Below are 57671 nucleotides of genomic sequence, written 5' to 3' on the forward strand. Positions count from 1 at the left end.
GACAGAAGGCACATTGGTAAGGACATCCTGCAGGCTTCCGCCTTTGCTAACTAAGTCCTGTGAAGGGTCGTAAGTTTTTTTATCAAGTTCTACTTTGTACGGTTTGGTTGAGGTAGCTGTAATTACAACACCTTGGATATCTGTCGTATTGGTCAGGTTGGCTTTCCCTTCGGAGATGATAATGAAAGGTGCAATAGCTCCGGCCTTTTCTACATTCACGGTCTGCGTGAATTTTTTATAATCTACAGCCTCGATGCTGACTTCGTAATTGCCGGGCGCAAGTTCCAGCTTGTAGCTGCCGTCTGCATCAGCTAGTACAGCATCGCTCAGTTGGCTGTTCTGTTGGTTTTTAAAAGTGATGGATGCATAACCTACACCTCCATTTGTATCTTGCACGTTTCCAGAAATATTGACTTTTTGCTGCGCCATTATAAAGCTGGCAGCACCAATGGTCAGTGCGAGACCAAAGATTTTTTTCTGAAATACGTTAACAATTTCCGTTCGTTCCATTATTTTTTAAATTTTCGTTTCGTTCTTTTTATTTTATCTGACGGCTGTTCAGCCAATCTTGGTAAGCCTTGGCATTGCTGGCATGCTGCGCATCATTATCTGTAAACTTATGATAACCAAATTTCGAAGGATCAGCACACATATAGATATAGTTGTTTTTTTCGGCGTCCAGGACAGCGTTCAAAGAGTTTTTGTCAACAATACAGATCGGCCCCGGCGGAATGCCTTTGTTAGCGTAAGTGTTGTAAGGCGACGGCTCTTTAAGGTCTTTGAAATAGACTCTTTTGATTTGCTTGGTAAAATTGCTGGCTTTGCTTACGGCATAGATAACGGTTGGGTCACTTTGCAGTTTCATCCCTTTTCGGTAACGGTTGATGTATAAACCTGCGATTGTTCTCTGTTCATCGGGTTTTCCCCCAGATTCTTTATAAACAATCGATGCCAATGCATAGATTTGATCTCTGGTTAACCCGGACTGTTTTTCTTTTGTGATCCTCTCTGCTGTCCAAAAATCTTTGTAATCGTTATCAAATTTTTCAAAAAATTCTTTTGGTGTTACAGTCCAGAAAAAATCATAAGTGTTATTGAAAAAATATTTCTTGAGATCCTCTGCATTTTTATAACCTCTGCTGATGGCGATCTCATCCAACTTTTGGATAAACGTGGCCGAATCTGTCTCCGTCTTTTTGCTCACTCTGCCAATCATCTGATAGACATCATCAAAATCTTTGATGCGGAAAGAATTGGGTGTCTGATTACCGGCAAGGATCATATTGGTGATTTCGCGGTTATTCATTCCGCGTTTCAGTTCGTATCGGCCGGGTTTGAAGTTGTCTTTCAGGTCTTTATCATCAGCAATACTTAGAAAGTTGTCTTTGTTTTTGATGAATGGTGTGATAGAATCCAGGATTTGCTTATAACCCGCTTTATGAGGTATAAGGACAAAACCTTCTTTTGCTACATTGTTACCAAGATATTTATTATAAAACCTGAATCCGAAAAATCCGAGGATAACGATTATAATGATAAATATGACAGGAATTATTTTTTTCATAATTTTTTAAAATGTCAGGCTTTTTATGTTGATTTCTCCTTCAAAAACCTGATTGGCAGGGCCTTCCAGCCAGATGTTACGGAATCCTTCACCCTCTTTTTCGGCGTATACTTTCAGCCGGCCACCTTTGACTTTTATTCCAACAGATGTTTGATTATTATTTTGCATAAAAGTTAAAGCAGCCGCCGTTACGCCAGTGCCGCAGCTGTACGTTTCATCTTCTACGCCACGCTCATAAGTTCTTACAAAAAGTTCTTTTTCGGATATCACTTGTACAAAGTTAACATTGATGCCATCTTTTCTATAAGTGTCAGAATTTCTGATTTTGTTACCATTTCTATAAACATCATAGTTGCTAACATCATCTACATATTGTATAAAATGAGGTGAACCAGTGTTCAAAACATAACTGTCTCCGTCCTTGGAAATGGAGGCAACATCTCCCATTTTTAGTTTAACTATGCCGTTATTAATTTCAGCTTCGTGGAGACCATCAATGGCGGAAAAAGTGGTTTTGTCTTCTATAATCCGTAGGAAATGGGCAAAAGCTACAGAACATCTCGCGCCATTACCACAAAAACTTTTTGATCCGTCGGAATTGTAATAATCCACTTCAAAATCTACACCTTGTGCTGTATTAATTTTGATAAGGCCATCTGCACCAATCCCAAACCTGCGGTCACAAAGCTTTTGTATTGTTTCATTAGAAAGATCGTCCCATTCGCCCAAACGGTTGTCTATCATTACAAAATCATTGCCTGTTCCCTGGTATTTATAAAATTTCATGAGTTACTAATCTGATTTTTAATTAATTAATGATTCTCTTGCTGCAAAAATCAAGCCTGTAAAATTAGTCAATTTATAAGGATTGCAATCTTGATATTTGTTATTTAAAATCAATCTAAATCTCTGATTGTTATTAACCGGCTTGATAGAATTTCTCAATTCCGGCGTTTGGATTTATTTTAATATTATTATTTATCTTTGTCTATTGAAAAAATGAAAGAAGATCAACTCCTTGCTCTTATCTTAAAGGCCAGAGAAAAAAATCAAAAGGCTCAGACACAACTCATTAATCTATTTTGGGTGGATGTTTTTTCTTTTGTGATGAACAGGGTAAAAGATGAGAATGATGCGGATGAAATTACAGTTTCTGTATTTTCAAAAGTACTCAACAAGCTTGATCTTTTTGATCCCAATTTTCAGTTCAAAACCTGGATACTCACGATTGCACAGAATACGATCATCGATTTCTGGAGAAAAAAAAGCCGGGAAAACGAAGATGCAAGTGCTGAGTTGCACAACCACAAAAATGATTTTGCAAGATCTCCGGAAGAATTATTGATTTCTGAAGAAGACCAGCAAAAAATTATTAAGATAATAGAAACAATGGATGCTAAAAATCAGGATATCATCCGCCTGAGGTTTTTTGAAGAAAAAAGCATCAAAGAAATTGCAGAAGAACTTAATCTCTCGGTTGCCAATGCAAAAGTGAGAATCATGAGAGCCAAAAAAATCCTGGCAGAACTTTTAAAAGAAGATGAAACGGATTTTTAAAACGAATTAGAATAAGATGTTCGCAGCTGTTGGTTTGCAAGGAAACCTAACACAAGGATAAAAAATCTTAAACCGAGTAATGGAAGAAACAATTGTATCACAAAAACCCAAATGGATACGCGTAAAATTACCAACTGGTAAAAATTACCGTGAACTGAGAAATTTGGTAGACAAATATAAACTCAACACCATTTGCCAAAGCGGAAGCTGCCCCAATATGGGCGAGTGCTGGGGCGAGGGAACAGCCACCTTTATGATCTTAGGAAACGTGTGTACACGCTCTTGTGGATTTTGTGGCGTAAAGACCGGAAAACCCGAGAATGTCAACTGGGACGAGCCGGAAAAGGTAGCCCGGTCTATCAAATTAATGAAAATTAAACATGCTGTTTTAACATCCGTTGACAGAGATGACCTCAAAGATATGGGCTCTATCCTGTGGGCAGAAACGGTGAATGCCGTGCGCAGGATTTCTCCCGGAACTACGATGGAAACGCTGATTCCCGATTTTCAGGGGATTACAAAACATCTGGACAGGATGATAGACGCAGCGCCGGAAGTGATCTCTCATAATATGGAAACTGTGAAACGGCTTACAAGAGAAGTAAGAATCCAGGCCAAGTACGAGCGAAGTTTAGACGTTCTCAGATACCTGAAAGAAGCCGGGCAAAACCGCACCAAAACCGGTGTCATGTTGGGCTTGGGCGAAACTAAAGATGAGGTTTTCCAAACGATTGAAGATATCAGGAACGCGAATGTGGACGTGATCACGCTGGGGCAATATTTGCAGCCCACCAAAAAGCATCTGCCTGTGAAAAGTTTTATTACACCAGAGGAGTTTGATGAATTTGGTGAGTTTGCGCGCAATTTAGGTTTTCGACACGTAGAAAGTTCTCCATTGGTGAGAAGTTCTTACCACGCAGAGAAGCATATCCATTAATTATTATTGAATTTCAAATATTTATAAAAAGTCGGAGGGTTTTAACTTCCGGCTTTTTTATTGTGAATTACAAAACTTAATTATAAAATAAATAAAAGGCTAAAAATCAAAATATTGTAGTTTAAAAATATATCACCAATACGTTTCAAGAACATAAGTAAAAAATTAAAATGTTTAGAGGTCATCATTTAATTACATACTGAAAAATATAGTGTTCTCAATAATAATGCAGATTTTAAAGATTTAAATTTGAGAATCTGTGTAATCATAATAATATGCGAGAACTAAAAATAATCAGAAATCCTTTCAATAAAGGATATTTCGTGATATGAAAAGATCTATGACCTCTAAAAATATTAAATGCAAGTCTTAAACCTTAGCCAAAAAATCCTCAAACTGCGTCGCTTTTATGGATACCGAACCATCTTCCAGAATCTTGTCCAGGATGATATTTTCTATCTGGTTGACAGACTGGATATCAAAAGGTTTGGTGACACGGACATAGTTTTCTGTGAAACCGTGCATAAAACCGTTTTTGTCCTCATGTTCCCACAACACTGGCAGTTTTTTACCTAACTGCGTTCTGTAGAATTCCATTTTCTTTTTTTCAGAAAGGATACGCAGCATTTTGTTTCTTCGTTTTCGTTCAGGGATGGGAACTGCACCATCCATAGAAGCCGCTTCTGTATTTTCTCTTTCGGAATAGGTGAAAACATGAAGATAGCTAATGGGCAAACTGTTCAGGAAATTGTAAGTCTCCATAAACAATGCTTCTGTCTCGCCGGGAAATCCCACAATTACATCCACGCCAATGGCTGCATCAGGCATGACTTCTCTGATTTTTGCGACACGATTCTTGTACAAAGTGGTCAGATAACGGCGTTTCATTTTTTTTAGCAATTCATCGCTACCGGATTGTAATGGGATGTGAAAATGCGGTACAAAACTTCTGCTCTTGGAAACTAAGTCTATACTTTCATCTTTGAGAAGATTCGGTTCGATGGATGATATTCGGATTCTCTCGATGCCATCAACTTTATCAAGCTCAGTGATAAGATCAAGAAAAGTATGCTCGTGTTTTTTGTTGCCAAATTCACCTTTGCCGTAATCACCTATATTAACGCCTGTTAAAACAATTTCTTTTATATCTCTCGCAGCAATTTCTTTGGCATTATTAACAACATTATCAATGGTATCCGAACGTGAAATCCCTCTGGCTAAAGGAATTGTGCAATACGTGCATTTGTAATCACATCCATCCTGAACTTTGAGAAAAGCTCGGGTCCTGTCACCAATAGAATAAGAACCTACGAAAAAATCGGCTTCATCTATCTCACAGGAATGGATCTGGGCAAAGCTTTCAGATTTTTCCAAATCATCGAGATAACTCAGGATGTTAAATTTTTCTTTGGCTCCTAAAACCAAATCCACACCATCAATCGCCGATATCTCCTCCGGTTTCAGTTGGGCATAACAGCCAATGATGACCACCAATCCGTCGGGATTTGCTTTTGCTGCCCGTTTCACATGTAGTTTGCACTCTTTATCAGCATTTTCTGTAACAGAACATGTATTAATGATATATACTTTTGCGGGCTCATCAAAATTAACTTTCTGATAACCGGCATCCGTCAATTGTCGGGCAATGGTAGAGGTTTCTGCAAAATTCAGTTTGCAGCCAAGTGTATGAAAAGCAACGGTTTTTGGTTGTGAAATTACATCTGACATAAGGATGCAAAGTTATTAATAAAATCCAAAACCTTCCAAATGAAGTATTTCCAAAAAAAATCCGGTAGAAACCGGATTTTAATACTTAATTTTTCTTTTTTGGGACTTTCAGCCCTTTTTCCCTTGCTTCGGAAATACCTATTGCAACAGCTTGCTTTCTACTTGTGACTTTGTCACCTGAGCTGGATTTTAGTTTGCCTTCTTTGTATTCCTGCATTACTTTTCCAACTTTATCCTGAGCTTTGTCAGAATATTTTTTTGTAGTTGCCATATATATTATTCTTTGGATTTTGGGACGCTTACCGCCAATTCATAAACTTTGGTATGCATCAGATATTTTGAACGCTCCCGAGAGGTTATGTTTTCTACCTCTCCTTTGTATAAAACAATAACTGCATCTTCTTTTATCTGCCAGTCGGCATCAGAGAAATATTTTTCGTCCGGGCTTTTATCTGTAATTTCTGTTTGTCGTTCTTTGAGTTTATCAGCAATCTCCTGAAAGCCTTCATCAGACGATTGCAAAATTTTGTAATCAGGGCCAGCGTAAGCCTGATAAACCTTGTTATTATCCAATAAATGTTGTGAATTGTCTTCTACTGGATTATCATTACCGTCCAAAAAACCTACTTCCAGTAATCTTCCGTTTCTTTCTTCAGCAAATTTTTTGGCTTCCCCCACAGAGTCAAAACCTGTGTACAGGTTGCTGTCATCATACTCGTATTTTGTTAGTTTATCAATGATATTTTCGTTTTCCATAATCTGATTTTTTTTGATTATTTATAACAATTATTCTGCCAAGCTGTCATATGTTGAGAAGAAATATCCTATAAAATGATGTTAATCAATTGGATGTCTGACAGCATTTTGCTTCTTAATATTAATAAATTTTTAAAAATGGTTAAACTTCGTTAAAAGTGTAACACTAAATTTTTAGTTCATACTAATTTAGCATTAAATTTGTCTAACAAAAATCTCAAAAAAGAAATGAATATTAAAATGAAGAATACATTAAAAAAACTAATGCCTTTTGCATTGACCGGAGTAATATCGGGAGCAACAGTTTTCGGAGCCAGCCAATATTATAGTTCAGAAAACAACGGAGAAGATTTCTCCTATTTTACAAAATCGTCTAAAAATTCTGCCTTTGTAGGAATGGGATCTGCAGTAGGTGATGACTTTGTAAAAGCGTCCAAAACTACAGTTCCGGCAGTAGTAACTATTAAAAATTATCAGGACAGAGCTTCTCAAAGAGTTTCTGAAAGTGATATGTTCGATTTTTTCTTTGGCCCATTTGGTGGAAACCAGCAAAGACAGCAACCACAGCAAACGCCTAAGAATATGCCTTCGGGATTAGGTTCTGGTGTAATTATTTCGCCGGATGGCTACATTATTTCTAATAATCACGTTGTAGCAGGCGCTAATAAGCTGGAAGTCGTCTTAAGCAATAAGAAATCTTATGTTGCCACCTTAATTGGGACAGATCCTAATACAGATATTTCGTTGCTTAAAATTGAAGAAAAAGGTTTGCCTTACCTTAATTTTGCCAACTCTGATATGGTAGAAGTGGGACAATGGGTTTTGGCTGTAGGTAACCCGCTTGGGCTTAACTCTACCGTAACCGCAGGGATTGTTTCTGCCAAAGGAAGAAGTATTGATATACTTAGCCAGCAGTCCAGAACGCCTATAGAAAACTTTATCCAGACGGATGCGGCCATTAATCCTGGTAACAGTGGTGGAGCTCTGGTTAATATCAATGGTGATCTGATTGGTATTAATACTGCCATCCAGTCCAAAACCGGTTATTATGAAGGCTACGGATTTGCAGTGCCATCTAATCTTGCCAGGAAAATTGTAGAAGACATTAAGAAATATGGCTTGGTACAAAGAGGTTTCTTGGGCGTGGGAAGTCTTGACCTTTCCAATGATATGCAGGTTGCGGCCTATAATCAAAAAAATAAATCTAACCTGAAAGTGGGAGACGGTATCTTTGTAACCGAAGTTACAGGGAAAAGCGGCGCTGAGGATGCAGGCATCAGGATGGGCGACGTTATTACAAAAATTGATAATACCACTATTGGCAGCTTTGCAGATCTCTCTTTTGCCATCGGAAGCAGACGTCCTGGTGACAAAGTAGCTGTGACATATACCAGAAACGGAAAACCCAACACAGTTACTGTAACATTGAAGGACCAAAAGGGCGGAACCTCATCCAGAAGCAAAGCTGATCTGTCTGTAACAGAAAAGATTGGATCTGAGTTTGAGCCGCTTAGCGAAAGAGTGAAAACTGATTACGGCCTTGAAAGCGGAGTAATTGCCAAAAATATTACCGAGGGCAGCGAGATGGATAAAATTGGCGTTGTAGATAATTATATCGTAATGGAAATCAATGGAAAACCGGTTAACTCCCAAAAAGATGTTGAAAAAATACTGAATGGATACAAAGGTAACGTTCAGGTAAAATATGTAGACAGCTATGGTAGGATTACCACAAGAGGTTTTAAAATGCCATAACAGTTAGTCTTAAAAAATTGAAACCCAATCCTGAAAAAGATTGGGTTTTTTGTTTTTATCATCGGATTACTTTTTTTTCTAACTTTGACTTATGCCAATGGTATGAAAAAAATTAGATGCATAATCGTAGAAGATCAGGAAATTGATCGATTGATGCTCCAACATCTTGTTAAACAACAGGATATACTGGAGCTGGTCGCCGCTGTGGATTCTGCTGAAAATGCCAAAGCGCTGATCAATGATACCGTGGACTTACTCTTTCTGGATATCGATTTGCCGGATTGCTCGGGGATAGAGATGAGAAAGATGTACCAGCACGTGCCGGCCTGCATTTTCATCAGTTCCCATCCGGAATATGCTGTAGAAACATTTGAACTGGATACTCTGGATTTTATCTCAAAACCTCTTAAGAAAGAACGCTTTGACTATTCTGTCAATAAACTGGCTGATTTCTTCAGTATGAAAGAAAAGTCAGAATATTTTGATATCCTTACAGGATCCCAGTTTTTGAATATCAAAGAAGGGCATGAGACCGTACAGATCAAGATTTCTGATATTATATATCTGGAAGCCCTGAAAGATTATACGCGTCTTATAACAGCTCAAAAAAAACACTGCGTGCTCTCATCCATCGGGCAGATTCTAAAAGACCGTCATTTTTCCACTTTTGTAAGAATCCATAAAAGTTACGCTGTACCCAAACATCTTATTACCAGAAAAAACAGCTACGAAGTTATGATAAGCCACAATAATATCAGTCTCCCAATTGGCCGGGCTTTTAAGGAGAATTTAAACTTTTTTTGATCTCAAAATAATATAAGTTTCACCAATCAGCAGATCACTTTTTACATCGATGTTGCAGTGGATCGATTTGCATAGGTCTCTGATAACATGCAAACCCAACCCGGTTCGTAATCCTACACTTTCCCGGTCATCATACAGCGCACGGAATTTATCCAGATTAGCCCCGCCACCGTTGTCGGAAATTTCTATTACACTTTCCGCATTTTCTTCCCAGGCCCGGCAGATGATAAGTGCGCCGCTTTTATTTTGTAACACTTTGATACTGTTGTTGATGAGGTTGCGTATAATAGTTTTAAGGTATTCTTTGTCTGTGTAGATCGTCATCTCTTGTGGGTTACGAAAGGATATATCAATATTCTGAACCCACACAAATTCATTTTTCACTTCGGAAAAGATATCCTCAACTTTGTAATGTTTCAGTGCAGGGACAAAATTATCCATTTGGCCTTTGCTCCAAAGCAATAGATCTTCCATCTGGTTTAATAGCTGTTCTGTGGCTTTGGTTGTTTGCAGCTCGAGGCGGTCTTTGGTTTCATTATTCATCATTTCCGGCGCCTCTTTTTGCAGGTGCAGAAAGTTAATTAGGGATATTACAGGGCTTCTGAGGTCATGATTCAGTATCCCAAAAAACTGCATTTTGGTTTTATTGGCCTTATCCAGTTCCGCATTCAGTTTCATGAGTTTGCGGTTGATTTTTTTTCTGTTGTTGCTCTGGTAATATAGCAATCCTCCGATGATGCCAATGGCAACAAGGCCAGACAGGAGATAGATTCTTTGCTTCTCTGAATTTTTTATATTTAATTCGTGGATGGTATTTTCGGTAACAAGAGATTTTATTTCCTGCATTTTTCCTTTGTTTTGAAATTGTGCTTCTGCATTGGCCAAACTCTGTTTTCCGGACTCGAGCGCAAGAGAATCATTCGTCTGGCTGTAAGCTTTATAATACTCATAAGCTTTTTTCCATTGGTTTTGGGCGGCGTAGCTTTCGGATAGTTTTTTATTAATTTCAGAATAAAACCGTTTGTCATAGACATAAGCAAAATTAAGCGCTTTTGTGAGGGTGGTAATGGCCTGACGGTATTTTCCCTGTTGAAAGAGAACTTTCCCTTTGATTGTATTGGCCTCCATCAGGATCTCTTCGTCATTAGACTTTGTTGCAAAAAGTAGAGCCTTGTCTGCATAATCATCGGCCAGGTTCAACCTGTTTTTATCCAGATAAAACTCAGACATATTCCTGTTGGCATAACTGATGTTGAGAAAGAGCATGGGATTGTATCTTGCAGTCTCATACAACTCGGTGTAATATTTTTTTGCAAGGTCTATTTTCCCCAGACGGGTATACGCTTCTATAAAGGTGTTATATAAAAAGGCAATGCCATCTGATTTTTTGAGATAAGAGGTGGCATAATTACAATATTCTATCGCCTTTTCGTATTGCTTCATATCATTATAAGCATCAGCAATCTGGAGGTAAGACACACCAATATTGTTATCATTGAGTTCGTTTTTATTTTTATCAAGGAGCAGGTAATCAATAGCTTTGAGTTTATAATTGATAAAGTTTTCAAACTCTGATCTGTCCAGGTAATATTCGCCGATACTTCCTAATAATATGGCTTTAGAATGACGGGTTCTTACCGTATCCACAATTTTTTTAACATAATTAATGAGGTCTTCTCCTTTTTTAAATTCTTTCAGAGAGTAATACATATAATTCAGCCGCATGAGTGACAAAGCCTCTTGCTTCAGATAATGAGTTTGTTGCGCAAGCTTCAGCGATTTTTCAAAATTAGCAGCAGCAGACCTGTATTGATTATTGGTGTACTCATAACCATAACCTTTGTAAAAATAAAATTGGGATAAATACCTGGGATACTCTTTGGAAAGATGAATGCCGGTTTCTGCCTCACGGATAAGCAAAGTATAATTTTCTGACTCTGCCAAAGACTCACAATAGGCTTCCCAGGCTTTGATTTTCTCTTCTGATGTTTTATATAAATAGAGATCCGGTTGCTTCTGTGCGGGCAATAGCAATAATGAGAGTAATGAAAATAGCAGGTATATTTTCCTCATTATTAATGGTTTATAATATAAATATAAAGCTACAATAATTTTTTCATCCATGTCATTGGTCTATTAAAATTGTCGTTAGTCTATTATAAAGTTTTACTGGTATCGCCTGAATATATCTTTGGGTTATAAATATTTATCCTTTGGAATCACCATGATTTAACCTGGTAACACAATCACCAATAAAGATTAAGGCGATAACATATCACCACTAAAAACAAAAATCTACATATGAAACATCAACTATTATTTAGCCTGATTTTCCTGCTAATGCTGCCTGCAGGATTGTTAAAGGCTCAGAAAACAATTTTGGCTGCCGGTAACATGGCCAGTGGCAGCGGCGGCAGTGCCACATATTCTGTAGGGCAGATAGATTACCTGCAAAAAGGGACGAATGCACAAGTGATGGAAGGTGTACAACATGCCTATGAGATTATAACACTGGCAGTAGAAGATTTGGCCGGCAAAGACCGCAATATACTTCTCTATCCCAATCCTGTGAGGGATGTAGTGTTTGTAGAATTCGGTGACCAAAACTATCATAATTCTGATTATATCCTGTTTGATTCGCAGGGCAGGCAACTTAAGACAGGCCGCCTCAATCAACAAAAATCCGAACTGGACTTTTCATTACTGCCTTCTTCCGTTTACATCATGCAGATTTTGCAGAAAAACCAGAAAGTCAAAACATTTAAGATTATCAAAAAATAATTTGATCAAAGGCTATGTGCAAGTATTTTTTAGCAATTGCAATAGCTGATTATTCATCAAAAAACAAAAAATTTTATATATGAAATCGCCCAAATTTGAAAACTCAAACACCAATGAAAATTAGGCGATTGCATATGACTATAATAAAAAATAAATATTACATATGAAAAAAAATTGTATTAATTGCAGCATTAGCCCTGGGTACTTACCTGGTTTCTGCTCAGGCTCCGGAAAAGATGAGCTATCAGTCTATTGTTCGCAACGCCTCCGGCCAGTTGCTGTCCAATCAAAATGTAGCTGTGAGAGTGAGTGTTTTGCAAGGTTCTGCCTCGGGCACTGTTGTATATTCAGAGAGAATTACAGGCACAACCAATGTGAATGGTTTGGTTAGCCTTGAGATAGGCTCCGGAACGGTTCTTAGCGGAACATTCAGCACCATTAACTGGGGCGGAAATTCCTATTATCTGAAAACGGAGACCGACCCGGCCGGCGGCACAAACTATACTGTTACCGGTACAAGCCAGTTATTAAGCGTCCCTTATGCATTGTACGCAAAATCTGCCGGCGGCGGAGGCGGGAGTTTTGTTCTGCCTTATACCAATACTTTGACAAATGCCACCGATCTATTTACCTTAGCCAATAATGGCGATGGTAGCTCTATTGTAGGGCAGAATAATGCAACCACATCCAGCATTTCTGCAGTAAGAGGTGAAGTTACAAGCACATCTCCTGGCGGTTTTTCATCCGCAGTAAAGGGTATGAATAATGGCACTGGTGGACTGGGGATCGGTGTGTGGGGATCGCAGGCCGGCTCCGGATGGGGTGTTTATGGTGTTACACCAAACGGGCTTGGCGTTTATGGTAATTCTTCTGCGTCTGGTACAGGAGTCTATGCAAACAGTACTGCCGGTACAGGTCTTACCGCAACCAGTACTAATGGGATACCGGCCAGCATTGCTGTTTTTAATAATGCTAATAACAATAATGTGCTTAATGCTTCTACAGTGGGTAACGGCACTGTTATTAATGTGTCTACAACAGGAAGTGGTGAAGGAATTCAAAGTTCTACGATTGGTGGTTTTGCCATCCATGGGATCGCTAATCAGCAATCTTCTGCAGGAATTGTAGGTGATAATGACGGTAACGGTGAGGCTGTTGTTGGCAGAACTACGAGCAATATCGCCGGAGCTGTTGTTGGGCGCAATGACGGTGGTGGGTATGGTGTAAGAGGATTTATATCCGGTAATGCTAGTGGTACAGCAGTCGGAGTTTTGGGGCAGATTGGTACTAATAGCAGCAAAGGACGCGCAGGGCGTTTTGAAAATTTAAATAGTTCTAATGACAAAAATACTTTTGAGGTAGAGTCTAATGGTAACGGAAACATACCAGATAATACCCAGGGCAATGTTGCCTCGTTTCTTTCAAGCAATACAAACAGTGTGAGTGCAGGTGTAAGAAGTGAAGTGAAAACTATTTTTGGAAACTTTGGAGCAGCAGGTATTTTTGGTGTCTCTTCAGGAACCGGCGGTTTTGGCGGCCTGTTTCACGCATCAAATACTACAGGTAATGGCCGGGCTCTTGTGGCAATAAGTGATGGTAACGGTGACGCATTTCTTGCCAATGCAGGTAAAGACGGAGATGCTGTAGAGGCAAGTGTTGATGGCGCAGGACGTGCTGTTTATGGTTGGGTGCCTTCTTTCAGTACCGGTAAGGCAGCGGAGTTTAAAAACTTCAATACCTCCAATACCAATCCTGTTTTAACTTCCACTTCAGTAGGGAATTCTATAGCAGGCGATTTTTTCGTAGATAATACAAATGGTACATCAGCTGCCCTACATGGTAAAGTGAATTCTATCTTTGCCAACTTTGGTACCGCCGGAGTATATGGAGAATCTGTTGGAACAGGTGGTTATGCGGGTCTGTTTTATCAGCGCAATGTGTCATCCGGGACTAGTGCTGTTATTGTCCTTAATGACGGAACTGCAGATGCGCTGACTGTGAATGCAACACAAAACGGTGATGGCATCAGTACATCGGTTAACGGTACGGGTTCTGCTATTGAGGCTTCGGTTCCTAATTTTGGGCTTGGCAGAGCAGGATATTTTAGGAATTTTAATACAGCCAACGGACAGAGTACCCTGGCTGTTACAAATGCAGGAACAGGATCGGCATTTTTTGTAAATCACACAGGTGCATCAGGCAATCTCGCTGTCTTCCAAAGTGAAAGTAGTAATATGGCCAGAATTAATAAAGCGGGAAGGGGGTTTTTTAACGGTGGAACACAGAATAGTGGTGCCGATGTGGCCGAAGCCTTTGATGTGGAAGGACATTTTTCAACCTATGAGGCCGGCGATATTTTGGTAATCTCAACCGATTCAGACAGAACCGTTACAAAGTCAGCGGAGCCGTACTCTTCTCTGGTAGCTGGTGTATACGCGACTAAACCAGGCGTGCTTTTAACCGAAGAAAATATCGATTCTGAATTGATTGATAAAGTTCCTATGGGTGTGATAGGCGTCATCCCGACAAAAGTTTGCCTGGAAGGTGGGGCGATCAAAAGAGGTGATCTGCTTGTGACTTCTTCAGTACCTGGTGTCGCTATGAAAGGAGACGCAGGCAAAATTAAAATTGGGCAGGTTCTGGGTAAAGCCCTTCAGGATTACAATAATCCATCAGTAGGTAAAATAAAAGTTTTAGTAAGTATCAAATAAAATTAATCATAATGAAAACATTATTCATAACAGTAGCACTTCTTTCCGGCAGTTTTTTGCTAAAGGCTCAGGAAAATAAGACCAGTGAAAAACAAGATGACATACAAAACATAAAAGATGCAAAAGCATTAGAGCTAAAAATGCTGAAAAAGAAAGATGATCAAAAGATCGTTAACCAATCATCAAAACTTGCATCAGAACAAGGTATCGAGCCACATAAAATAAGCTCCGGTTCTAATGCTAAATCGGGTAACTTACTACCCAATACAGTTAGCACAGAAGAATTACTTGCAAGCATCCCCGGCAGAAAGAAAAACATGGCACAAAGTGGTGTAAAAACCAGTCAAACAAGTGGATTATCTAATAAAGCAACATTAGAAGAAATCAAAAAGACAATCCCAAAAAATTAATAATTCTAAAATCAAAAGGTTTATCCATCGGTAAGCCTTTTTTTATTTCTAATACTACTATTACCGAGTTGAGCTAATAAATAATATTTTTGCAGACAACCCGTGTTTATGCAAATTTTAAAATCTTATACCAATTCTTTTAAAGGTCTTTCGCAGGAAGTCTGGATGCTGTCTGTCGTGATGCTTATTAATAGGTCAGGTTCTATGGTTTTACCTTTTTTGGGTGTTTATATGACGGATTACCTCCGTTTTTCCTTAGAAAGTGCTGGTTTAGTCTTAAGCTTTTATGGCATTGGATCAGTTTTGGGGTCTTGGTTAGGTGGTTACCTTACGGATAAATTTGGAGAATATTATATACAGAGTTGGAGCCTTTTTCTCAGTGCCCCAATATTTTTGATCATTCCGTTTTTTCCAAGTGTAGAGATGATGGCTGTACTTATTTTTTTGCAGAGTACCATAAGCGATACCTTTCGGCCGGCAAATTCTGTAGCGATTACCAAGTATGCAAAACCTCAAAACCTTACCAAGGCTTTTTCTCTTAACCGGATGGCTGTTAATCTTGGGTTTTCTATCGGTCCTGCGTTAGGAGGTATTCTTTCTGGGATATCGTATAATTTTCTGTTTATTGTTAATGCCATTGCTGCGCTCAGTGCGGGTGTTATTTATGTAATATTTTTTAGGAAAAGAAATACGATCTTTCAAAAACAAAAAAAAATGCTGCCAGTAGAGACCTTTACAGAAAAAGGAAGGTCACCTTACCGAGATTTTCCATTTTTATTTTATAGTTTACTTTGTACTGTTTTTGCCATCTGCTTTTTCCAGTTTTTTAATACAATTCCACTTTTTTATAAGGAGGCAGCAAAACTAAGCCAGAGCACAATTGGTTTTGTTTTGGGATACAGCGGTTTTATAATCGTTTTGCTTGAGATGCCATTGGTGAGCATTGCGGAAAGAACACTCAAGATGCATCAGGTTTTATTTGCCGGGATTATACTGTCTGGATTGTCCTATCTTTTACTTGTGTTGGGCAGCAGTATTCCGCTCCTTGTGTTATCGATGACAATTTTGTCAGTTGGCGAGATATGGGCATTACCCTTTATGTCAACAGTTACGGCAATGCGGGCAGGATTAGGCAGCAAAGGCGCTTATATGGGTCTTAACGGTATTGCTTTTTCATTTTCTTTTATCATAACCCCATTTTTAGGAACGTATATAGTCAGCCATTTTGGGTTTGATGTATTGTGGTATGGATCTTTTACTGTACTATTAATTACGGCATTTTTGATTTTCAGAATTGTTAAGCGGATGTTTGTAAAAACTTACGATCAATAATAAAAAAAGCAGTACAAATTTTTGTACTGCTTCTTCTATTTTGGAGTTTAAATATTAATTTCCGGCTACCGACCTTGGAACTGTATTGTATATCTGGAAATCAAATACAAAAGTCCGGTCTTTCCAGCTGTAACTGCCATAAGCATAGTGTGCATCTCTGGCAAAAGCAGCTCGGGAAGGTACAATAATTACCCCCTGCATATTATAATCTGCCGAATCATCCAAATCAAATGATTTGAAGTAACTAAGCCCCTCGCGCAAACCTTCTATCTCATAATAGGTCCTGTCGTAAGATGTACTGTTCGTTGTGTTTAGCTTATCAATCATAGATTGTTTTGCATAATAATAAGACGGGTCATACACTGGCACGCCGGTACCCAATATCGTATTGCTGAAGGTAACATCAGATGTTAAAGAAACAACGCCTGTTTCTGTGCTTTTCAAAGCGATATATGACGTTGTATTTTGCATGATTTTGATCGCATCATCACTGGCAATGGTTTTCCCGGGGTTGGGCTGTAGACTGTCAGCTCTCTTTATAATGATAACACCAGATGGTAACTTCTGCAAATCATAAGAAGAAAGTTTTTTCTCATTATTGTCGGTATCATCACTATCACTAAAAGCAACCACATTTCCTTTGGCATCAAAGTAATGCTCATCCAGAAACTTAGCAATGGCAGTATCATCCCATTCGTTTTGTTGAGTTGTATTTTCAGCCGCTACAGTAGTTGATGCTGTATCATCTTCATCCTTTTTACACCCTTGTAATACCATTACAGACAGTGCAAGTCCCCATAATATTTTCTTCATTTTTTTATTATCGTTAAATTGCGTTGATTTTTAACGGAACAAAAGTATAAAAAATTATGAGAATAGATAAATTTTTGTGGAGCGTAAGATTTTATAAGACAAGAACTCTCGCAGCGGATGAGATCAAAAAAAACAGAGTCGCAGTAGGAGAGAGTGCTGTAAAATCTTCCCGGGAAGTGAAAACAGGTGATCTGATTAAAATAAGAAAAAATCAAATTGATTATAAAATAAAAGTCTTAGACATCCCCAAAAGCCGCGTTGGTGCCAAACTTGTCCCGGATTATGTTACCGACATGACCGATAAAGAACAGTACGAAATCCTGAAAATGAGACGTACCTCACAAGACTATTACCGCCAAAAAGGATTAGGCAGGCCAACCAAAAAAGACCGCCGTGCTATGGATGATTATTCGGATGACAGTAATGCAGAAGGTATGGATAATGACGACTGGGATGTTTTTTTTGATAATAACAAGCAGGATGATGAAGATTAGATCCTAAGGTGCTTTATAATTTCATCAGAGATATGGGCAGCCTGCTTTGCGTCTGTATCTATTGTAAAATGGGCCTGGGCGTAGTAGGGGTTTCTTTCAAAAAGATGCTTGGCAATAAACTCGGGGATCTCATGATCTTCAAATTTGGCAATCAGCGGTCGGGATTGTTTCTGTAGAAGCACACGGTCCGTCAATGTTTTTACAGAAGCCCGGAGAAAAAAACTGGTGGAAGATTGATTAATAAGCTCCATATTGTTGTAATAAACCGGTGTGCCGCCGCCAAGGCTCAGGATAATATCATCTTTTGATGATAAAATCTCTTCCAAAATATTTTTTTCCTGTCTGCGAAAGTAGATTTCACCCTTTTTTTCAAAAATTTCTGATACCGGTAGCAATTCCTGCTCAGAAATTTTCTGATCGAGGTCAATTAATTTGAAATTTATTTTTTCGCTCAAGTTTTTGGAAATGTGAGATTTACCACTACCCATGTAGCCTAACAGAGAAATTATCATAATTTTATTTTAAACAAAGTTCTTAAAAAATTTTGAGATTTTAAAAAAAGCCCTATCTTTGCACCACTCAAAACGGAACAACAATCTGTTGCAAAGTTAAGAAGTGGCCGACCTGGTAGCTCAGCTGGTAGAGCAATACACTTTTAATGTATGGGTCCTGGGTTCGAATCCCAGCCAGGTCACAATAAAAAATCCGTAAAGCGCGGGTTTTTTTTCGCCTGTGTGGTGAAATTGGTAGACACGCCATCTTGAGGGGGTGGTTTCCTAAGGATGTGCTGGTTCGAGTCCAGTCGCAGGCACAGAAACTGTAAATGATGATTGATAATCAATTATCATTGATGGTTTATCAATAATAAAAAAAGACCGACCTGGTAGCTCAGCTGGTAGAGCAATACACTTTTAATGTATGGGTCCTGGGTTCGAATCCCAGCCAGGTCACAATTTACGCAAGTAAATTTTTTTCATATTAATATTTTGTGATTTGGTGTAGAAGCTTCTTGTAAAAGAAGCTTCTTTTTTATCCTAGATGCATATTGTCTATTAATCTTACACTTCCTACATGTACTACGATAAAGGCGCGGTAATTTTTATCTTCTGAGAAAAAGTTCACCTCTTTAAGAGTGTCTTCATCAGCAATCAGGAAATACTCCAGTTGCATACCATTGTTGCTGAAAATATCTTCAACTCTTTTTTTGATTTCAGGGATAGATAAGACCCGGAACCAGTCGTTAACATTTTTTAATGTTTTGTATATAATAGTAGAAGCTTCTCTTTCATCAGCAGAGAGCCTCATATTTCTAGAGCTCATCGCAAGGCCGTTATCCTGCCGGTGGATCTTAACACCATGGATCTTGATGTCCAATCCGGAAAGCATAACCAGTTTTTCAATAATTTTCAATTGCTGAAAATCTTTTTCACCAAAATAAGCGTTGTCTGGTCTCACCTGTAGGAAAAGCGCCTCTACAACCGTTCCAACTCCGTCAAAATGGCCGGGTCTTGCAGCGCCCTCCATTTCGTTTTCTATTCCTCCAAAGTTATAATGCTTACTTACCATACCGTTGGGATAGATGTCTTCAACTCTTGGGATGTAAACAGCGTCTACAAATGTAGATGAATCCAGGATTTTAATATCAGCATCTATAGTTCTCGGGTATTTTTCCAGATCTTCGGGATTGTTGAACTGGGTAGGATTAACAAATATTGACGATATAACAATGTTGTTCTGTTGTCTGGCTACCTGGTACAAAGAAAGGTGGCCGTTATGCAAAGCACCCATGGTTGGCGCAAAGCCTATTGTTTTGTGATTCTCTTTCAGATGGTTGATATACTGGGAAAAAGACGCTCTGTCGTAAAAAACTTGCATTAGATTGTTGATTTTTTTTGAATGTCAAAGGTAGTTGTTTTAGTTTTTTGCTGTTTTCTTATTTGGAGGAATTTTTTTAAAATTAATTTTAAATAGAAAAACCAGAGCCGGGTTGACTTAATTATATTGATGGTTATATTTTGTTAAAGAGTATTAATGTTAACTAAAATAAATGTTTTGATTTAATTTTTTGTAATTTTGCAAAATGAAGTTTTTATACTTCTGTTAAAGAAAATTTTATGGCTAATCAAAAGATTTTATACGTTACAACAGAGATGTACCCTTATCAGGAGGATACAAATATGGGGAGTCTGGTTCACAAAATGGCGCTCAAGATGCATGGCGAGGGTAACGATGTCAGGGTTTTTATGCCTAGATTTGGTCAAATCAGTGAGAGAAAATTCCAGCTGCATGAGGTTATCAGGTTATCTGGGATGAACATCATTATCAATGACTTAGACCAACCATTAATTATAAAAGTGGCTTCTTTGCCTGGCGAACGGCTTCAGGTATACTTTATCGATAACGAGGAGTATTTTAAAAGAAAACAATATTATTTTGATGACGAAGGTGCTCCTTTCGAAGATAATAATGAACGAGCTGTGTTCTTCGCCAGAGGTGTTATAGAAACTATTAAAAAGTTAAACTGGGTGCCGGATGTTATTCATCTCAACGGGTGGATGGCTTCTCTTATCCCTATTTATCTTAAGACGTATTACAAAGACGATACTTATTTTAAAGATACCAAACTTGTGCTTTCTGTTTATAATGAAGACGACACTGCCTTGAAAGAAAATACCAAAGAAATATTGGCCTTTGATAATATTTCTGACATGGCATCGTTAGATAAACCAAGTTTTTTAAGTTTTGTGAACGAAAGTATGCGTTATGTAGATATGATCGTAAAAGGTAACGAATTCTTAGATGATAAATTAGAGGAAGCATACAGCAATGCAGAGGTTGAGAAATCAGACTATCTAAATGCAGATTCTATTGCAAAAGTATATTAACAAATCTGTTTCAAAAAATAATGATAAAATTTAAACAATTAATAAAATTGCTCCCATTATTATTAATGGGAATAATTATGTTAAATTCTTGTGAGGGGGAGTTAGACGATTTGGGTTCTCAGTTGGTGGGAGCAAATGGTGCTGATGGCTATGATAAAGCCTTTAGCCTTATCGCTTATAATGTGGATAATAATGATGTCATTCGCGCAGACGGTTCTAAGCTGGACAGTGTCAGGATTGGTGCTTTCAGTGAGCCGGTTTTTGGCGGGCAAAAAGTTTCTTATATTACTCAGCTTCGATTAAATAAATATGACCCGGATTTTGGTAAAAATGCTGTGGTAGATTCTGTAGTACTTACGCTTAAACCAAAATATGAATCGGCAACAGATTCTGTCACCACTAGTACAAATGAGGATTATATCTATCCGGATGGTAATGTGGCTGCTAAAAAAGTAGTTACCACTTATCCGGTAAGCAAATATGGGAAAGCTAAAATAGGCGGACAAAAAGCGCCACTTACTATTAAGGTAAAGGAGGTAACAGACTTTTTGGGAGGTGTATCAGATTCACTTTTCTCCAACAAAGCTGTAGCCGAAGGTACACTTTTAGGCAGCAAAGCGTTTAACGGAACTGTCAATTCAGTAAAAATCACCAAAGATTCCGATAACAGCGACCTGATTCCGGAGATTTCTACTTCGTTGAGGATCAACCTGGATAAAGACTTTTTCCAAAATAAAATTATTGCCAAACAAGGCAATCAGGTTCTTAAGGATGCTGCATCATTCATCAGGTATTTTAGAGGAATCAGTATTTCTGTGGAAGAAAACGACGGTTACCTATTTTCTATGGCACCTAACAATGCTGCACTTACAATCTATTATAAAAATGATGTAACAGCTACCGATGGTACTGTGACCAGAACCAGCCAAACCACAGATCTTAGTCTTGGTTCTTCTAATGTACATCTTAGCCAGATTAGTTACAGCCGTCCCGGAGCATATACTTCTGCGATGAACAGTGCGGTTAATATCAATAATATTAATAATCCGGTTACTCCTAATAATTATGCCAATAAACTATATCTGCAAGGTATGGGAGGCAGTGGTATCGGTATAAAAATCCCAGCGAGTACTATTGATGCACTAAGAACGTTATATAAGAATGATAAGATTGCTATTGTTTCTGCCAAGATTCGCCTTTATAATGATGCTTCCTGGGATAACAAATACCAGAAACCATCCAGTTTACTCGTTCAGGAAAGTATAAAAGATACAGTAAGATTTCTTCCGGATATGACGACACTGGCTTCTGCAGGATACAGCCTGATCAAAACGGCCAATCTCTCAACTGTAGATGCTACTTACGACGTAGGTGTTACGGCAACGATAAAAAATATAGTTGAGCATAATTATGCTTCTCATGATTTGATTATTAATGTAGGCTCATATCTTAGAAGCAGCAGTACAGGTGCATTGTTAGGCCAAAAATACAATACCAGAGCTTATAATCCTTACAGAGTTGTCTTACAGGGAATGACCGACACCAGTAAATTTGGTGAAGAAGTAGATGTCAAAACCTACAAGGGTGCTCAATTATTATTAATATATACAAAAAAAAAATAAATAACTAGGTATGTGTGGAATTGTTGGATATACAGGTTTTCGTGATGCATATGATGTTGTAATCAATGGTCTTCGCCGCTTAGAGTACAGAGGTTACGACAGTGCCGGTGTGATTCTGGAAAAAGCAGACGGCGAATTTGAGATAAAAAAAACCAAGGGCAAAGTAGATAATCTGGTTGCAATCTCCAAGGAACTACATAATACATCCAGGCTGGGGATGGGCCATACAAGATGGGCAACCCACGGCGTCCCAAGTGATAATAATTCTCACCCTCATGTTTCTAATAACGGAAAAATTGCAATTGTACATAATGGTATCATAGAAAATTATGACACCATCAAAACAATGTTGATTAATAAAGATTACAGCTTTAAGTCCGAGACAGATACAGAGGTATTGGTAAACCTAATCCAGTATTTTATGGATAAAGAACCATCTTTAACTTTTGCGGATGCTGTAAGGTTTGCCTTGAATGAAGTGTACGGTGCTTACGCCGTTTCTGTTCTTCACGAAGATTTTCCCGGGCAGATTATTGTTGCGAGATTAGGTTCACCTTTAGCTATTGGCATTGGAGATAATGAATATTTTGTAGCCTCTGACGCTTCACCATTTGTAGAATTTACCAAGGAAGCGGTTTATCTGGAGGAAGGGCACATGGCTACCATATCTTTGACTGATGGCATCGATATCAGAACGATCAAAGAAAATACAAGGATAGAGCCTGTTGTTCAGGAACTGAGATTTAATCTTGAACAGATTGAAAAGGGCGGATTTGAACATTTTATGCTCAAAGAAATTTTTGAGCAGCCCAAATCTATTCTTGACACCATGCGTGGAAGATTACTTGTGGATGAAGGTATTATAAAAATGGCCGGAATCTGGGACCATCTTGAGCGGTTAACCAATGCAGAAAGAATTATCATTATAGCCTGTGGAACTTCCTGGCATGCCGGTCTTATCGGAGAATATTTGATTGAAGAATTTGCACGCATTCCAGTGGAGGTAGAATATGCATCAGAATTTAGATACAGAAACCCTATAGTAAGTTCCAAAGATATTGTAATTGCAATTTCCCAATCTGGTGAAACTGCTGATACGATGGCTGCCATCAAGCTGGCTAAAGAAAAAGGGGCATTTGTATATGGTATCTGCAACGTAGTTGACTCCTCAATTGCAAGATTTACTGATGCGGGTTCCTACACGCATGCGGGCCCCGAAATTGGTGTAGCATCAACAAAGGCATTTACTGCACAGTTAACTATACTCTCTTTGATTGCTATCAAAATTGGTCATCACAACGGTAACTTAGGCAAAGCAGAATTTATGCGCCTTATTACAGAGCTGGATGCTATTCCAAAAAAAGTAGAAGAAGTTCTTAATTCTGTAGATAAAACGGTAAAAGAGATCGCAGCAAAATTTGTAGACGCCAATAACTTTCTTTACCTGGGAAGAGGCTACAATTTCCCTGCGGCATTAGAAGGAGCTTTAAAATTAAAAGAAATTTCTTATATCCATGCAGAAGGTTATCCGGCTGCAGAGATGAAGCATGGCCCTATTGCTTTAATTGATGAAAATATGCCAATCGTTATCATTGCGCCTAAAATTGGGCATTATGATAAAATTGTAAGCAACGTTCAGGAAATCAAAGCCAGAAAAGGAAAAGTAATAGCTATCGTTAACAAAGGCGATACGCAGGTGGCCGCTATGGCAGATTATATTATAGAAATCCCAGAAACGGCTGAGTGTTTTTCTCCAATTTTGGCATCTATACCGTTGCAGCTATTGGCCTATTACATTGCAGTTGACCGTGGAGCTAACGTAGATCAGCCAAGAAACCTTGCAAAATCCGTAACTGTAGAATAATTTCTGATACTATGAAATATTCTTTAACAAATTACGTTTTACATTAAAAATTGATAATTAGTCATAAAAAAAATTATATATTTACCGCTTAATTTCTTTAAATAGATGAAAAGGATATTACTTATATTTTTATCGGCGTCAGTTGTTATTTCTTGTTCTAAGGGTAGCAAAGGTAGTTCCGGTAAGCCTGGTCTTAAAGGGGAACTTATACCACGTGGATCTGCGAAATCATTTGTTGCAGAAAGACCTTACGGAATGGTTCCAATACCCGGAGGATCTTTTGTAATGGGGATGGCAGACCAGGATTTTGCAAGCACTCCGGAAAAAGCTATGCCAAAAACAGTTACAGTATCTTCCTTCTTCATGGATGAAACTGAGATCACTAATGCTGAGTACAGGCTATTCATTAATGCTGTAAGAGATTCTATAGCCAGAGGTCTTTTGGCAGAAGCTGCCGGAGAAGGCGGTGGTGAAGAAGGCGGTAATGGCGGATCTATAGGTGATTATACTTACGCATCTAAGAAAACAGGCGAAGAAGCAACGCCTTACCAGAAATTTCTCGAATCTCAGGGAGGTAGAGATGGTTATGACGAGTCAAAAAAACTAGACTGGAAAGTGCCAATCCACTACAATACATCTGCCTATCCTGATGAAAAATATGCAGAAGTTCTTGAGTCGATGTATTTGCCGGCTGATAAAAGAATTAATAACGAAAGAATCATTGACTGGTCAAAAATTAAATATAATTACCAGTGGGAAGATGTTCTCTCGGCGGTTAAAGATAAAAACAGAGGAGCTAATTATCTGAAGAAAGAAAGTATTGCTGTATATCCCGATACTACAGTATGGATTAAAGACTTTAATTACGCTTATAACGAGCCACTTTTTGATCAGTATTTCTGGCACAACGCCTATAAGGAATATCCTGTAGTTGGAGTTACCTGGGATCAGGCAAGAGCTTTTTGTGATTTCAAAACTAAAATGAAGACCGACTATAATAACAGTCTTAAGAAGAAAAAACAAAAAGCCATGAGATTCCGTCTTCCTACAGAAGCAGAGTGGGAATATGCGGCAAAAGGAGGTATCCAGAATGCAACTTATCCTTGGGGTGGTCCTTATTTGCTGGATGACAGAGGATGTTATCTGGCAAACTTCAAGCCGAAAAGAGGAACATATATTGAAGATGAGAAAAAAGGGAACTACACTTATACAGCACCTGTTAAAAAATTCCCTAAAAACGGTTATGGCTTATATGATATGGCCGGAAACGTTGCAGAATGGACAGAATCTCCTTACAATAACTCCACGTACGAGTTCTCATCAACTCTAAACCCTTATCTGTCAAATCAGGCTTACCGTGAGGTTAAGAAAACGGTTCGTGGCGGATCCTGGAAAGATGTTGGTTATCTATTGATGACCGGATACAGAGACTGGGAGAGAAAAGATTCGGCCAGAAGTTATATCGGATTCAGAACCATCCAGGATATACCGGCTGGTGCGGGGAAATTTGCCAGAAAAACTAAATAACTTATTTAAAATTACCTAACTATTACTAACTAAAATTCAAAAAAATGTTTAAAAATAAAGAATCGATCACAAATTTTATCTATTCGTTTGGTGCTGCTATTGTAATCTTGGGAGCTTTATTTAAAATGACACACTGGCATGTTGGACCTATCACCGGTAACGTAGCATTGGCGGCTGGTTTGATTACTGAAGCCTTAATTTTCTTATTTTTTGCATTCGATCCACCCGCAAGTGAGGAGCATTATGCATGGGAAAATGTTTATCCGGAATTATTGGACGAGACTGCTGAAAGACAGCCAAGAAAAGTGGTTAACAAAGTGGTAGAAAACAAAGAACTTGAATTATCCCTTTCTGATAAATTAGATAAAATGTTGGCGGATGCCAAATTAGACGTTAGCCTTTTTGAAAGATTAAGAGGTGGGATTGATAAGTTTTCTGCTTCTGTAGATCAAATCAACCAAACTGTGGATGTTTCCGCTTCCACACATAAATATAATGAGCAGATGAATCTCGCTGCATCGCATTTAGAAAGTATGAATGCACTTTATGCATTGCAGTTGGAGCATGGTCAGAAACAATCTGAATTCAGCAAAAAATATGTTGAAGATATTCAGAAGTCTGCAGCTCAGTCAGAAAAATTTAATGAAGAATTGCAAGGTTTAACATCTAATCTTAACAATCTAAACAGAGTTTATGGTGGTATGCTTAGTGCAATGAAGTCTTAATCACTATCATTTTAATTTATTGTATAATTTAAATTTATTTTATTAAAATGGCAGGAGGAAAACAGACACCACGTCAGAAGATGATCAACCTGATGTATCTGGTTTTCATTGCGATGTTAGCAATGCAAATCGACCAGGAAATCATCAGATCATATAAAGATACCAATCAGTCTTTGACTGATACAAGACTTACAGTTCAGGATAAAAACGATAAGATCTTCAAAAAGACATTAGAAGCTAAAGCTGCTTCTTCTCCGGAAACTTATGGGCCACTTTTGGACCAATACAGAAATCTGGAAGGTAAAACCAATGATTTGGTTAATTATATAGAGGATATCAAAACCAAAATGAGTACAGAAGCGGAATATAATTCCAGCTTGCCTGTGGAAGAGAGTTTTACAGCTCTTAACAATACAGAGCCTGCAACTTCTAACTTTTTCAATGATGGTGATGAGAAGAATCCATCTAAAACTGCAACAGATCTACAGGCAAAGATTGATGCATTAAGAACCTTCATTGTTTCTTCTTTTGGCTCTAATCCGCAGTTGAAGGATGTAGCTACAAGAGCGCAAAAAACACTTTTGTCTAATTTTCCAAAAGGTGACAAAAGAGCTTCTAAAGGTTGGGTTCAGTATAAATTTTATAACCAGCCGTTGGTTGCTGCACTATCTAATTTGGAGGTAATCCAGTCAGAAGCCAGAAATTTACAGTCAGATGCTATAACTTCTATGCTTCAGGAGAAAGTAGATGCAGATATCAAATTTGATGCTTACGAAGCTTTGGTTTCAGGTCCAAGTTCAGTAATGAAAGGTGAGCCTGCACAGATCAAAGTTGCTATCGGTACTTTTGCAAGCTCGGTCCCGGGGCTTAGCATTACTGGTGCTAACGTTGTTAACGGACAGGGGATTATTACACCTAATACAAGTACTCCAGGCGAGCAGAAATTTGGTGGTGAGATTTCATTCACTGATAAAAACGGCAAAGTTGTAAAATTGCCTTATGCACATACGTTGACAGTTGTGTCAGGGGCTGAGGCGCTTAAAGAACAAAGTGGTGCATTGTTATCAGCTGATAAAATGAACGTTTTATACCGTGGCTTGGCGAATCCAATTTCAGGATCTATTCTTGGTGCCGATTTGGCTGCGACTACACTATCTGCTTCCAGTGGATCTGTAAGTGGTAGCAAAGGTAAGTGGATGGTAACGCCGGGTGGTGGAAGCACTGTGAAATTAACAATCTCAGGAAAATCACCAAGTGGAAAAGTAATTTCTCAGGCGTTTGATTTTAGAATTAAAAATATTCCTCCACCAAAAGGTGAGATTAGAGGATCCAGTTATGTACCAATGCCATTGTCTTCTATTGCAAACCAAACGGTAACTGCAACACTTAAGGATTTTGATTTCCCTGTAAGCTTCAATGTGGTAAGCTTCAAAGTCAAAGTTCCTGGTAAGGCTGTTTTATCGGTTAACGGTAACTCTTTGAGACCGGCTGAATCTTTGATCAAAGGTCTTAGAAGTGGTGATGTTGTCACAGTGTTTGATATCCAGGCTTCTGCTAGTGGTTTAAGCGGTGTGGTACTTCCTAATATTGGCAATGTTGTAATAAATGTGCTTTAATTACGTTTAAATATTTAGATTGATTTACATTCTACAGATAATATGAAAAAGATTTTATATACCTTAATTTGTCTTTCTTCAACATTAACTTTTGCTCAAAACAGCATTCTCAATTCTAAGTCGCCGCAGACTTACAGAGAAGAGAGAGAGGTTAAAAAAGACAGTATTTCACCTCTTAAATATGGATTTATCGAGGATAAAGACATACTAAGAAGTATGGTTGTGTGGGAGATTATTGATATGAATGATAAGATCAATCAGCCTTTTTATCATAACAATGATGGTCTTGTTGCTCAGAACAAATCCCTTTACCAAGTACTTTTGGATGCCGTAAATACAGGTAAGATTTCAGAAGTTTACTCTGGGGATGATTTCACAACCAGACTTACCCCGGAAGGTATTTCCGCATCGACTTCGTCTGTGCAGGTTTCTGATTATTTTTCCGAAGTTCTGAACCAAAACAGACTGGAAGATGCTCAGGCTAATAAACTTTTGCCTTATTTCAAAAGTCTAAAAGGGACAGGTAATGAGCCAGTTAATTCACTTTTTGCGAAGTATGGTTCCCGTCTGGAAGATGTTATGGGTTATAGTGGGTCAGGAGCACCATCAGGTGGTGAAGAAACTGTAACAACCGGAAAAGGTAAAAACAAAAAAACAGTTAATAAAAGTGCTGCACCATCGGTTGATCCGGGGGCAGTTCTTGTGAAACTGGATGGTGTTTGGTACAAAATCAACCAAAATGATATCGCTGTTAACGTAGATAAGATTGTTACTAATTCTGAAAAGGTAAAAGCAATCAAATTAATGGGAATGTGGTATATAGATAAAAGAGATGCTCAATTGCGTTACAGATTGCTAGGAATTGCCGCTATGGGTGAAGATCCTAACGCTGCAGCGCTTAAGGCATCTCAGATGCAGGCTCTGGCAGAATCAGGACAGCCGGTAGATCCTGCGTCTATGAATCAGAGTAGTGATCTTATCGATCTTTTCTGGATCTATTATCCAGATGCAAGACAGGTTTTATCAAGTAATTATATCTTTAATGCTAAGAATTCAACCTCTGATATTACTTTTGATGATGTCCTTAATGCCCGTAGATTTTCTTCTGTTATCTACAAAACCGATAACGGAATGGGAAGAGGTGGAAGCGGCGTTATCGATGAATATATCCCTAATGATGCAGAAGGACAATTAGAAGAAAGTGACAGAATCAAGGCACAAATTCTACAAATGGAAAATGATATGTGGAATTACTAATATTTCTCATAGCCCAAATAAAAAAACCTGAGTATCTTTACTCAGGTTTTTTGTTTATGGAAACAGTAGAGTATATTATCGCAGGCGCTGGCTATGCTGGCGTTTTTATGGCGCATCAGCTAATTAAAGAAAATAAAACATTTAAGATTTTTTACGATGGCATCGAATCAGCATCTCAAATTTCTGCAGGTGTGTGTAATCCGGTGATTCTAAAGAGGTTTAACACCTTTTGGAAGTCTAAAGAGCAGGTCACCTATCTTCATGAGGTTTTTTCGGAGATCCAAAGCTATACAGGTACAAATTATTTAGTCAGAGAGAATGTTGTCAGGATTTTTCATAATGATGAAGAAAAGAAACAGTGGCTCAAGCGATCACAAAATGAAGATCTGAAGGATTATTTAAATCCTGATTTTATTAAACTGGGATGTGTTGAGAATGCTAATGGTGCTGGATTGGTGAATCATTCTTGCCGGATAAATGTTGGCCGTTTTTTTACAGATATGCTTAACTACCTTCGTGAGCATCATTATATGGTTGAAGAAAAATTGGACTATCAGAGTATTGATCTGATAAATAACCAATATAAAAATTTATTTTTTTCAAAGATTATTTTTTGTGAAGGTATCGCTTCCAATGACAATCCGTTTTTTAATACAATTCCCGTTCAGCCCAACAAGGGGCATTGTTTACGAATAAAACTGGCCGGGGAAGTAGATCCGTTTACGATTAAGAAAAAACATTTTCTTTTTGATCTCGCAGGCACTGATTACTATTATGGTGGCACCTATGACCGTTTCGATAAATCTTCCGATATTAACAGCGATTCTGTAGATGAGCTCCGTTCCGGTCTTCAGGAGATTTATAAGGGTCATTTTGTATTGCAGGAGGTGAAAACTGCTTTCCGAGCTACGGTAGCCGACAGAAGGCCAATTCTTGGCAGTCACAGGCAATATAAAAATTTATTTATTTTCAATGGATTGGGTGCCAGAGGCGTTTATAACGGTAGTTATTTTTCCAAAGTGCTCTTCGATTATTTAGAAAAAGATGGAGAACTCGATCCGGAAATTGATGTCAAAAGATTTTATAATGATAATTAGTTAAATTTAAATTATACTAATTTGGTCAGATATCAATGAATCGCTAAATTTGTCTTGGATTACATTGAGTGATGGAGAACAAATTAAAAGAAACATTTCAAAAACTACAGAGCAATCATATAGAAAACAAATCTATCGAGGAAGTTCTGGAGATTCTTATACAGACTTTTCCCGATGAAGTTTGCTTCTCAACAAGTTTCAGTTTCGAAGATCAGGTGATTACTGATTATGTAAAAAATTCTGGGATCAAAATCTTTACCTTAGATACAGGCCGTTTGTTCGAAGATACCTACAACACCTGGAATTTGACGAAATCCAAGTATAAACTCCCTATCAGGGCCTATTACCCAGACCCTGCGGAATTGGAACCATTCATTCAGGAAAAAGGGCCGGATTCCTTTTATACATCCGTCGAAAACAGAAAAACTTGTTGTGATATTAGGAAGGTACATCCATTGAAAAGAGCGCTGAAGGGTAATAAGATTTGGATTACAGGTTTGCGTGCGGAACATTCTGTGGCAAGGGAAAACCTTACTCAGTTGGAATGGGATGAATCCAACCAAATTATCAAATACCATCCAATCCTTTTCTGGACGACCGAGCAGGTGAGAGATTACATCAGAAAAAATAATATTCCTTACAATATTTTGCACGATAGAGGTTTCGTCAGTATTGGTTGTGCACCTTGTACACGGGCTGTGCAACCGGGTGAGGATTTTCGTGCAGGCCGCTGGTGGTGGGAAGATGCCAGTAAAAAAGAATGCGGGCTTCACGTACATAAATAACAATTAATTAAGATTAAAATGTCAAAATATCATTTGGATTATCTGGAGCAGTTAGAATCCGAAGCCATTCATATTTTCAGGGAAGTTGCGGGTCAGTTTGAGCGGCCGGCTTTGCTTTTTAGTGGTGGAAAAGACAGCATTACACTGGTGCATTTGGCACTCAAAGCTTTTCGTCCGGGTAAATTTCCGTTTCCGTTAGTTCATATCGACACTGGCCATAATTTTCCCGAAGTTCTGGAATTTCGTGACCAGTTGGCTGAACAAATCGGAGAAAAACTAATTGTAAGAAAAGTTGAAGATACCATCAAAGAAAAAGGCCTGACCGAACCAAAAGGAAAATTGCCAAGTAGAAATGCATTGCAGACTTTCACATTATTGGACACGGTCGAAGAATTCGAATTCGATTGCTGTATTGGTGGCGGAAGACGAGATGAGGAAAAAGCCAGAGCAAAAGAAAGAATTTTCTCTGTTCGCGATGATTTTGGACAATGGGACCCGAAACTTCAGCGTCCCGAACTTTGGAATACTTACAATGGGAAAATCCATAAAGGAGAACAGGTGAGAGCATTTCCAATTAGTAACTGGACAGAGTTGGATGTTTGGAATTATATCTTGAAAGAAAATATTCAACTGCCTTCAATCTATTTTTCTCACGAGAGAGAAGTTCTGAATCTCGATAATCAATTTATCGCAATGAACGAGTTTGTGAATCTGGAGGAAGGCGACATTGTAACCACGGAAAAAGTACGTTACAGAACGGTTGGGGATATGACTTGCACCGCCGCAGTTTTGTCCGAGGCAGATAATCTGGAACAAGTGATTGCAGAAATTATCACCACAAAAACCAGCGAACGAGGCGAAACCAGAATAGACGACAGAACTTCGGAAGCCGCAATGGAAGACAGAAAGAAAGCCGGATATTTTTAGGAGCCGAGAACCTGCTGTCCGCTATATCTTTTGCTTTTTCATATATGAAAAAAAAGCAAAAGGATGCCGCTACCATCAGGGCTATTGAGCAATTCTATGGTTAGATGATAACCAATCAACATTAACAATTAACCATTACAATAATGGACATATTAAGATTTATAACTGCAGGAAGTGTAGATGACGGAAAAAGTACACTGATAGGCAGATTATTATACGATAGCAAAAACATTCTGATAGACCAATTGGAAGCTGTTGAACGCGCCAGCAAATTCAAAAATGACGGAACTATTGATTTGGCATTACTGACAGACGGTTTGAGAGCCGAACGTGAACAAGGAATTACAATTGATGTGGCTTACAAATATTTCTCAACACCAAAACGTAAATTCATCATCGCAGATGCGCCGGGTCACGTTCAATATACCCGAAATATGATTACCGGAGCCAGTAACGCTGCTTTAATCATTATTCTGATTGATGCCAGAAACGGAATCATAGAACAGACCAAAAGACATTCAATCATTGCATCTTTGCTTAACATTCCGAATGTTGTTGTGGCGATTAATAAGTTGGACTTAGTTGGGTATTCGGAAGAGATTTTCAATAATATCAAAAGCGACTATTCCAAAATGGCAGAACAGCTGTCTTTGAATAATGTCGTTTATATTCCAATCTCAGCTTTAAATGGAGACAATATCGTTGACCAATCCGAAAACCTGAATTGGTACGAAGGGAAAACTTTACTCGATTATTTGGAAACTGTTGAGCTGGAAAATACAATCAATCTCGATAAAGCCAGATTTCCTGTTCAATACGTAATTCGTCCTCAGACAGAAGAACTTCACGATTATCGTGGATATGCAGGAAAAATCACCAGCGGAATTTATAAAGTTGGAGATTCGGTGACGATTTTACCTTCCGGAACTGAAAGTAAGATTTCTGTAATAGAAGTCGCTCAAAAACAAGTTGAAGAAGCATTTGCGCCTCAAAGTGTGGTTTTGCATTTGGAAAATGATGTAGATATCAGCCGTGGAGATTTGATTGTAAAATCTGATGACCTGCCAAAAATTGAACAGGAGCTGGAAGTTCTCGTTTGCTGGATGGGCGATAAACCTTTGAAATCTGGTTCAAAATATCTGATTCAAAATAACACAACTCAAGTCAAAGGAATCGTAAAAGACATCGAATATAAATTGGATGTCAATACTTTGGAAAAACAAGAAGTGGAGCAAGTTTCACTCAACGAAATCGTAAAACTAAAACTCAAAACTGCAAAACCTTTAGCTTACGATTCTTACAAAGATTTGGCTTCCAATGGCGGAATTATCTTTATTGATGAGACAAGTTTTGTAACAGTTGGTGCAGGATTGATTCAGTAATTGTAACATTGTCAGGTTGAGCTTGTCGAAGTCTATTTAAAAATTAAAAATTTGACATCAAAAATTTCACTTCCGGTTTTCATCAATGCATCGACTAACAAAATTTTGATTATCGGCGGTGGAAAATTAGCTTCGGAACAGCTTAATGATATTATGCAGAATATTCCGGATGCTAATATCAGCGTTCTCGCAAAGAGACTGTCTGATGATATCAAAAACCTGTTACTGGAAAATACATCGGTCAAAATTATCAATGAAGATTTTGATGATTCCTATTTGGAGATTGCGGATTTGTTCATTGTGGCGACAGAGGATTCTGCCCAAGACCAATTGATAATTAATAAAATTAAGGAAAGAAAGAATCTATATTTTGCGCCTAGTCTTCCTTCTGATAATGATTTTTTCTTTCGTGGGAATAATGATAATCAAGACAGGAAAAATCTTTTCTTTATTAATGGTGAAAAGAAATGGCGAAGAATAGCAAGTATTTTTTTCTTTGCTTTTGTAATTTTATTAATAGGAAATATTCTATCTTTTTACATCGGATTCAACGATTTAGAAGTCGCTTATCAATATCTGAATCATAATACGGACGAACGATTTTTCTGGTTATTCTTGGTCGGTTTTCTAGCACAATTGATTGATGGCGCTTTGGGAATGGGTTACGGTGTGACTTGTACAGCCGCGCTTTTATATATTGGGATTCCATTACCTGCAATCAGTAGTAGTATTCATACGGCTGAGATGTTTTCGAGTGGCGCTTCGGGTTTCAGTCATTACAAATTCGGGAATATTAATAAAAAATTATTCAAGAATATATTAATTCCAGGTGTGATTGGAGCCGTTGTTGGAGCTTTGTTGCTATCATATTTTGGAGAAAAATATGCAGGAATTATTAAACCGATTTTGGCGACTTATACATTCATTCTTGGGGTAAGGATTCTCTTTAATGCATTCAAGAAAAATAAAAAACGTAAGAAGACGAAAAGAGTAGGCTGGTTAGCCGGAGCAGGTGGTTTCTTAGATTCTTTCGGCGGTGGCGGTTGGGGACCTTTGGTAACTTCAACTTTAATTTCAAAAGGAAAAACACCCCGTTATATCATCGGAACAGTCAGCTTAACCGAGTTTTTCGTAACATTCGCAAGTGCATTGACATTCTTTTCGGTTATCGGAATCAGTCATTGGCAGTTGATAGCAGCCTTGATTTTAGGAGGTGTTTTTGCAGCGCCAATTGCAGCGAAATTAGCCGGTAAATTACCTTTGAAAGCAATGTTTATCGGAGTTGGACTGATGGTAATTATTTGGAGTTTGAATGTTCTTTTGAAGACATTTCATTTAATCTAAATTTCCTGCCCAAACTGTAAGATAAAACCATTGTTGTCATAAATGGCGAACTCGCGCATTCCCCATTCAAAAGTTTCCAATTCGTAGCAAATTTTAACGTCTGATTTTAAGCTTTCCCAAATTTCATCAACATTCTGAACATTGATGTAAAAACTTCCTGTAAAATTAGGTTTGATGAAAACTGTATGTTGGTTGGGTTTTGCAAACATTAGTTCAACATTATCTCGAGAAACGGAAGCCCAACCCCAATCTTCATTCTTTTCTCCAAGTTCAAAACCGAGAATGTCTGTATAGAATTCTATCGTTTCTTCAAATTGGTCGGTCCAAAGAATCGGTCTTAAAGAATTGAATTTCATATTAGATAAACGTCAAAAGCAAAGCAATCACAATCCCAATAATCGTGAAAATCATCCCTCTTTTGAAGATTTTCGACTTCGGAGGAAACATCCAAAAACTTGATAGCACAAAGAAAAATAATGATATTCCAAAAAAAGTATTGAGTGGAGAAAGCGTGTCTTTGGATTGAGATTTATGAAGCTTAGTCATTTTATCCAGGACAAAAGGCAATTCCTTTTTCTTATATTTTGCTTCACCAGTTTTTATATTATAAGTCCCTTGTTTGAAATACATTACATCGCCTTTGGTTTTATCAACCTCAAAACCTTTGATTTTAATTTCTTTACCCAGCTTTTTCTCATCCAGATTGGGCTCGAATGTCTTTTCGTAGTTTTTCTCTTTTTTAAGAAAATCAGTATCACGGTAAACCAAAAGTACGCCGCTGATTGCATAGACTGCCATAATCCCTGCGAGGAAATAACCGAGATAACGGTGCGTGATTCTCATAAAAGTTTTTGTATTCCTGATTTTATCCATTGTATTATTGTTTTTTATTAATATGAAAAGTGGAGACAAATGTATGACTCCACTTTTATTTTTAGAAATTTGATTTGATATTTTTTTACAGTTTGTACGTCAATGTCACATAAACGTTTCTTGGCATTATCGGGTTCACGGAATAATTCTCGTGTACTGTGTAATTCAATACATTGAATGCGTTGCCTAATTTTCCCTGAAGAAGGAATTTTTTGTACTGATAAGCGATACTGAAATCAACCTGAGTAAAATCTGTCAGCGGAATCATTCTGTCCGTTTTCTGATTGCCGTTTGCATCTTTTAAATTATTCCAACCACCATATCTGCTGCCGGTGTAGAATGCAGTGGCTCCGATTTTCAATCCTTTTACATATCTGTCAAATGTATAAAATACTGATGCATTGGCAGTGTTAAGTGGTGTTCGTACAATTCTTTCACCTTCTATAAAACTTCCGTCCGTATTCGGAGTATCAAGATAAGTCATATGATTATAAGAATATCCGGCGATAATTGAAAGATTGGATAAAGGATTACCTGTAATATCTAATTCTACACCTCGGCTTCTTGTTTTACCGGTTAATTCTTTTACATTGGTATTGGTATTTACTTGTCCCGACGCATTGAATGCTGCCATTTGTGCAAGGTTGCTATTATCAATCTGATATGCAGTAGCATTAAATGCTAAAGTGTTGGAAAACAGATTTTTTTTGAATCCTAATTCCCACTGATCTACAATAGATGGATCCAAAGATTTATCATTAATGTCAATTCCAGTATTTGGAATGAAAGAATTGGTATAGCTGGCAAACGTCATAAAGCTATCCGTCCATTGATAGACCAATCCTAATCGAGGAGAAAATGCATTTTTACTCATGTCTCCGGCAATGTCTTCTTTTTTATAAGATTTTGTACCGAATGCATAGGTTGTTTTTAACGGTGTCATATTTTCCAGATAAGACCATCTGATACCAGCCAGAACTTTTAATTTTTCAGTTACAGAAATTAAATCCTGAATGTAAACGCCAACTCGTCTTGTAGGTGTTCTTGTCAGATCTTTTTTTGAAGTGTCTGGTTTGTAACCGCTGCTCCAGGAATTTTCATCAGTAAGGCTGATATTCCCATTGGTATTATTTCCATTGGTTCCGTAAACCAAAGAAGATTCAGCCCAACTGCCATCTTGCTTTTGAAAATAATAAGTATAATTGTCCGACTGAAGATAATCTGCATCGGCACCAAAAAGTAGTTTATGTTTTACTTTTCCGGTACTGAATTCGCCATTCAGATTAACCTGAACAGAGCCGTAATTCTGTTCGTTATAAGTTCTTGTCATGCTTCTGTTCCAAAGATAGGAACCATTGCTTTGCAGATACCACTGCATTCTCTCATTTCCAAAAAAATCTTTAGTATAATTCTGATAAGACCCAACAACATTCAAGTTCCAGTTATTGTTGATCTCATGATTTAGAGTAACCGTGCTCGTCGCCATCTGTGTATCCTGATATTGAAAATCAGAAGCCGGATTTTTACGGATGTCAATCAAATCATTGATGACCGATCTTGAAGTCTTGGTATCCAAAACTAATGTACCAACTCCAAAATCCGGTGTGAAATCATTTTTAAGATAATCGCCCTCAACTATTAATTGCGTTTTGTCCGATATATTAAAAAGAAAACTTGGATTAAAGTAATATTTCTGAGAAGTCACCTTGTCTCGGAAACTCGCTTTGTCTTCAAAAGCACCATTCACGCGGAAAGCAGAGCTTTTGGACAAGGCATCATAGAAATCCAAAGTCGTTTTATAATTATCCCAGCTTCCTGTACTTACAGTAACACTTCCACCTTGGTTGAAAATTGGCTTTTTAGTAATCATATTCATAATACCTCCAGGTGCTACATTGCCGTAGAGAATAGCTGCACCGCCTTTTAGTATTTCTACACGTTCCATTCCGGAAACTTCAGGAAAAATACCACTATTTACTCGGGCGCCATTTTTGTAGATATTTTCAGCACCAAATGCGTAACCTCTAGCTCCAAAACTGTCTTGGGATCCACCTCTTGCAGAAGTAATATACATTCCATTGACATTTCTGACCACATCAGAAAGCTGCTGAGCTTGTTGCTGTTCTATGATTTCGTGTGTGACAATTGCAGTAGCCTGAGGATTTTCCATTACGTCCAAATTAGACTTTGTAGTGAAAATTTTTGCACGGTTTGGATTACCTGCTTTATGAAGTTTGACATCCTCTATAGTTCTCACATCTAGAGAATCTGCTTTTTTTTCCTGAGCGTAACCAAAAGTGGATAGGGAAATAAGTCCTAGTGCAACGGCTTTTCTTTTCATAGTTTTATTTAGAATGATTAAAAACAATGCAAATATATGGATACTGTTAATTTTTCCAAATATTATTTTAAATAATTCTAAATAAACCTATTGATTAGTGGTTAAATTGTTGTTTGTTAAGGTTTTGTTATAATCTGATTTTTATCAGTTAAGTTTTTCTTGAAGTTCTAGCCAACGCAATTCGTGCTCCTCAAGTTTTCCGGAAAGTAGCTCTAATTCGGAGGATAATTTTAATATTTTCTCATATTCACTCTCATTATTCAGTTCATCAAGAATTTTTTTACGTTTTTCTTCTAGCTCTGGTATTTCTTTTTCTATCGTTTCCAGTTCGCGCTGCTCTTTGAAGGACAATTTTTTCTTAGTTGCTATTGGTTGGCTGTTGGTGGTCGGTTTTTCTTCTTTTTCTGCAATCGGAGTCGCTACAGCATCTTGATTCTTTGTTCTTTGCTCTTGATTCTTATTAGCGTCTCTATATTCAGAAAAATTACCTACAAAATCTCTGATTCTTCCCTCGCCTTCAAAAGCCAGAACGTGGTCCACAATTCTATCCATAAAATATCGGTCGTGCGAAACGATAATCAAACTTCCTTGGAAATTCTGAAGAAAATTCTCCAAAACCGTGAGTGTTGGCAAATCCAGGTCATTTGTTGGCTCATCAAAAATCAAAAAATTGGGATTTTGATAAAGAACATACATGAGATGCAGACGCCGTTTTTCTCCTCCGGAAAGTTTGGAGATTGGGGAGTATTGTGACTGGTCATCAAACAAGAATAACCTCAAAAACTGCGATGCTGAGATGGTTTTTCCATTGGCTAAAGGGAAATTTTCGCCAATCTCCTTGATGAAATCAATGACTCTCTCGTCTTCTTTATATTGAAGCCCTTTCTGAGCAAAATATCCGAATTTTATTGTTTCACCAGTTTCAATTTCTCCCGAATCTTTTGGCTCAAAACCTTGGATAATATTAAGTAAAGTAGATTTTCCTGCCCCGTTTTTCCCGACGATTCCCACTTTTTCGCCACGTTGAAAAGAGTAAGAGAAATCTTTTAGAAGCACATTATTCCCGAATCGTTTGTTGATGTCTTTCAGTTCAAGGATTTTATTTCCCAAACGTTTCATTTCAAAATCCAATTCCAGAGAATCTTTTCTGGTATCGGTTTTCGCGACTTTTTCGGTATCGTAGAAGGCATCAATCCGAGATTTGGATTTTGTTGTCCTCGCCTTGGGTTGGCGGCGCATCCATTCCAGTTCCTTTCTGTAAAGGTTTTGTGCTTTATCAATTGTCGAGTTCAGATTATCTTCCCGGATCATTTTATTTTCGAGGTAGGTGGCGTAAGAACCATTGTGGAAATACAGGTTTTTATCTTCCATCTCCCAAATAATATCACAAACCGAATCCAGAAAATAGCGGTCGTGTGTTACCAGAAGCAAGGTGATTTTCGCTTTGCTTAGGTAGTTTTCCAGCCATTCTACCATTTCCACATCCAGGTGGTTGGTGGGCTCATCCATAATCAGAAGAGTATGGCGATGCTGCGCTCTTGTTTCTGTCAGAAGTTTGGCAAGTGCTACCCGCTTTATCTGCCCGCCGGAAAGTGTTCCCATTTTTAGGTCCAGATCGGTGATTTTTAGCTGAGAAAGGATTTGCTTCATCTCGTTTTCCAGATCCCAGGCTTTCTGGATTTCCATTTCGGCAATGGCCTTTTCCATCTCATCCGGGTTGTTAGAAAGCAATGACTGATGGTATTTTTTAAGCGCTATAATCGGTGGAGAATTCAGTGTCATCATAAATTCTTCAATAGAAAGTTGGGGATCAAAATCAATCTCCTGATCAAATAAAACAACCTGGATATCCTTATTAATCATTACATTTCCACTGTCGGCAATCTCTTTTCCCATCAGTATTTTCAGCAATGTAGATTTGCCGCTGCCGTTCTTGGCAACAATGGCAATCTTATCACCTTCGTTGATGTGGAAGCTGATATTTTCAAAGAGGACTTTGATGCCGTAAGATTTGGTAAGATTTTCTGCTGAGACGTAATTCATTAGGGATAAATGATATTAATGGATGATAATTGAGGTGCGAAAGTACGAAAAACTGTTGTGCGACTTCAAAAATATGTTCCGCCCTGTCACAAGTCCTGTTTTTTTACGACTAAGAAAGAAATGATTTTATAAGCTATGAAGAAGTATTTTCTATTTTTTGTGTGTATGCGATGTATACTCGCTCAGTCGCAAGTGGTTTCTGGTACCGTACTTTCAAAAGATGATGGTAAAGCGATTCCTTATGCAAAAATTGGTATTGTAAACGCCTCGTTTGGAGTGCAGGCCGACGAAAAGGGCCGATTTGAGCTGCAGCTGGATAAGGTTTCCAAAGATAAAGAGCTGATTGTGGCAGTACCGGGATACAAACAGTTTCGCAGTACGGTACAAGATTTTATAATGCAGAATCCTCATGATATCATTTTGGATGAGAAAGTTACTAATATCCAGGAAGTCGTTATTACACCAAAGAATTACAAGGAGAAAAATATGGGTGTGAACAGCAAGTCAAAATCCATGATGTTTACACCTAATATGGAGAAGGGGAATGCCGTTGTTGAAGAGACTGCTGTGGCCTTCAGTTCCGGAAAAAGGCTCAAAATCAATAAAATTAATATCAATTTTTCCCGGTTTGAGTCTACAAAGCCAATCAAAGTACGGTATACAGTGTATGATGATGTTGATGGTAAACCAGGCAACCTGATTCTGGATCATGACATCATCACGACTATTAATAAAGACCAATTGGAGGATTCTACTTTTTCTCTGGATGTCAGCAAAGAAAATATTTGGGCAGAAGGTAAATTCTATGTGGGGATCCAGTTTATCGGTCAGGCAGACGGAAAAGTGGCGTTGAGTGGTGCATTGTTCCGCGCCGGATTTTACAGATCTTTTTACGGGCCATGGGAAAAAATTGGTATGGCGGCACCGGCTATCAATATTGATGTGAGAGTTAAAAAGTAGATTATGGTAACGTCATCAGCTTCAGAGACCAGAGCTGGCCGTTGTAGACATCCAGATCTACCTTAGAATTGATGCCATAGGCAATACCGTTTTCTGAGAATTGCCAAAACTGCCACTCGTCATCAGGCGATGGCGCAGGGACATCATTGTAATTGGCCAGCCAGAGCGGATAATCGGCAAAATCGTCTTTTAGAAAATCTTTGTAATAATGATAATAGGTATAGACAATCGGTTTTTTGCCGTAAGTATCTTCCATTATTTTGATCCAGACCTTGAGGTCAGAGACCAGTTGTTCTTTTGATTTTTTTCTCGGGATTCTCTCGATGTCAAGGATGGGCGGCAGATCGCCGGACTCGAGTTTTGCAACAGAAAGGAACGAGTTGGCCTGCATCACAGGATCCTCATCCGGACGGTAAAAATGATAAGCGCCGCGGATAAGGTTATGTTTTTTCGCAGTTTCCCAAAAATGATCAAAGTTTTTGTCCAGTTTGCGGTTTCCCATACTGGCCCGCAGGACCACAAACTCAAGCGGGATGGTCTTGTTCCCAATACTGATGCTGTCCCACTGGATGTCTTCTTTTCTCTGATAATGGGAAATATCAAACCCGAAGGTTTGGTTGGCATATAAGCCAATGATTTTATCAATCCTTTGTTCTTCGGCTTCGGTGTTGCTCAGCTTTTTATGGTGAAAATGTTGCCCCAGATAATAGGCAAAATAATAACTGATTTTTTGTTTCAGATAAAATCCGGTCCCTAATAATGAGAGGCAAAGAATAATCAGCAGAATCCATCTTTTTTTGAAATAGACTGTTTTTCTTCTCTGATGAATTTTTTTCCTGGGAACCCGTGCTGCTTTGGCCATAAGTTTTGCAAAATTATTACTTTCCTTCACCAATTAAAAGATTTAGTTCTGTAAATTCAGTTTTATAAGCTAGCGCTCTTTTGGGTGGAGTATGATAAAGTAGATATTTTTCTATAAAAAACGTTTCTCTTGATTTCTTTTGGTACATTTGTTATCAATAAATAGTATTTTTACTGATACAATTTGTATCAATCAACTTTAATTAAAATCAAATAGCCATGAAAAAAGGATTATTATCACTAGCAATAGTATTGACAGCTATCGCAGCTAATGCTCAAACAGTAAAACAGGAAGTTAAAAAAGACACCAAAGCGGTAGGGAAAACCGTAAAGAAAGGAGCCAAAGCGACAGGCAAAGGTGTTAAAAAAGGTGCTCAATGGACCGGCGAAAAAGTAAAAGATGGTGCCGAATGGACGGGCGATAAAGCTGAAAAAGGTGCCAAAGCAACTGCAGAAGGTGTGAAAGATGGTGCAAAATGGACTGGTAAAACAGCAAAAAAGGGAGCAAAAGCGGTAGGTGAAACCTATCAGGATGTAAAGGCAGACCTTAAAAAGAAAGATTAATCGTCAACAGGCAAACCATACATTGGTCTTGTGATTTTGTAACAAAACTTTAATTAGTATTACTAATATGTTATAGGCGGATTAATAATACTTTTTGAAAAACAGAAAATAAATAAAATGAAAAAACTTATTCTTACAGTTGCTTTTTCAGTAGTAACAGCGGCAACTTTTTCTGCACAGACAGCACAGCAGGTCATTGATAATTATGTGACGGCATTGGGCGGGAAACAAAAACTGGAATCTGTAAAAACACTTTCTATGAAAAATACCATCAGCGTAATGGGTATGGATATGGAAGGTAAAACACTCAAAAAAGATAACAAATTCAAGTCTTCTCAAACAATGATGGGGCAGGAGATGTTTCAGGTTTTTGACGGTGAAAAGGGTTATGCCAGCCAAATGGGACAGAAAGTTGATTTCCCTGCAGATCAGGTTGCTAAGCTAAAAGATGCTAAACTGATGGATGCACTTGGGATGAATGCCTCAAAAATAAAAACGGTAGAAAAAAAGCAGGTAGATGGTAAGGATTTTACCGTATTGTCATCTGATGATACCAAGTATTATTTTGATGCAAAAACCGGATTGCTCTCTAAGACAGAAGGTGATAAAGGCACAATGACAATCAACAAATATGTATCAGTAGACGGGATCCAGTTTGTGGAAGAAATGACAATTGATGCTGCCGGTCAGCAGATTCAGGTTAAGAATTATGATATCAAGGTCAATCAGCCTATCTCAGACGATGAGTTCAAATAACTGACAGTTGATCTATATTTAAATTAAAAAAAGAATCCAAATATGGATTCTTTTTTTGTTATCAGGAGTTATACTCTTTTTCCCATTCTTCAGCAGCTTCACAAAGTGTGTTGTAGAAGTCTTCGCCGTATTTTCTGATGAGCGGTTCCTTGAGAAACTGGAAAATCCTAACCTTCAGTTCAGCTCCCAGGGTACAGGCATCGCTGCAAATGTCCCATTCATGGTAATTAAGGGCAGAAAATGTGCGGTACTCTGTTACCCGGATTGGGTAGAGGTGGCAGGAGATTGGTTTTTTCCAGTCTACAGCACCATCTTCGTAAGCTTTTTCTATCCCACATTTGGTTGTTCCTTTTTCGTCAAAAATTACATAAGCACACTCGCTGTTGTTTACCAAAGTAGTCACGTAGCCACCATCATAATCATCAATGATCCAGGTACCTTGTTCCTCGATTGCTTTTACACCTTCGGGCCTCAGGTACGATTTAATTTTAGGGAAAATCTCTTCCAGCATTGGTAATTCGTCTTTATCCAGAGGCGCACCTGTGTCACCATCTACGCAGCAAACACCTTTGCATTTGGTAAGGTTACAGACAAAACTCTCTGCAAAAATATCTTCTGAAATCAGTTTATCATCGATCTGAATCATTCTTCATCTAATTTTTAAATTTTTACAAAATTAACTAATTTAAAGATGACAAGCGTAAATACAATGATCCAAAGTCCTAATTCCTGCATCCAGTACTTGGGAAGGAAGCGTAACATCCTGCTGAGGATAATACTTACAGGCAAAGCGAGCAGCAAAAGATATTCGTAATGCGTTCCCATGTAAAAGATAATAGTCAGCAATTGTGCTACGGAAAAAACAAGGATAAATGTGTATTTGTATCTGCTGATGGGGCTCTTCTCGTTATAATGTTTAAAATGATCTGAGATGGCATATACCAACATCATAGCAATCGGAATCAGAATGTACAGTGGATAGTAAGAATCCAGCATTGTAAATTTTCCGTAAAAAGGGAGATAAGACCGGTCCCAGCTCGTGTAGTGGATAAGATACATGACTCCAAAATAACTGATGACAATCAGCACTGCGCCATATAGTAGCCGGAATATATTCAGCCCAATCCTTGCAGAGGTGCCTATGATGTGAAAAATTACAAAAACAGCCATTGGCCAACTTGCAGGGAATACCAAAAAATTAAATGCCAGAAGAGATCCCACAAGCATAAAGGAACTCTTCCTGAGGTAATCATTCTGGCTGGTAAGGATCAACAGGATTATGGTACTGGTGAGAAATGTAAATGCCAAACCGAGATCCAGATCTCCAGGATAAAAACAGGCTACCAAAACGGTATAAAGAAAAAGCGGAAGATGCGAGAAATGGTTAAGCGCAATTTTGTTAAATAAAAAGTATCCCAGGCTCACGCCGATAAAGGTAATTCCTGTGGAGATGTAGTCTATGTTCTTAAGATCCAGCAGGTTAAGAGATAAAAAGATGAGGAATAAAAAACAGATATAAACCGGAACCGAAAAAATATTGCTTTCTTTAGAAAGTAATCGAAACATTTTTTATACTTTTGTACAAAGTTAATTTAAAAAAGAGAAAAAGATGACATCTTTCTGGTTATTCTTAAGCAAAGTTTTCAAGTGGTCTTTTGGTTTTTACGACCTTTTTGGTAATGTGCTAAACTGGGTTCTGTTCCTTGTTGCAAGTGGTTTTTTCTGCTACTGGTGCTACACTTTGGTAGTAACGCTTGGAGCCCAAAAAGACAAAGATTACTATTCTCCTACAGAAGGTAAGTTCCCTTATTATGATCCTAAGATCTACAAAAACGAAGGTTAAATAAATTGATTATACATAAAAAAGCCCATAATAAACATTGTGGGCTTTTTGCTTTTCTGTGCAAGCTTACTTTTCCTGGCATGGTATTACCAGAACAGGTATCGTTGATTTTTTGGTAAGTTCTTTGGTAAGGCTACCTATAAAAACATCATACATGCCGCTTCTGCCATGAGAGCCCAAAACGATATAATCAGCATTGATTTCATTAGCATATTCAAGGATTGTATCTCCCGGTACGCCCTGTTTTAGGATATGTGTACACGCTACGCCCTTCGCCTTTACTTCATCTTCCAGTCTTTTAAGCTCCTTCAATTCGTACTTGATTTCGTTTTCTTCAACTTCCGGGAAATACTGGAAACCCATGTCGCCAATCACGAAACCAATATCGGATGCAGCAATATGGATGAGCGTAATCTCAGCATTGACGGTTTTGGCAAAATCCACAGCATGGTCAAGGAGTGTGGTGGTACTTTCGGAGAAATCTACAGGTAAAACAATTTTTTTCATAGCGGTAAAATTTTATAGCAATATAACAAAAATTCAGCCATTTTATAGCTGAATTTAGATAAACTGACAACTGTCAGATTTCCTTTTTTTTTCTTTGCTGCCGCTGTGTTATTGTATCTTGAGCGTAAAAAGTTTTTGATTCTCCAGATAAGCTTCCAGAATATCATTTTCGGATACTTTACCAACACCTTTTGGAGTTCCTGTAAAGATAAGATCGCCAACCCTGAGGGTAAAATATTGCGATGCAAAGGCAATAATCGTATCAAAATCGAAAATCATATCTTTTGTATTGCCATTTTGTACCTCCTCATTATTCTTGGTCAAAGTAAAATTAAGATGTTGCAGGTCATAATGATCTTTGGATACAAAATCAGATACAACAGCCGAACCGTCAAATCCTTTGGCAAGCTCCCAAGGCAGACCTTTGGTCTTCAGCTTGGTCTGGAGGTCTCGGGCCGTAAAATCGATGCCCAGGCCAATCTCATTGTAATGTTTTGCGGCATTTTCTTTCTGGATATATTTTCCGCCCTTTGAGATTTTGATAACAACTTCCAGTTCGTATTGGATGTCATCAGAGAATTCGGGAATATAGAAGTCTGAACCTTTTTTAAGAACCGAAGTGTCCGGTTTTATAAAGATAACCGGATCGGTAGGGATCTCGTTTCCCAATTCTTTGGCGTGTTCGCTGTAGTTTCTTCCTATGCAGATAATTTTCATAATGATGAGGTATAAGTGTTATTTTTTAAAAATAAAATAAACGGCAAGTATCAGGAATATAAAACCAATGAGATGGTTCATTCTAAAACTTTCTTCTTTGAAAAATATAATTGTAAAGATCGTAAAAACAGTAAGTGTAATGACTTCCTGCAAGACCTTTAACTGCCATAAATTAAAAGGGCCTCCATCATCCTTAAATCCAATCCTATTGGCCGGCACCTGAAAACAGTATTCGAAAAATGCAATGCCCCAGCTAATGAATATGACTGCAATTAGCCCCAGGTTATGCCCCCATTCCATCTGTTTAAATTTGAGATGTCCGTACCATGCAAAAGTCATAAAGATGTTGGAAATAATCAACAGTACGATTGTTAATAGCATTTTATTCATAAAGACTCTTGCTAAAACCTGGATTTCAATTGGATTTTTGTAAACACTTTTTTGGTATACAACGGGAAGTCCGCTCCCTGCAGCCAGCCATAGTAGCCGAGATCTTTTCGGAAAACTTCTATTACTTTTTGGCCTTTGTATTTACCAAAAGCAAAAATCTCTTCTACATTTTCGTTATAGTGAATCATTCCTGCCAGGTCTGCAAATTTGTTTTGAGAGGAGAATTCGCTAAGGTCAGATATCTCATTCGGGACATCTTCGTAGCGGCCGACCTGGGCATCCAGTACTTCGAATGTTGCCATCACGTCGGCTTCCGCAGAATGGGCATTTTCCAACGTTTTGCCGCAATAGAACTGATAAGCCGCACCCAGATTACGCGGTTCTTTTTTGAAAAATATATTTTGCGCATCCACAAAACGGTGTTTGCTCAGGTCAAAATCGATATCAGCGCGCAGCATTTCCTCTGCCAAAACCGGAATATCAAACCGGTTGGAGTTAAAGCCTCCCAGATCGGAATCTTTGATCATCTCCATCACCTTCGGTGCGATTTCCCGGAAAGTAGGAGCGTTTACAACATCTTTATCATAAATGCCATGAATGAGGCTGGAGGATTTTGGGATGGGCATTTCCGGATTCACAATCCACGTTTTGCTTTCGCGTGAGGCATCAGGAAACACTTTTAGAATACAGATTTCTACAATGCGGTCTTTCCCAATGTTGGTTCCGGTGGTTTCCAGATCAAAGACGCAAAGTGGTTTATGGAGTTTAAGGTTCATTTTTTTTAAGTTGATTTTATTTTGTCGGATGTCAGAAAACCGATGCCCGATTGTTTTTAATAATATGTTTTTTATTTTTTTCGAATCGAAATCTTCCGATTTCCAATATCTGTCTTCTGACTATTTAAGTTGTTTTTGGAAGATTAATGAAATTAAAATATAGTAGATAATAATTAACGGGATCCCGGTTGTTTTAAAAATTAACAAAATCAGTATACCGCCGATCAGCAATGCCAGTTTTGGATAATTGTCTTTTAATTGTTTTGATTTGAATTTCATCGCAATCATCCTGACCGGTGCTATCAGCAGCCACGAACTTAAGATTGTGATCATCATCCAGAACAGAAGATTCAGTGAAATTGTGCTTTCCGAAGTTTCAAAAAATGCGCTTGTAAAGTAATTTCTCTGCATCAGTACAAAGTAGATCCCAAAAATCAAAACCGTATTGCTCGGCGTGTTAAGGCCTTTGAAATAATACTTTTGTTCCTCATCCAGATTGAAAATGGCTAATCTGAGACAAGAAAAAAGTGTAATCAGAAATCCAAAATATTTGATTTCAAACGGAAGATCGATTCCGAAAAAATGATTGCCAAAAGGTTCCAGGATTTTCATCATCGCCACACCTGGCAAAAACCCAAAACTGACCATGTCTGCCAGAGAGTCCAGCTGCACGCCAAGATTAGAATTGGACTTAAGCGCCCTTGCCACAAAACCATCAAAAAAATCAAGGATCAGGGAAATGAGTATGCATGTGGCTGTCACCTGATAATTTCCTGAAATAAGATAAATGATACCGATACATCCTGAAAAAAGATTCCCCAGGGTGAGTGCGTTGGCAAGATTATTTTTGATAAAATTCATTCCGCAAAAATAAGTTTTTTTGCCTGAAGCCTAAAGTTTGTGCGGCTAAGTTTTGTGGTGTGCCATAAAAATTGATCGCTTCTGATTTTTGACATCCAACTTTTCGTAATTTTGTCCAATGAAGGATTTGAGACTGCAGGAGCTTTTGGCTCTTATTTACAGGCTTTTTTTAGCGTTTTTGTTTTATCAGGTTGCACGGTTTCTGTTTTGGGTTTTTAACCGGGACCTGATTAAGGTGGACAGTGTGTCTGACTATTTTAAGCTCTCTTATTATGGGACTGCATTTGATACCACGGCTATTCTTTACGTGAATGCTGTTTTTATCCTGTTGAGCATCATTCCTATTATGATCAATTCGCGGAAAGGTTATCAGAAATTCCTTTTTTATTGGTATTTTATAACCAATGGTATTACGTACGCGTTCAATTTCGGGGATATGATCTATTACAGATTTAGCCAGGCCAGGTTAACCTCCGCGGCTTTGGAAGTTGGGAAACATGAGGACAACCTCGGCAAAGTTTTTTGGAATGCGGTCCTTCAAAATCCAATGATCCCAATTTGTTTTATCATTAGTATAGCACTCTGGATTTTCCTTTACAAAAGAGTGAATGTGAAGGAGCAGAAGCCGGATCAGCCTTTGGTTTATTTTATGTCTTCTATTGCCAACTTGTCTATTATTGCCACATTGGTAGTCGGTGGTATCAGGGGGGATTTTAAACATTCCACCAGGCCAATTAATCTGGTGGATGCCAATAAGCATGTCAGTAATCCGCTGCAGGCTAATCTGGTTCTTAACAGTGTTTTTTCGTTTTTCAGGACTATTAATACCAATAATTTTAAGCTTGTCCATTTTGTGGATGACAAGTTTATAGAAAAAGAAATTGCACCTTATAAAACTTACGAACGCGAGGTGGAACCCAAACCCAACATCGTTATTTTTATCATAGAAAGTTTTGGTAAAGAATACTCCGGCGCATTTAACAGGAATACAAAAATTAAAGATTTTGTCTCTTACACGCCGTTTTTTGACAGCCTGGCCACCAAGAGTTTGATTTTCACCAATGCTTATGCCAACGGCAGGCAATCCATCCATGCCATGAGCTCGGTACTTGCCGGTATCCCAAGTTTAACCGATGCATTTACAAGCTCACCATATTCTAACCAAAAAATACAGTCGATTGTTTCGGTTTGCAATGAGATGGGTTATGATACCAGCTTTTATCATGGGGCGCCTAACGGATCGATGGGGTTTCAGGGTTTTGGTAACATCCTGGGATTTCAGCATTATTACGGTAAAAACGAGTATAACAACGATAAGGATTTTGATGGCATCTGGGCGATTTGGGATGAACCGTTTTTCCAGTATTATGCGAAAAATATAGGCAAAAAGCAGCCATTTATGTCCACTTTGTTTTCAGCATCTTCTCACGACCCGTTTAAGATACCGGAAAAATATCAGGGAAAATTCAGGAAAGGGCCTTTGCAGATTCATGAGCCAATCCAATACACAGATTATGCTCTTAAGAAGTTTTTTGAAACAGCCAGCAAACAACCCTGGTATCAGAATACCATTTTTGTAGTGACTGCAGACCATACCAATCAAACCTATTACCCGGAATATCATAAGGCGATGAACCATTTTGCAATACCTATATTATTCTTTTCGCCAAATCCAAAATTCAATCTCCATGGTGTAGATGACAGGTTTGCTCAGCAGATTGATATTTATCCAACATTGGCGGACCTTATCGGATATAATAAAAAAATCCGCAGTTGGGGCAGAAGCCTGGTATCTGATAAAAATGAAAATTATATCATCGTCAATTCTGATTCTATTAATGAACAGATGATTATCGGGAACTACATCTATACGTTTAATGGGAAAGACATTGCGGGGATCTATGATAAAACAGATTTGGCGCTGTCCAAAAACCTGTTGGGGAAAAGCCCAACTGCCGAGCAAAAGCTGGGAATGTTGAAAGCTAAGGGTTGGTATCAGGATTACATGAATAGGGTTATCAACAAAAAACTACGGTAAACACACTGTTTAAACTTTATAAATCTTTGTAACAGCTTTGATTTATGCATTAGATAATAAAAAATAGTTGTTTGTTTAAAATATTTTTTTACTTTTAACAATGTTAATTTAACGTTAACTAGAAAGGCTAATCAAAACAAAACAATTAAAATAAAAGACAATGAACAAATTATTATTAAGCTTTGCGATGTTGTTTATCGGCGTTCTTTCTTTTGCCCAGATCGAAGGAAAATGGAAAACGATCGATGACGAGACCGGTAAAGCAAAATCTATTGTAGAAATCTGGAAAAAATCTGATGGCAAGTATTATGGCAAAGTATCTCAATTGCTTATAAAACCAGAGCATGCCAACTGTGTAGCCTGTAAAGATGACCGCAAGAACAAGCCAATTCTCGGTATGGAAATCATCCGCGGGCTTAAAAAAGACGGTAACGAGTTTACAGGAGGCAGCATTACAGATCCCAAAAATGGCAAATCGTACAAATGCACAATTACCAAAGATGGTGATAAACTGAATGTAAGAGGTTACATGGGTATCTCGCTGATCGGCAGGACGCAGACTTGGCAGAAAGCTGATTAATAAGAATATTGATAAATTGAAAGCTCCTTTTTGGGAGCTTTTTTTGTTATGCAGATAATAAAAAAATTAATACTTTTGTATTTCGAAATAAGAGAACGTAAATTTCATAACGGCACGGTGCAAAATGATCAAATTTGTATCGTACAAACAAAAATATTAAATATCAGCAGATGAAAGAACATACATTTCGCGAAGTAATTGCTCAGGCAATGAGTGAAGAAATGCGTAAGGATGAGTCCATTTTTCTTGTAGGAGAAGAGGTTGCAGAATATAACGGCGCTTACAAAGCTTCCAAAGGAATGCTTGATGAATTTGGGCCAAAAAGAATTATTGATGCGCCTATCGCAGAACTTGGTTTCACAGGTATTGCTATTGGTGCGGCGATGAATGGGAACCGACCTATCGTAGAATATATGACCTTCAACTTTTCTTTGGTTACGATAGATCAGATTATCAACAATGCGGCAAAAATCTTTCAGATGAGTGGTGGCCAATGGAACTGCCCAATTGTTTTCCGTGGGCCGACAGCCTCTGCAGGCCAGTTGGGAGCAACACACTCTCAGGCTTTCGAAAGCTGGTATGCTAACTGCCCAGGTCTTAAAGTAGTTGTGCCTTCTAATCCTTATGATGCAAAAGGGCTTTTGAAAACAGCCATTCAGGATAACGATCCTGTAATTTTTATGGAGTCTGAGCAGATGTATGGTGATAAAATGGAAATCCCTGAAGAGGAATATTATATCCCAATCGGCAAGGCAGATATCAAGAAAGAAGGTAAAGATGTAACATTGGTATCTTTTGGTAAAATAATGAAGGTAGCGCTTCAGGCTGCTGCAGATCTTGAGAAAGAAGGTATCTCTGTAGAAGTTATAGACCTAAGAACAGTACGTCCTTTGGATTATGACACTGTTTTGGAATCTGTAAAGAAAACCAACAGATTGGTAATTTTAGAAGAGGCCTGGCCATTTGCCTCCGTAGCATCGGAGATTACTTATATGGTTCAGCAGAAAGCTTTTGACTATCTGGATGCGCCGGTTAAAAGAATTACAACGCCAGATGCGCCGGCACCATATTCTGCGGCATTGTTTGCGGAATGGTTCCCAAAACTGGAAAAAGTAAAAGAAGAGATTAGAAATGCGATGTATATCAAAGCATAAATAATACGACTCCCGATTTATTCGGGAGTTTTTATTTGCAGATATTTTTAGGAGCTTAATCCCGCTATCCACTATATCTTTTTTACCATTGCGAACAACGTGAGGCAATCTTTAGAAATTTCTCAGCGCAATGACAAAAAAGGATGCCGTTCCTATCGGGGCTATGGATTTTTGTCATCCAAATCAAAAGTCAACATCAAAACCTAATTTTATAAATCTTTGCGTTAAATTATACATAAAGTAAATTCTAACTATTTAATAAAATAAAACCATAAAAATTTGTCGGTTAATAAAATATTCTTATTTTTGCAACTCAAAATGAGATGTAAAATATGTTAATAATTCCAGTAAAAGACGGAGAGTCTATCGACAGAGCTTTAAAAAAGTACAAAAGAAAATTTGATAAAACAAGAGTTGTAAGAGAACTTAGATCAAGACAACAATTTATCAAACCTTCTGTAACGTTGAGACAGGCTAAACTAAAAGCAGCTCACAAGCAAAGAAACCTGAGCAAAGAAGAACAAGCTTAAGTTCTTTTTCGCTTAAAATAATACAAAATCACTTCCGAATTCTTATATTTGGAGGTGATTTTCTGTTTATATACCTATGATAGAACGATTTTTAGAATATATAGAAGTAGAAAAAAGATATTCGCCTTACACGATTATTAACTACAAAAAAGACCTCTCTGATTTTTCGGCATTTGTGCTGGAGTCCGAAGCGTCACATGATGTGGTGCACGTGCATAAAAAAGTGATAAGAAACTTCATAGCAGAACTCAGCAATGCCGGGTTAAGCAAAAGAAGCATTAATAGAAAACTCTCTTCGCTGCGCAGTTTTTATTCTTTTCTGCTCAGGATAGGAGAGATCAAAGTTTCTCCTATGGAAACAATAGATTCGCTTAAGTTTTATGCGGAAAAGCGGATTCCGTTTTCTGTAGAAGAGATGGAAAAAATGAAGGACGAAGTAGAGGAGAAGGGTGTTATCACGCTTCTGGAAAAATTGATTATAGAGACACTGTATCAAACCGGTATCAGAAAGGCGGAACTTTGCAATATGCTTTTTGATAACGTTGATTTTTCAAAAAAAGAAATCATGGTGGTCGGGAAAGGCAATAAGGAGCGGGTAGTTCCTTTTTCGGACTCGCTCTTAGAGGATTACCGGCAATATCTGAGCATCAGGCATCCTGAGAAAGGTTCAGAAAAATTCTTTTTTATCAATAAAAAGGGCAAAAAACTCGGAGAAAAGTTTGTGTATTTGGTGGTTAATAAGTACTTTAGTCTGGTGACTTCTAAGCAAAAAAAGAGCCCGCATATCCTAAGGCATACGTTTGCAACACATATCCTGAATGAGGGTGCTGAGATATCTAAGGTACAAAAATTGATGGGACATGCTAGCCTGGCAAGTACGCAAGTCTATACCAGCGCTAATATAGAGAAGTTAAAGGAGGCTTATAAAAATGCCCACCCAAGAGAAAAAAAACGATAATATGAAATGATTTTACATCATATTTAAAATTGTTTAACCAATAAAATTACACGTTATGAAGATTACAATTCAGACAGCTGGTGTTACACCACACGATCCGTTAAAAGAACGAATTGAAAAAAAAATAAATAAACTGGAGACATTTTATGATAAAATAGTAGAATCTGTAGTGTCACTAAAAGTAGAAAATACATCCGACAGGCAAAACAAAACTACTGAGCTAATTGTTAAAGTTCCGGGCGATGATTTGGTCGTAAAAAAGACAGGTGCCAGTTTTGAAGAAAGTTTGGATGATTGTGTGGAAACGGCTAAGAAACTGCTAATCAAGAAAAAAGAATTAGCTTAGAAAAAATATTTAAATTTTTTTAAAAAAATATTTGTAGGTTTCAAAAAAGTGTCTCATATTTGCACTCGCAAAACGGAAGTAACCGCGGCGCAGAAAAGAAAGTTCTTTTGAAATCTATTTGCCTCCATAGCTCAGTTGGCCAGAGCACGTGATTTGTAATCTCGGGGTCGTGGGTTCGAATCCCTCTGGAGGCTCAATTATAAAAAATACTGGGGAGATACCAGAGCGGTCAAATGGGGCTGACTGTAACTCAGCTGCTTCGGCTACGTAGGTTCGAATCCTGCTCTCCCCACTTTTTATATTTATTTGCAAATTCAAAAAAATAATTTTAAGTTTGCACTCACGTTTACCAACCTTTTTGGAAACAAAATGCGGAAGTAGCTCAGTTGGTAGAGCGTCAGCCTTCCAAGCTGAATGTCGCGGGTTCGACCCCCGTCTTCCGCTCAAGAATCACAAACCTTTCCGGAATGTGATTTTTTTTTAGGCCGACTTAGCTCAGCGGTAGAGTGCTTCCTTGGTAAGGAAGAGGTCACGGGTTCAAGTCCCGTAGTTGGCTCACGAAAATCCTGAAGAGATTCAGGATTTTTTTTGGAAATCATTTTCAATTAGATATAACAAAGATTTTTGTTTCCGGTCTGGTAGAAAATATTATGCTGCTGCGATTTTTTTTAAATTGAATATCATATTATTAAATTTTATTCAAAATAATTTTTGATATTTAAAAAATCATTATATTTGCAGACCGAAAAAAACAATAGTTAAATAAATTAAATATTAAAATCATGGCAAAGGAAACGTTTAATCGTAACAAACCACACTTAAACATTGGTACTATTGGTCACGTTGACCATGGTAAAACTACCTTGACTGCTGCTATTACAAAAGTATTATCAGATAAAGGTTTAGCTGAAAAGAAAGACTTCTCTTCTATTGACTCTGCTCCAGAAGAAAAAGAAAGAGGTATTACTATTAACACTGCTCACGTAGAATACGAAACAGAAAACAGACACTACGCTCACGTTGACTGTCCAGGTCACGCGGATTACGTAAAAAACATGGTAACTGGTGCTGCTCAGATGGATGGTGCTATCCTTGTAGTTGCTGCTACAGATGGTCCAATGCCTCAAACTAGAGAGCATATCCTACTTTGCCGTCAGGTAAACGTACCTAGAATCGTTGTTTTCATGAACAAAGTTGACATGGTTGACGATGCTGAGCTTCTTGAACTAGTTGAACTTGAAGTTAGAGATCTTCTTTCTTCTTACGAATATGATGGTGATAACTCTCCAGTAATCCAAGGATCTGCTTTAGGTGGTCTTAACGGAGATGCTAAATGGGTTGAAAAAATCGACGAATTGATGGCTGCTGTTGACAGCTGGATCGAATTGCCGGTAAGAGATCAGGATAAACCATTCTTGATGCCAATCGAAGATGTATTCTCTATTACAGGTAGAGGTACTGTAGCAACTGGTAGAATCGAGTCTGGTGTTATCAACACTGGTGATCCAGTTGATATCGTAGGTATGGGTGATGAAAAATTGACTTCTACTATTACAGGGGTTGAGATGTTCAGAAAAATCCTAGACAGAGGTGAAGCTGGTGATAACGTTGGTCTATTGTTGAGAGGTATTGAAAAAACTGACATCAAGAGAGGTATGGTTATCGCTAAGAAAGATTCTGTTAAACCACACAAAAAATTCAAAGCTGAGGTTTATATCCTTTCTAAAGAAGAAGGTGGTCGTCACACACCATTCCATAACAAATACCGTCCTCAGTTCTACGTAAGAACAACTGACGTAACAGGTGAGATCTTCTTGCCAGAAGGTGTAGAAATGGTAATGCCTGGTGATAACTTGACAATTACAGTAGAATTGTTGCAACCAATCGCTCTTAACGTAGGTCTTAGATTTGCGATCAGAGAAGGTGGTAGAACAGTTGGTGCTGGTCAGGTAACTGAAATCATAGACTAATTCTATAGTAAATAAAAAAGTTCCGTAAGGAGACTTGCGGAACTTTTTAATCTACGGGCATCGTCCAATGGTAGGATACCGGTCTCCAAAACCGTTGATCAGGGTTCGAATCCTTGTGCCCGTGCAAAATTAAAATATGAGCTCATTAATTAATTTCTTAAAAGGTTCTTATACAGAGTTTAAAGATAAGGTAGAGTGGCCAAAATGGCCAGATCTGCAATCTTCTACTATTGTTGTGGCTGTTGCTACTGTGATACTTTCTTTGTTTACATTTGGCGTAGATTCTTTATTCAGTGTAACCATTAAGAATTTTATTGCGACTTTTATTAATCTGTTTAATTAACCAAAAATTACTTTCCTCATGAGCGAATCGAAATGGTATGTGCTGAAAGCTATTAGCGGACAGGAAAACAAAGTGAAAAACTACATCGAGAACGAAATCCAGAGATTAGGGATGGAGTCGTACGTAACTCAGGTAGTTATTCCTATGGAAAAGGTCATTCAGATTAGGAATGGGAAAAAAGTACCGAAAGAAAAACCTTATTATCCAGGTTATCTAATGGTAGAGGCAGATCTTGTAGGTGAGGTACCTCACGTTATCAAAAATATACCAGGTGTAATTTCTTTCTTGAGTCTTACAAAAGGTGGAGAGCCTGTTCCAATGAGAAAATCTGAGGTTAACAGGATGCTTGGCAGAATGGATGAACTATCCGAATTTGCTACGGATATTGAAATTCCTTTCGTTGTTGGGGAGAACGTAAAAGTAATAGACGGGCCTTTCAACGGATTCAACGGTACTGTCGAGAAAATTCTTGAAGATAAAAAGAAAATCGAAGTTTCTGTTTTGATTTTTGGTAGAAAAACTCCGATGGAATTAAGCTTTATGCAGGTAGAAAAGGTTTAAAATCTTTTTTTTATAATATACAAAGACCTAAAAATAATTTTAGGTCTTTTTTATTTTGTCAGCTCATTATAGAATTCGGTGGGCGTCTTACCAATGTACTTTTTAAAAGCCCTGTTAAAATAAGATATATTATTATAGCCTGTGCTGTAACAGCTTTCTGAGATACTTTTCCCTTTTAAGATCAGTTGGCAGACAAACGTACCACCAATGGCTGACATGGCGACGGAGTTTATATTATTTCCTGTTATGGGAAAATGGCAACTATTAAGTCAAATTTATTTTTTTTGAGTGATTGTATCATCTTATGATACAATCACTTATTTTTTATAAGGATGAAGAAAAATTCTTCGAAATCGATTTGCAGATTCAAAAATTATTTATACTTTTGCAGACCGAAAAGTGGGTTTTCTAATGTGAGAATGGGTAACCCACTGAATAATAAATGCTTCCAAATTCATTGATTATTCAAATTTAAAAAACAAAAAATGGCTAAAAAAGTCTTTAAAATGGTAAAACTTCAGGTGAAAGGTGGCGCTGCCAACCCTTCTCCACCAGTAGGTCCAGCTTTGGGTTCTGCAGGTGTGAACATCATGGAGTTTTGTAAACAATTTAATGGTAGAACTCAGGATAAGCCTGGTCAGGTTTTGCCAGTAGTAATTACGGTATACGAAGATAAGTCTTTCGAGTTCGTAATCAAAACACCTCCGGCTGCTATCCAATTGATGGATGCTGCTAAAATCAAAGGTGGATCAGGAGAGCCAAACAGAAACAAAGTAGGATCTGTATCTTGGGCTCAGGTGCAAAAAATTGCAGAAGATAAAATGGGAGACCTTAACTGTTTTACATTGGATTCTGCTCTTTCTATGGTTGCAGGAACTGCCAGATCTATGGGATTGAAAGTAACAGGAACTAAACCAACTAACGCTTAAAACTTAGAGAAATGGCAAAATTAACAAAGAAGCAAAAAGAAGCGTTCAGCAAAGTAGAAAAAAATAAAATTTACAATCTTGACGAAGCGTCTGCTTT

At 38.0% G+C, this 57671-nt stretch carries 59 protein-coding genes and 8 tRNA genes (2 of these 67 cut by a window edge); 44 read left to right on the forward strand and 23 right to left on the reverse strand.

The window, feature by feature from the left end:
- The 3 genes in view from B0B05_RS01920 to dapF are tightly spaced (at most 28 nt apart) and all read right to left on the reverse strand, a layout consistent with a single transcriptional unit that may run on beyond the window.
- A protein-coding gene (locus B0B05_RS01920) for a TonB-dependent receptor domain-containing protein (protein WP_076781818.1) crosses the window boundary here: on the reverse strand, window positions 1-510 show its 5' end (the start). It extends 2070 nt beyond the left edge of the window; the window shows 510 of its 2580 coding nt (coding positions 1-510); it begins with the start codon at window positions 508-510; its stop codon lies off the left edge, out of view.
- 28 nt (window positions 511-538) lie between these two features.
- Window positions 539-1564 carry an endolytic transglycosylase MltG gene (gene mltG, locus B0B05_RS01925; protein ID WP_076781819.1) on the reverse strand — a complete coding sequence of 342 codons (1026 nt, stop codon included), beginning with the start codon at window positions 1562-1564 and terminating at the stop codon, window positions 539-541.
- Window positions 1565-1570: 6 nt separating this feature from the next.
- On the reverse strand, window positions 1571-2350 hold the full coding sequence (dapF, locus tag B0B05_RS01930; protein ID WP_076781820.1) for a diaminopimelate epimerase: 780 nt from the start codon (window positions 2348-2350) through the stop codon (window positions 1571-1573).
- 213 nt (window positions 2351-2563) lie between these two features.
- Between dapF and B0B05_RS01935 the strand changes: the two genes are divergently transcribed.
- The gene (locus tag B0B05_RS01935) at window positions 2564-3121 is read left to right on the forward strand and encodes an RNA polymerase sigma factor (protein WP_076781821.1); all 558 of its coding nucleotides are present in this window, start codon (window positions 2564-2566) and stop codon (window positions 3119-3121) included.
- 79 nt (window positions 3122-3200) lie between these two features.
- Window positions 3201-4058 (forward strand): lipoyl synthase, encoded by an 858-nt coding sequence (gene lipA / locus B0B05_RS01940; RefSeq protein ID WP_076781822.1) that lies wholly within the window; start codon window positions 3201-3203, stop codon window positions 4056-4058.
- Between the two features lie 369 nt (window positions 4059-4427).
- On the opposite strand, the gene mtaB is transcribed toward lipA, so the two are convergent.
- From mtaB to B0B05_RS01955, 3 genes are all read right to left on the reverse strand, one after another.
- Window positions 4428-5786: a tRNA (N(6)-L-threonylcarbamoyladenosine(37)-C(2))-methylthiotransferase MtaB gene (gene mtaB / locus B0B05_RS01945; RefSeq protein ID WP_076781823.1), complete on the reverse strand. Its 1359-nt coding sequence runs from the start codon at window positions 5784-5786 to the stop codon at window positions 4428-4430.
- Window positions 5787-5871: 85 nt separating this feature from the next.
- Entirely contained in the window at window positions 5872-6057 is a 186-nt protein-coding gene (locus B0B05_RS01950; protein WP_076781824.1) for a DUF6496 domain-containing protein, read from the reverse strand.
- Between the two features lie 5 nt (window positions 6058-6062).
- On the reverse strand, window positions 6063-6542 hold the full coding sequence (locus tag B0B05_RS01955) for a hypothetical protein (protein ID WP_076781825.1): 480 nt from the start codon (window positions 6540-6542) through the stop codon (window positions 6063-6065).
- Between the two features lie 240 nt (window positions 6543-6782).
- Between B0B05_RS01955 and B0B05_RS01960 the strand changes: the two genes are divergently transcribed.
- Entirely contained in the window at window positions 6783-8297 is a 1515-nt protein-coding gene (locus B0B05_RS01960) for a Do family serine endopeptidase (protein ID WP_076781903.1), read from the forward strand.
- Between the two features lie 102 nt (window positions 8298-8399).
- Entirely contained in the window at window positions 8400-9101 is a 702-nt protein-coding gene (locus B0B05_RS01965) for a LytR/AlgR family response regulator transcription factor (RefSeq protein WP_076781904.1), read from the forward strand.
- Here B0B05_RS01965 and B0B05_RS01970 read toward each other — a convergent pair.
- Window positions 9087-11174: a tetratricopeptide repeat-containing sensor histidine kinase gene (locus tag B0B05_RS01970; protein ID WP_159435812.1), complete on the reverse strand. Its 2088-nt coding sequence runs from the start codon at window positions 11172-11174 to the stop codon at window positions 9087-9089. The genes B0B05_RS01965 and B0B05_RS01970 overlap by 15 nt on opposite strands.
- A gap of 228 nt (window positions 11175-11402) precedes the next feature.
- Here B0B05_RS01970 and B0B05_RS01975 point away from each other — a divergent pair, with 228 nt between their 5' ends.
- The 4 genes from B0B05_RS01975 to B0B05_RS01990 all read left to right on the forward strand — a co-directional run bounded on the left by B0B05_RS01975 (window position 11403) and on the right by B0B05_RS01990 (window position 16335).
- The gene (locus B0B05_RS01975; protein WP_076781827.1) at window positions 11403-11882 is read left to right on the forward strand and encodes a T9SS type A sorting domain-containing protein; all 480 of its coding nucleotides are present in this window, start codon (window positions 11403-11405) and stop codon (window positions 11880-11882) included.
- A 236-nt stretch (window positions 11883-12118) separates the two neighbouring features.
- Complete coding sequence (locus B0B05_RS01980; RefSeq protein WP_245799167.1) at window positions 12119-14593, forward strand: beta strand repeat-containing protein; 2475 nt, start codon at window positions 12119-12121, stop codon at window positions 14591-14593.
- A gap of 11 nt (window positions 14594-14604) precedes the next feature.
- Window positions 14605-15003 (forward strand): hypothetical protein, encoded by a 399-nt coding sequence (locus B0B05_RS01985; protein WP_076781829.1) that lies wholly within the window; start codon window positions 14605-14607, stop codon window positions 15001-15003.
- Between the two features lie 108 nt (window positions 15004-15111).
- Complete coding sequence (locus tag B0B05_RS01990) at window positions 15112-16335, forward strand: MFS transporter (RefSeq protein WP_076781830.1); 1224 nt, start codon at window positions 15112-15114, stop codon at window positions 16333-16335.
- A gap of 54 nt (window positions 16336-16389) precedes the next feature.
- Here B0B05_RS01990 and B0B05_RS01995 read toward each other — a convergent pair whose 3' ends face one another.
- A complete protein-coding gene (locus B0B05_RS01995) occupies window positions 16390-17148 on the reverse strand; it encodes a hypothetical protein (RefSeq protein ID WP_076781831.1) in 759 nt (252 codons plus the stop codon).
- Between the two features lie 56 nt (window positions 17149-17204).
- On the opposite strand from B0B05_RS01995, the gene B0B05_RS02000 reads away from it, so the two are divergent.
- Window positions 17205-17642, forward strand: a complete 438-nt coding sequence (locus tag B0B05_RS02000) for an RNA-binding S4 domain-containing protein (RefSeq protein ID WP_076781832.1) — start codon at window positions 17205-17207, stop codon at window positions 17640-17642.
- Here the strand turns inward: B0B05_RS02000 and B0B05_RS02005 are convergent.
- Window positions 17639-18154, reverse strand: coding sequence for a shikimate kinase (locus B0B05_RS02005; protein WP_076781833.1), 516 nt, complete (start codon window positions 18152-18154; stop codon window positions 17639-17641). The genes B0B05_RS02000 and B0B05_RS02005 overlap by 4 nt on opposite strands.
- Before the next feature lie 109 nt (window positions 18155-18263).
- Here B0B05_RS02005 and B0B05_RS02010 point away from each other — a divergent pair.
- From B0B05_RS02010 to B0B05_RS02020, 3 genes are all read left to right on the forward strand, one after another.
- A tRNA-Lys gene (locus B0B05_RS02010) sits at window positions 18264-18336 on the forward strand.
- 34 nt (window positions 18337-18370) lie between these two features.
- Window positions 18371-18453: transfer RNA gene (locus B0B05_RS02015), tRNA-Leu, on the forward strand.
- A gap of 66 nt (window positions 18454-18519) precedes the next feature.
- Window positions 18520-18592 (forward strand) — tRNA-Lys (locus B0B05_RS02020).
- A 79-nt stretch (window positions 18593-18671) separates the two neighbouring features.
- On the opposite strand, the gene panC is transcribed toward B0B05_RS02020, so the two are convergent.
- Complete coding sequence (gene panC, locus B0B05_RS02025; RefSeq protein WP_076781834.1) at window positions 18672-19517, reverse strand: pantoate--beta-alanine ligase; 846 nt, start codon at window positions 19515-19517, stop codon at window positions 18672-18674.
- Between the two features lie 239 nt (window positions 19518-19756).
- Between panC and B0B05_RS02030 the strand changes: the two genes are divergently transcribed.
- The 12 genes from B0B05_RS02030 (at window position 19757) to B0B05_RS02090 (ending at window position 34673) form a co-directional block, all read left to right on the forward strand.
- Window positions 19757-20527 (forward strand): glycogen/starch synthase, encoded by a 771-nt coding sequence (locus tag B0B05_RS02030; RefSeq protein WP_076781835.1) that lies wholly within the window; start codon window positions 19757-19759, stop codon window positions 20525-20527.
- Window positions 20528-20604: 77 nt separating this feature from the next.
- Complete coding sequence (locus B0B05_RS02035; RefSeq protein ID WP_245799169.1) at window positions 20605-22149, forward strand: DUF4270 family protein; 1545 nt, start codon at window positions 20605-20607, stop codon at window positions 22147-22149.
- 10 nt (window positions 22150-22159) lie between these two features.
- Window positions 22160-24013 carry a glutamine--fructose-6-phosphate transaminase (isomerizing) gene (gene glmS / locus B0B05_RS02040; protein WP_076781837.1) on the forward strand — a complete coding sequence of 618 codons (1854 nt, stop codon included), beginning with the start codon at window positions 22160-22162 and terminating at the stop codon, window positions 24011-24013.
- Window positions 24014-24118: 105 nt separating this feature from the next.
- On the forward strand, window positions 24119-25540 hold the full coding sequence (gene porK, locus B0B05_RS02045) for a T9SS ring complex lipoprotein PorK/GldK (RefSeq protein WP_076781838.1): 1422 nt from the start codon (window positions 24119-24121) through the stop codon (window positions 25538-25540).
- A gap of 44 nt (window positions 25541-25584) precedes the next feature.
- Window positions 25585-26265: a type IX secretion system motor protein PorL/GldL gene (porL, locus tag B0B05_RS02050; protein WP_076781839.1), complete on the forward strand. Its 681-nt coding sequence runs from the start codon at window positions 25585-25587 to the stop codon at window positions 26263-26265.
- 47 nt (window positions 26266-26312) lie between these two features.
- A complete protein-coding gene (porM, locus tag B0B05_RS02055) occupies window positions 26313-27881 on the forward strand; it encodes a type IX secretion system motor protein PorM/GldM (protein ID WP_076781840.1) in 1569 nt (522 codons plus the stop codon).
- A gap of 42 nt (window positions 27882-27923) precedes the next feature.
- A complete protein-coding gene (gene porN / locus B0B05_RS02060) occupies window positions 27924-29138 on the forward strand; it encodes a type IX secretion system ring subunit PorN/GldN (protein WP_076781841.1) in 1215 nt (404 codons plus the stop codon).
- 56 nt (window positions 29139-29194) lie between these two features.
- Complete coding sequence (locus B0B05_RS02065; protein ID WP_076781842.1) at window positions 29195-30235, forward strand: NAD(P)/FAD-dependent oxidoreductase; 1041 nt, start codon at window positions 29195-29197, stop codon at window positions 30233-30235.
- 71 nt (window positions 30236-30306) lie between these two features.
- Complete coding sequence (locus tag B0B05_RS02070) at window positions 30307-31020, forward strand: phosphoadenylyl-sulfate reductase (RefSeq protein ID WP_076781843.1); 714 nt, start codon at window positions 30307-30309, stop codon at window positions 31018-31020.
- Window positions 31021-31038: 18 nt separating this feature from the next.
- The gene (gene cysD / locus B0B05_RS02075; RefSeq protein ID WP_076781844.1) at window positions 31039-31947 is read left to right on the forward strand and encodes a sulfate adenylyltransferase subunit CysD; all 909 of its coding nucleotides are present in this window, start codon (window positions 31039-31041) and stop codon (window positions 31945-31947) included.
- 143 nt (window positions 31948-32090) lie between these two features.
- Window positions 32091-33329: a sulfate adenylyltransferase subunit 1 gene (locus tag B0B05_RS02080; RefSeq protein ID WP_076781845.1), complete on the forward strand. Its 1239-nt coding sequence runs from the start codon at window positions 32091-32093 to the stop codon at window positions 33327-33329.
- Window positions 33330-33380: 51 nt separating this feature from the next.
- On the forward strand, window positions 33381-34673 hold the full coding sequence (locus B0B05_RS02090) for a TSUP family transporter (protein ID WP_084173856.1): 1293 nt from the start codon (window positions 33381-33383) through the stop codon (window positions 34671-34673).
- On the opposite strand, the gene B0B05_RS02095 is transcribed toward B0B05_RS02090, so the two are convergent.
- The 4 genes from B0B05_RS02095 to B0B05_RS02110 form a co-directional block, all read right to left on the reverse strand.
- Window positions 34670-35029 carry a VOC family protein gene (locus tag B0B05_RS02095; protein WP_076781846.1) on the reverse strand — a complete coding sequence of 120 codons (360 nt, stop codon included), beginning with the start codon at window positions 35027-35029 and terminating at the stop codon, window positions 34670-34672. The genes B0B05_RS02090 and B0B05_RS02095 overlap by 4 nt on opposite strands.
- Before the next feature lies 1 nt (window position 35030).
- A complete protein-coding gene (locus B0B05_RS02100; RefSeq protein WP_076781847.1) occupies window positions 35031-35546 on the reverse strand; it encodes a hypothetical protein in 516 nt (171 codons plus the stop codon).
- An 85-nt stretch (window positions 35547-35631) separates the two neighbouring features.
- Complete coding sequence (locus B0B05_RS02105; protein WP_076781848.1) at window positions 35632-37887, reverse strand: TonB-dependent siderophore receptor; 2256 nt, start codon at window positions 37885-37887, stop codon at window positions 35632-35634.
- Between the two features lie 144 nt (window positions 37888-38031).
- A complete protein-coding gene (locus tag B0B05_RS02110) occupies window positions 38032-39930 on the reverse strand; it encodes an ABC-F family ATP-binding cassette domain-containing protein (protein WP_076781849.1) in 1899 nt (632 codons plus the stop codon).
- 165 nt (window positions 39931-40095) lie between these two features.
- Here B0B05_RS02110 and B0B05_RS02115 point away from each other — a divergent pair, with 165 nt between their 5' ends.
- Window positions 40096-40890, forward strand: a complete 795-nt coding sequence (locus B0B05_RS02115; RefSeq protein ID WP_159435814.1) for a carboxypeptidase-like regulatory domain-containing protein — start codon at window positions 40096-40098, stop codon at window positions 40888-40890.
- 1 nt (window position 40891) lies between these two features.
- Here B0B05_RS02115 and B0B05_RS02120 read toward each other — a convergent pair whose 3' ends face one another.
- On the reverse strand, window positions 40892-41752 hold the full coding sequence (locus B0B05_RS02120) for a GH25 family lysozyme (RefSeq protein ID WP_076781851.1): 861 nt from the start codon (window positions 41750-41752) through the stop codon (window positions 40892-40894).
- 218 nt (window positions 41753-41970) lie between these two features.
- On the opposite strand from B0B05_RS02120, the gene B0B05_RS02125 reads away from it, so the two are divergent.
- Both B0B05_RS02125 and B0B05_RS02130 read left to right on the forward strand, forming a co-directional pair.
- The gene (locus tag B0B05_RS02125; protein ID WP_076781852.1) at window positions 41971-42315 is read left to right on the forward strand and encodes a hypothetical protein; all 345 of its coding nucleotides are present in this window, start codon (window positions 41971-41973) and stop codon (window positions 42313-42315) included.
- Window positions 42316-42432: 117 nt separating this feature from the next.
- The gene (locus tag B0B05_RS02130; RefSeq protein ID WP_076781853.1) at window positions 42433-43071 is read left to right on the forward strand and encodes a LolA family protein; all 639 of its coding nucleotides are present in this window, start codon (window positions 42433-42435) and stop codon (window positions 43069-43071) included.
- A 61-nt stretch (window positions 43072-43132) separates the two neighbouring features.
- Here B0B05_RS02130 and B0B05_RS02135 read toward each other — a convergent pair whose 3' ends face one another.
- A complete protein-coding gene (locus tag B0B05_RS02135; RefSeq protein WP_076781854.1) occupies window positions 43133-43717 on the reverse strand; it encodes a DUF3109 family protein in 585 nt (194 codons plus the stop codon).
- A 14-nt stretch (window positions 43718-43731) separates the two neighbouring features.
- Window positions 43732-44637 (reverse strand): DUF6427 family protein, encoded by a 906-nt coding sequence (locus tag B0B05_RS02140; RefSeq protein WP_076781855.1) that lies wholly within the window; start codon window positions 44635-44637, stop codon window positions 43732-43734.
- A 43-nt stretch (window positions 44638-44680) separates the two neighbouring features.
- Here B0B05_RS02140 and B0B05_RS02145 point away from each other — a divergent pair, with 43 nt between their 5' ends.
- Window positions 44681-44914, forward strand: a complete 234-nt coding sequence (locus tag B0B05_RS02145) for a hypothetical protein (protein ID WP_076781856.1) — start codon at window positions 44681-44683, stop codon at window positions 44912-44914.
- A gap of 66 nt (window positions 44915-44980) precedes the next feature.
- On the opposite strand, the gene B0B05_RS02150 is transcribed toward B0B05_RS02145, so the two are convergent.
- From B0B05_RS02150 to B0B05_RS02170, 5 genes are all read right to left on the reverse strand, one after another.
- The gene (locus B0B05_RS02150; protein WP_076781857.1) at window positions 44981-45421 is read right to left on the reverse strand and encodes a universal stress protein; all 441 of its coding nucleotides are present in this window, start codon (window positions 45419-45421) and stop codon (window positions 44981-44983) included.
- A gap of 108 nt (window positions 45422-45529) precedes the next feature.
- Window positions 45530-46138: a fumarylacetoacetate hydrolase family protein gene (locus B0B05_RS02155; RefSeq protein WP_076781858.1), complete on the reverse strand. Its 609-nt coding sequence runs from the start codon at window positions 46136-46138 to the stop codon at window positions 45530-45532.
- A gap of 18 nt (window positions 46139-46156) precedes the next feature.
- A complete protein-coding gene (locus B0B05_RS02160; RefSeq protein ID WP_228454928.1) occupies window positions 46157-46519 on the reverse strand; it encodes a DMT family protein in 363 nt (120 codons plus the stop codon).
- Between the two features lie 20 nt (window positions 46520-46539).
- A complete protein-coding gene (locus B0B05_RS02165; RefSeq protein WP_076781860.1) occupies window positions 46540-47304 on the reverse strand; it encodes a 3'-5' exonuclease in 765 nt (254 codons plus the stop codon).
- A gap of 120 nt (window positions 47305-47424) precedes the next feature.
- A complete protein-coding gene (locus B0B05_RS02170; RefSeq protein WP_076781861.1) occupies window positions 47425-48165 on the reverse strand; it encodes a CDP-alcohol phosphatidyltransferase family protein in 741 nt (246 codons plus the stop codon).
- Between the two features lie 118 nt (window positions 48166-48283).
- Here B0B05_RS02170 and B0B05_RS02175 point away from each other — a divergent pair, with 118 nt between their 5' ends.
- From B0B05_RS02175 to nusG, 14 genes are all read left to right on the forward strand, one after another.
- Entirely contained in the window at window positions 48284-50203 is a 1920-nt protein-coding gene (locus B0B05_RS02175; RefSeq protein ID WP_076781862.1) for an LTA synthase family protein, read from the forward strand.
- Window positions 50204-50363: 160 nt separating this feature from the next.
- Entirely contained in the window at window positions 50364-50783 is a 420-nt protein-coding gene (locus B0B05_RS02180) for a DUF2147 domain-containing protein (protein WP_076781863.1), read from the forward strand.
- Between the two features lie 170 nt (window positions 50784-50953).
- The gene (locus tag B0B05_RS02185; RefSeq protein WP_076781864.1) at window positions 50954-51937 is read left to right on the forward strand and encodes a pyruvate dehydrogenase complex E1 component subunit beta; all 984 of its coding nucleotides are present in this window, start codon (window positions 50954-50956) and stop codon (window positions 51935-51937) included.
- Between the two features lie 332 nt (window positions 51938-52269).
- The gene (rpsU, locus tag B0B05_RS02190) at window positions 52270-52467 is read left to right on the forward strand and encodes a 30S ribosomal protein S21 (RefSeq protein WP_027384137.1); all 198 of its coding nucleotides are present in this window, start codon (window positions 52270-52272) and stop codon (window positions 52465-52467) included.
- Window positions 52468-52543: 76 nt separating this feature from the next.
- Window positions 52544-53425 (forward strand): tyrosine-type recombinase/integrase, encoded by an 882-nt coding sequence (locus B0B05_RS02195; protein ID WP_076781865.1) that lies wholly within the window; start codon window positions 52544-52546, stop codon window positions 53423-53425.
- Between the two features lie 55 nt (window positions 53426-53480).
- Entirely contained in the window at window positions 53481-53771 is a 291-nt protein-coding gene (locus B0B05_RS02200) for an HPF/RaiA family ribosome-associated protein (RefSeq protein ID WP_076781866.1), read from the forward strand.
- 120 nt (window positions 53772-53891) lie between these two features.
- Window positions 53892-53965, forward strand: a tRNA-Thr gene (locus B0B05_RS02205).
- Window positions 53966-53982: 17 nt separating this feature from the next.
- Window positions 53983-54063, forward strand: a tRNA-Tyr gene (locus tag B0B05_RS02210).
- A gap of 79 nt (window positions 54064-54142) precedes the next feature.
- Window positions 54143-54215, forward strand: a tRNA-Gly gene (locus B0B05_RS02215).
- Window positions 54216-54255: 40 nt separating this feature from the next.
- Window positions 54256-54327, forward strand: a tRNA-Thr gene (locus B0B05_RS02220).
- Between the two features lie 226 nt (window positions 54328-54553).
- Window positions 54554-55741, forward strand: a complete 1188-nt coding sequence (gene tuf / locus B0B05_RS02225) for an elongation factor Tu (RefSeq protein ID WP_076781867.1) — start codon at window positions 54554-54556, stop codon at window positions 55739-55741.
- Window positions 55742-55794: 53 nt separating this feature from the next.
- Window positions 55795-55865 (forward strand) — tRNA-Trp (locus tag B0B05_RS02230).
- Window positions 55866-55877: 12 nt separating this feature from the next.
- Entirely contained in the window at window positions 55878-56084 is a 207-nt protein-coding gene (gene secE, locus B0B05_RS02235; RefSeq protein ID WP_076781868.1) for a preprotein translocase subunit SecE, read from the forward strand.
- Between the two features lie 18 nt (window positions 56085-56102).
- Window positions 56103-56645: a transcription termination/antitermination protein NusG gene (gene nusG / locus B0B05_RS02240; RefSeq protein WP_076781869.1), complete on the forward strand. Its 543-nt coding sequence runs from the start codon at window positions 56103-56105 to the stop codon at window positions 56643-56645.
- A gap of 50 nt (window positions 56646-56695) precedes the next feature.
- Here the strand turns inward: nusG and B0B05_RS02245 are convergent, their stop codons facing one another.
- Complete coding sequence (locus B0B05_RS02245) at window positions 56696-56863, reverse strand: helix-turn-helix domain-containing protein (RefSeq protein ID WP_084173857.1); 168 nt, start codon at window positions 56861-56863, stop codon at window positions 56696-56698.
- Window positions 56864-57130: 267 nt separating this feature from the next.
- Here B0B05_RS02245 and rplK point away from each other — a divergent pair, with 267 nt between their 5' ends.
- Together rplK and rplA are read left to right on the forward strand one after the other, a co-directional pair.
- On the forward strand, window positions 57131-57574 hold the full coding sequence (rplK, locus tag B0B05_RS02250; protein WP_076781870.1) for a 50S ribosomal protein L11: 444 nt from the start codon (window positions 57131-57133) through the stop codon (window positions 57572-57574).
- Window positions 57575-57585: 11 nt separating this feature from the next.
- On the forward strand, window positions 57586-57671 hold the beginning of the coding sequence (gene rplA, locus B0B05_RS02255; RefSeq protein ID WP_076781871.1) for a 50S ribosomal protein L1. 607 nt of this gene lie beyond the right edge of the window; only the first 86 of its 693 coding nucleotides appear in the window; its start codon is at window positions 57586-57588; its stop codon lies off the right edge, out of view.

Origin of the sequence: Epilithonimonas bovis DSM 19482 (genome assembly GCF_900108115.1) — a bacterium.
In the GTDB taxonomy this organism is placed as follows: Bacteria; Bacteroidota; Bacteroidia; order Flavobacteriales; family Weeksellaceae; genus Epilithonimonas; species Epilithonimonas bovis.

Coding starts and splice junctions, on each gene's coding strand:
- mltG (WP_076781819.1), bottom strand. CDS start 1,564: ATGAAAAAAATAATTCCTGTCATATTTATCATTATAATCGTTATCCTC.
- dapF (WP_076781820.1), bottom strand. CDS start 2,350: ATGAAATTTTATAAATACCAGGGAACAGGCAATGATTTTGTAATGATA.
- B0B05_RS01935 (WP_076781821.1), top strand. CDS start 2,564: ATGAAAGAAGATCAACTCCTTGCTCTTATCTTAAAGGCCAGAGAAAAA.
- lipA (WP_076781822.1), top strand. CDS start 3,201: ATGGAAGAAACAATTGTATCACAAAAACCCAAATGGATACGCGTAAAA.
- mtaB (WP_076781823.1), bottom strand. CDS start 5,786: ATGTCAGATGTAATTTCACAACCAAAAACCGTTGCTTTTCATACACTT.
- B0B05_RS01950 (WP_076781824.1), bottom strand. CDS start 6,057: ATGGCAACTACAAAAAAATATTCTGACAAAGCTCAGGATAAAGTTGGA.
- B0B05_RS01955 (WP_076781825.1), bottom strand. CDS start 6,542: ATGGAAAACGAAAATATCATTGATAAACTAACAAAATACGAGTATGAT.
- B0B05_RS01960 (WP_076781903.1), top strand. CDS start 6,783: ATGAAGAATACATTAAAAAAACTAATGCCTTTTGCATTGACCGGAGTA.
- B0B05_RS01965 (WP_076781904.1), top strand. CDS start 8,400: ATGAAAAAAATTAGATGCATAATCGTAGAAGATCAGGAAATTGATCGA.
- B0B05_RS01970 (WP_159435812.1), bottom strand. CDS start 11,174: ATGAGGAAAATATACCTGCTATTTTCATTACTCTCATTATTGCTATTG.
- B0B05_RS01975 (WP_076781827.1), top strand. CDS start 11,403: ATGAAACATCAACTATTATTTAGCCTGATTTTCCTGCTAATGCTGCCT.
- B0B05_RS01980 (WP_245799167.1), top strand. CDS start 12,119: ATGAGCTATCAGTCTATTGTTCGCAACGCCTCCGGCCAGTTGCTGTCC.
- B0B05_RS01985 (WP_076781829.1), top strand. CDS start 14,605: ATGAAAACATTATTCATAACAGTAGCACTTCTTTCCGGCAGTTTTTTG.
- B0B05_RS01990 (WP_076781830.1), top strand. CDS start 15,112: ATGCAAATTTTAAAATCTTATACCAATTCTTTTAAAGGTCTTTCGCAG.
- B0B05_RS01995 (WP_076781831.1), bottom strand. CDS start 17,148: ATGAAGAAAATATTATGGGGACTTGCACTGTCTGTAATGGTATTACAA.
- B0B05_RS02000 (WP_076781832.1), top strand. CDS start 17,205: ATGAGAATAGATAAATTTTTGTGGAGCGTAAGATTTTATAAGACAAGA.
- B0B05_RS02005 (WP_076781833.1), bottom strand. CDS start 18,154: ATGATAATTTCTCTGTTAGGCTACATGGGTAGTGGTAAATCTCACATT.
- panC (WP_076781834.1), bottom strand. CDS start 19,517: ATGCAAGTTTTTTACGACAGAGCGTCTTTTTCCCAGTATATCAACCAT.
- B0B05_RS02030 (WP_076781835.1), top strand. CDS start 19,757: ATGGCTAATCAAAAGATTTTATACGTTACAACAGAGATGTACCCTTAT.
- B0B05_RS02035 (WP_245799169.1), top strand. CDS start 20,605: ATGTTAAATTCTTGTGAGGGGGAGTTAGACGATTTGGGTTCTCAGTTG.
- glmS (WP_076781837.1), top strand. CDS start 22,160: ATGTGTGGAATTGTTGGATATACAGGTTTTCGTGATGCATATGATGTT.
- porK (WP_076781838.1), top strand. CDS start 24,119: ATGAAAAGGATATTACTTATATTTTTATCGGCGTCAGTTGTTATTTCT.
- porL (WP_076781839.1), top strand. CDS start 25,585: ATGTTTAAAAATAAAGAATCGATCACAAATTTTATCTATTCGTTTGGT.
- porM (WP_076781840.1), top strand. CDS start 26,313: ATGGCAGGAGGAAAACAGACACCACGTCAGAAGATGATCAACCTGATG.
- porN (WP_076781841.1), top strand. CDS start 27,924: ATGAAAAAGATTTTATATACCTTAATTTGTCTTTCTTCAACATTAACT.
- B0B05_RS02065 (WP_076781842.1), top strand. CDS start 29,195: ATGGAAACAGTAGAGTATATTATCGCAGGCGCTGGCTATGCTGGCGTT.
- B0B05_RS02070 (WP_076781843.1), top strand. CDS start 30,307: ATGGAGAACAAATTAAAAGAAACATTTCAAAAACTACAGAGCAATCAT.
- cysD (WP_076781844.1), top strand. CDS start 31,039: ATGTCAAAATATCATTTGGATTATCTGGAGCAGTTAGAATCCGAAGCC.
- B0B05_RS02080 (WP_076781845.1), top strand. CDS start 32,091: ATGGACATATTAAGATTTATAACTGCAGGAAGTGTAGATGACGGAAAA.
- B0B05_RS02095 (WP_076781846.1), bottom strand. CDS start 35,029: ATGAAATTCAATTCTTTAAGACCGATTCTTTGGACCGACCAATTTGAA.
- B0B05_RS02100 (WP_076781847.1), bottom strand. CDS start 35,546: ATGGATAAAATCAGGAATACAAAAACTTTTATGAGAATCACGCACCGT.
- B0B05_RS02105 (WP_076781848.1), bottom strand. CDS start 37,887: ATGAAAAGAAAAGCCGTTGCACTAGGACTTATTTCCCTATCCACTTTT.
- B0B05_RS02110 (WP_076781849.1), bottom strand. CDS start 39,930: ATGAATTACGTCTCAGCAGAAAATCTTACCAAATCTTACGGCATCAAA.
- B0B05_RS02115 (WP_159435814.1), top strand. CDS start 40,096: ATGCGATGTATACTCGCTCAGTCGCAAGTGGTTTCTGGTACCGTACTT.
- B0B05_RS02120 (WP_076781851.1), bottom strand. CDS start 41,752: ATGGCCAAAGCAGCACGGGTTCCCAGGAAAAAAATTCATCAGAGAAGA.
- B0B05_RS02125 (WP_076781852.1), top strand. CDS start 41,971: ATGAAAAAAGGATTATTATCACTAGCAATAGTATTGACAGCTATCGCA.
- B0B05_RS02130 (WP_076781853.1), top strand. CDS start 42,433: ATGAAAAAACTTATTCTTACAGTTGCTTTTTCAGTAGTAACAGCGGCA.
- B0B05_RS02135 (WP_076781854.1), bottom strand. CDS start 43,717: ATGATTCAGATCGATGATAAACTGATTTCAGAAGATATTTTTGCAGAG.
- B0B05_RS02140 (WP_076781855.1), bottom strand. CDS start 44,637: ATGTTTCGATTACTTTCTAAAGAAAGCAATATTTTTTCGGTTCCGGTT.
- B0B05_RS02145 (WP_076781856.1), top strand. CDS start 44,681: ATGACATCTTTCTGGTTATTCTTAAGCAAAGTTTTCAAGTGGTCTTTT.
- B0B05_RS02150 (WP_076781857.1), bottom strand. CDS start 45,421: ATGAAAAAAATTGTTTTACCTGTAGATTTCTCCGAAAGTACCACCACA.
- B0B05_RS02155 (WP_076781858.1), bottom strand. CDS start 46,138: ATGAAAATTATCTGCATAGGAAGAAACTACAGCGAACACGCCAAAGAA.
- B0B05_RS02160 (WP_228454928.1), bottom strand. CDS start 46,519: ATGCTATTAACAATCGTACTGTTGATTATTTCCAACATCTTTATGACT.
- B0B05_RS02165 (WP_076781860.1), bottom strand. CDS start 47,304: ATGAACCTTAAACTCCATAAACCACTTTGCGTCTTTGATCTGGAAACC.
- B0B05_RS02170 (WP_076781861.1), bottom strand. CDS start 48,165: ATGAATTTTATCAAAAATAATCTTGCCAACGCACTCACCCTGGGGAAT.
- B0B05_RS02175 (WP_076781862.1), top strand. CDS start 48,284: ATGAAGGATTTGAGACTGCAGGAGCTTTTGGCTCTTATTTACAGGCTT.
- B0B05_RS02180 (WP_076781863.1), top strand. CDS start 50,364: ATGAACAAATTATTATTAAGCTTTGCGATGTTGTTTATCGGCGTTCTT.
- B0B05_RS02185 (WP_076781864.1), top strand. CDS start 50,954: ATGAAAGAACATACATTTCGCGAAGTAATTGCTCAGGCAATGAGTGAA.
- rpsU (WP_027384137.1), top strand. CDS start 52,270: ATGTTAATAATTCCAGTAAAAGACGGAGAGTCTATCGACAGAGCTTTA.
- B0B05_RS02195 (WP_076781865.1), top strand. CDS start 52,544: ATGATAGAACGATTTTTAGAATATATAGAAGTAGAAAAAAGATATTCG.
- B0B05_RS02200 (WP_076781866.1), top strand. CDS start 53,481: ATGAAGATTACAATTCAGACAGCTGGTGTTACACCACACGATCCGTTA.
- tuf (WP_076781867.1), top strand. CDS start 54,554: ATGGCAAAGGAAACGTTTAATCGTAACAAACCACACTTAAACATTGGT.
- secE (WP_076781868.1), top strand. CDS start 55,878: ATGAGCTCATTAATTAATTTCTTAAAAGGTTCTTATACAGAGTTTAAA.
- nusG (WP_076781869.1), top strand. CDS start 56,103: ATGAGCGAATCGAAATGGTATGTGCTGAAAGCTATTAGCGGACAGGAA.
- B0B05_RS02245 (WP_084173857.1), bottom strand. CDS start 56,863: ATGTCAGCCATTGGTGGTACGTTTGTCTGCCAACTGATCTTAAAAGGG.
- rplK (WP_076781870.1), top strand. CDS start 57,131: ATGGCTAAAAAAGTCTTTAAAATGGTAAAACTTCAGGTGAAAGGTGGC.